Annotated in this window: 51 protein-coding genes and 4 pseudogenes; 29 read left to right on the top strand and 26 right to left on the bottom strand. The window is 56.7% G+C overall.

Going from position 1 to position 54,068, the window contains the following annotated elements; translation table 11 throughout:
- The 5 genes from DS906_RS18510 to DS906_RS18490 all read right to left on the bottom strand — a co-directional run.
- Positions 1-1,610: phosphoenolpyruvate carboxylase (locus DS906_RS18510; RefSeq protein WP_233494840.1), on the bottom strand; the 1,610-nt coding region annotated here is incomplete at its 3' end.
- Between the two features lie 191 nt (positions 1,611-1,801).
- Positions 1,802-2,773: a D-glycerate dehydrogenase gene (locus DS906_RS18505; RefSeq protein WP_113791558.1), complete on the bottom strand. Its 972-nt coding sequence runs from the start codon at positions 2,771-2,773 to the stop codon at positions 1,802-1,804.
- Positions 2,773-3,663 (bottom strand): succinate--CoA ligase subunit alpha, encoded by an 891-nt coding sequence (gene sucD / locus DS906_RS18500; protein ID WP_113791557.1) that lies wholly within the window; start codon positions 3,661-3,663, stop codon positions 2,773-2,775. Before sucD ends, DS906_RS18505 begins: the two co-directional genes overlap by 1 nt.
- Positions 3,663-4,859: a malate--CoA ligase subunit beta gene (locus DS906_RS18495; protein WP_058273745.1), complete on the bottom strand. Its 1,197-nt coding sequence runs from the start codon at positions 4,857-4,859 to the stop codon at positions 3,663-3,665. The genes sucD and DS906_RS18495 overlap by 1 nt, the downstream gene beginning before the upstream one ends.
- A gap of 31 nt (positions 4,860-4,890) precedes the next feature.
- Complete coding sequence (locus DS906_RS18490; RefSeq protein WP_113791556.1) at positions 4,891-6,132, bottom strand: aminotransferase class V-fold PLP-dependent enzyme; 1,242 nt, start codon at positions 6,130-6,132, stop codon at positions 4,891-4,893.
- A 253-nt stretch (positions 6,133-6,385) separates the two neighbouring features.
- Here DS906_RS18490 and DS906_RS18485 point away from each other — a divergent pair, with 253 nt between their 5' ends.
- The 3 genes and pseudogenes from DS906_RS18485 to DS906_RS22240 form a co-directional block, all read left to right on the top strand.
- Positions 6,386-6,982 carry a response regulator transcription factor gene (locus tag DS906_RS18485; protein WP_113791561.1) on the top strand — a complete coding sequence of 199 codons (597 nt, stop codon included), beginning with the start codon at positions 6,386-6,388 and terminating at the stop codon, positions 6,980-6,982.
- Between the two features lie 119 nt (positions 6,983-7,101).
- Positions 7,102-7,195: pseudogene (locus DS906_RS22745) on the top strand (IS5/IS1182 family transposase); the annotation flags it as partial.
- Positions 7,178-7,276: pseudogene (locus tag DS906_RS22240) on the top strand (IS5/IS1182 family transposase); the annotation flags it as partial. The pseudogenes DS906_RS22745 and DS906_RS22240, both read left to right, overlap by 18 nt.
- Positions 7,277-7,424: 148 nt before the next feature.
- On the opposite strand, the pseudogene DS906_RS18475 reads toward DS906_RS22240, so the two are convergent.
- The 3 genes and pseudogenes from DS906_RS18475 to DS906_RS18465 all read right to left on the bottom strand — a co-directional run bounded on the left by DS906_RS18475 (position 7,425) and on the right by DS906_RS18465 (position 9,994).
- A pseudogene (locus tag DS906_RS18475) lies at positions 7,425-8,804 on the bottom strand (MATE family efflux transporter).
- A 12-nt stretch (positions 8,805-8,816) separates the two neighbouring features.
- Positions 8,817-9,404 carry a helix-turn-helix transcriptional regulator gene (locus tag DS906_RS18470; protein ID WP_113791555.1) on the bottom strand — a complete coding sequence of 196 codons (588 nt, stop codon included), beginning with the start codon at positions 9,402-9,404 and terminating at the stop codon, positions 8,817-8,819.
- A gap of 11 nt (positions 9,405-9,415) precedes the next feature.
- Entirely contained in the window at positions 9,416-9,994 is a 579-nt protein-coding gene (locus tag DS906_RS18465; RefSeq protein WP_113791554.1) for a carboxymuconolactone decarboxylase family protein, read from the bottom strand.
- Between the two features lie 308 nt (positions 9,995-10,302).
- Here DS906_RS18465 and DS906_RS18460 point away from each other — a divergent pair, with 308 nt between their 5' ends.
- The 5 genes from DS906_RS18460 to DS906_RS18440 are packed head-to-tail and all read left to right on the top strand — an operon-like array spanning position 10,303 to position 14,323.
- Entirely contained in the window at positions 10,303-11,049 is a 747-nt protein-coding gene (locus DS906_RS18460) for an amino acid ABC transporter ATP-binding protein (RefSeq protein ID WP_282121048.1), read from the top strand.
- Between the two features lies 1 nt (position 11,050).
- Positions 11,051-11,893, top strand: coding sequence for an amino acid ABC transporter permease (locus tag DS906_RS18455; protein ID WP_113791553.1), 843 nt, complete (start codon positions 11,051-11,053; stop codon positions 11,891-11,893).
- Positions 11,894-11,928: 35 nt separating this feature from the next.
- On the top strand, positions 11,929-12,762 hold the full coding sequence (locus DS906_RS18450) for a transporter substrate-binding domain-containing protein (RefSeq protein WP_113791552.1): 834 nt from the start codon (positions 11,929-11,931) through the stop codon (positions 12,760-12,762).
- Positions 12,763-12,819: 57 nt separating this feature from the next.
- Entirely contained in the window at positions 12,820-13,701 is an 882-nt protein-coding gene (locus tag DS906_RS18445; protein ID WP_113791551.1) for an amino acid ABC transporter permease, read from the top strand.
- A gap of 13 nt (positions 13,702-13,714) precedes the next feature.
- Positions 13,715-14,323, top strand: a complete 609-nt coding sequence (locus DS906_RS18440) for a glutathione S-transferase family protein (protein ID WP_113791550.1) — start codon at positions 13,715-13,717, stop codon at positions 14,321-14,323.
- Between the two features lie 12 nt (positions 14,324-14,335).
- Here the strand turns inward: DS906_RS18440 and DS906_RS18435 are convergent, their stop codons facing one another.
- The 3 genes from DS906_RS18435 to DS906_RS18425 all read right to left on the bottom strand — a co-directional run bounded on the left by DS906_RS18435 (position 14,336) and on the right by DS906_RS18425 (position 16,836).
- Complete coding sequence (locus DS906_RS18435) at positions 14,336-14,653, bottom strand: non-heme iron oxygenase ferredoxin subunit (RefSeq protein WP_113791549.1); 318 nt, start codon at positions 14,651-14,653, stop codon at positions 14,336-14,338.
- 3 nt (positions 14,654-14,656) lie between these two features.
- A complete protein-coding gene (locus tag DS906_RS18430; RefSeq protein ID WP_113791548.1) occupies positions 14,657-15,598 on the bottom strand; it encodes a fatty acid desaturase family protein in 942 nt (313 codons plus the stop codon).
- Between the two features lie 152 nt (positions 15,599-15,750).
- Entirely contained in the window at positions 15,751-16,836 is a 1,086-nt protein-coding gene (locus tag DS906_RS18425; RefSeq protein ID WP_113791547.1) for a hypothetical protein, read from the bottom strand.
- A 96-nt stretch (positions 16,837-16,932) separates the two neighbouring features.
- Between DS906_RS18425 and DS906_RS18420 the strand changes: the two genes are divergently transcribed.
- On the top strand, positions 16,933-17,862 hold the full coding sequence (locus DS906_RS18420) for a LysR substrate-binding domain-containing protein (protein ID WP_113791546.1): 930 nt from the start codon (positions 16,933-16,935) through the stop codon (positions 17,860-17,862).
- Positions 17,863-17,958: 96 nt separating this feature from the next.
- Complete coding sequence (locus tag DS906_RS18415; RefSeq protein ID WP_113791545.1) at positions 17,959-19,005, top strand: aromatic ring-hydroxylating dioxygenase subunit alpha; 1,047 nt, start codon at positions 17,959-17,961, stop codon at positions 19,003-19,005.
- 109 nt (positions 19,006-19,114) lie between these two features.
- Here the strand turns inward: DS906_RS18415 and DS906_RS18410 are convergent, their stop codons facing one another.
- Positions 19,115-19,903, bottom strand: a complete 789-nt coding sequence (locus tag DS906_RS18410; RefSeq protein WP_113791544.1) for a phytanoyl-CoA dioxygenase family protein — start codon at positions 19,901-19,903, stop codon at positions 19,115-19,117.
- A 308-nt stretch (positions 19,904-20,211) separates the two neighbouring features.
- On the opposite strand from DS906_RS18410, the gene DS906_RS18405 reads away from it, so the two are divergent.
- The 6 genes from DS906_RS18405 to DS906_RS18380 all read left to right on the top strand — a co-directional run bounded on the left by DS906_RS18405 (position 20,212) and on the right by DS906_RS18380 (position 26,541).
- Entirely contained in the window at positions 20,212-21,462 is a 1,251-nt protein-coding gene (locus tag DS906_RS18405; RefSeq protein WP_113791543.1) for an FAD-dependent oxidoreductase, read from the top strand.
- A gap of 14 nt (positions 21,463-21,476) precedes the next feature.
- Positions 21,477-21,734 carry a sarcosine oxidase subunit delta gene (locus DS906_RS18400; protein WP_113791542.1) on the top strand — a complete coding sequence of 86 codons (258 nt, stop codon included), beginning with the start codon at positions 21,477-21,479 and terminating at the stop codon, positions 21,732-21,734.
- Positions 21,721-24,591, top strand: a complete 2,871-nt coding sequence (locus DS906_RS18395) for a 2Fe-2S iron-sulfur cluster-binding protein (RefSeq protein ID WP_113791541.1) — start codon at positions 21,721-21,723, stop codon at positions 24,589-24,591. The genes DS906_RS18400 and DS906_RS18395 overlap by 14 nt, the downstream gene beginning before the upstream one ends.
- A 1-nt stretch (position 24,592) precedes the next feature.
- Entirely contained in the window at positions 24,593-25,090 is a 498-nt protein-coding gene (locus tag DS906_RS18390) for a sarcosine oxidase subunit gamma family protein (protein ID WP_113791540.1), read from the top strand.
- A 13-nt stretch (positions 25,091-25,103) separates the two neighbouring features.
- Positions 25,104-25,517, top strand: coding sequence for a RidA family protein (locus tag DS906_RS18385; protein ID WP_113791539.1), 414 nt, complete (start codon positions 25,104-25,106; stop codon positions 25,515-25,517).
- A 91-nt stretch (positions 25,518-25,608) separates the two neighbouring features.
- Complete coding sequence (locus tag DS906_RS18380; protein WP_113791538.1) at positions 25,609-26,541, top strand: AEC family transporter; 933 nt, start codon at positions 25,609-25,611, stop codon at positions 26,539-26,541.
- 4 nt (positions 26,542-26,545) lie between these two features.
- Here the strand turns inward: DS906_RS18380 and DS906_RS18375 are convergent, their stop codons facing one another.
- From DS906_RS18375 to DS906_RS18345, 7 genes are read right to left on the bottom strand one after another with little or no spacing between them, the layout of a single operon-like run.
- Entirely contained in the window at positions 26,546-27,829 is a 1,284-nt protein-coding gene (locus tag DS906_RS18375; RefSeq protein ID WP_113791537.1) for an amidase, read from the bottom strand.
- A complete protein-coding gene (locus DS906_RS18370) occupies positions 27,826-29,016 on the bottom strand; it encodes a DUF1116 domain-containing protein (RefSeq protein ID WP_113791536.1) in 1,191 nt (396 codons plus the stop codon). The genes DS906_RS18375 and DS906_RS18370 overlap by 4 nt, the downstream gene beginning before the upstream one ends.
- Positions 29,016-29,642 (bottom strand): hypothetical protein, encoded by a 627-nt coding sequence (locus DS906_RS18365; protein WP_113791535.1) that lies wholly within the window; start codon positions 29,640-29,642, stop codon positions 29,016-29,018. Before DS906_RS18365 ends, DS906_RS18370 begins: the two co-directional genes overlap by 1 nt.
- On the bottom strand, positions 29,642-30,274 hold the full coding sequence (locus DS906_RS18360) for a hypothetical protein (protein ID WP_113791534.1): 633 nt from the start codon (positions 30,272-30,274) through the stop codon (positions 29,642-29,644). Before DS906_RS18360 ends, DS906_RS18365 begins: the two co-directional genes overlap by 1 nt.
- Positions 30,271-31,641 carry a Rieske 2Fe-2S domain-containing protein gene (locus DS906_RS18355; protein WP_113791533.1) on the bottom strand — a complete coding sequence of 457 codons (1,371 nt, stop codon included), beginning with the start codon at positions 31,639-31,641 and terminating at the stop codon, positions 30,271-30,273. The genes DS906_RS18360 and DS906_RS18355 overlap by 4 nt, the downstream gene beginning before the upstream one ends.
- Before the next feature lie 24 nt (positions 31,642-31,665).
- Entirely contained in the window at positions 31,666-33,126 is a 1,461-nt protein-coding gene (locus DS906_RS18350) for an aldehyde dehydrogenase (protein WP_113791532.1), read from the bottom strand.
- Complete coding sequence (locus DS906_RS18345) at positions 33,127-34,149, bottom strand: succinylglutamate desuccinylase/aspartoacylase family protein (RefSeq protein ID WP_113791531.1); 1,023 nt, start codon at positions 34,147-34,149, stop codon at positions 33,127-33,129. It lies immediately after the preceding gene.
- Between the two features lie 130 nt (positions 34,150-34,279).
- On the opposite strand from DS906_RS18345, the gene DS906_RS18340 reads away from it, so the two are divergent.
- The 3 genes from DS906_RS18340 to DS906_RS18330 are packed head-to-tail and all read left to right on the top strand — an operon-like array spanning position 34,280 to position 36,491.
- Positions 34,280-35,374 (top strand): histidinol-phosphate transaminase, encoded by a 1,095-nt coding sequence (locus DS906_RS18340; RefSeq protein ID WP_113791530.1) that lies wholly within the window; start codon positions 34,280-34,282, stop codon positions 35,372-35,374.
- On the top strand, positions 35,374-35,922 hold the full coding sequence (locus DS906_RS18335; protein WP_113791529.1) for a decarboxylase: 549 nt from the start codon (positions 35,374-35,376) through the stop codon (positions 35,920-35,922). The genes DS906_RS18340 and DS906_RS18335 overlap by 1 nt, the downstream gene beginning before the upstream one ends.
- The gene (locus DS906_RS18330) at positions 35,919-36,491 is read left to right on the top strand and encodes a thiamine pyrophosphate-dependent enzyme (protein WP_113791528.1); all 573 of its coding nucleotides are present in this window, start codon (positions 35,919-35,921) and stop codon (positions 36,489-36,491) included. The genes DS906_RS18335 and DS906_RS18330 overlap by 4 nt, the downstream gene beginning before the upstream one ends.
- Here DS906_RS18330 and DS906_RS18325 read toward each other — a convergent pair.
- Complete coding sequence (locus tag DS906_RS18325) at positions 36,478-37,368, bottom strand: LysR substrate-binding domain-containing protein (RefSeq protein WP_113791527.1); 891 nt, start codon at positions 37,366-37,368, stop codon at positions 36,478-36,480. The genes DS906_RS18330 and DS906_RS18325 overlap by 14 nt on opposite strands.
- Before the next feature lie 118 nt (positions 37,369-37,486).
- Positions 37,487-38,065 (bottom strand): helix-turn-helix transcriptional regulator, encoded by a 579-nt coding sequence (locus tag DS906_RS18320; protein WP_113791526.1) that lies wholly within the window; start codon positions 38,063-38,065, stop codon positions 37,487-37,489.
- Between the two features lie 215 nt (positions 38,066-38,280).
- Between DS906_RS18320 and DS906_RS18315 the strand changes: the two genes are divergently transcribed.
- Entirely contained in the window at positions 38,281-38,727 is a 447-nt protein-coding gene (locus DS906_RS18315) for a DUF4915 domain-containing protein (RefSeq protein WP_113791525.1), read from the top strand.
- A 183-nt stretch (positions 38,728-38,910) separates the two neighbouring features.
- Here DS906_RS18315 and DS906_RS18310 read toward each other — a convergent pair whose 3' ends face one another.
- From DS906_RS18310 to DS906_RS18300, 3 genes are all read right to left on the bottom strand, one after another.
- Complete coding sequence (locus tag DS906_RS18310) at positions 38,911-39,693, bottom strand: ATP-binding cassette domain-containing protein (protein ID WP_113791524.1); 783 nt, start codon at positions 39,691-39,693, stop codon at positions 38,911-38,913.
- Entirely contained in the window at positions 39,693-40,763 is a 1,071-nt protein-coding gene (locus tag DS906_RS18305) for an ABC transporter permease (protein WP_113791523.1), read from the bottom strand. The genes DS906_RS18310 and DS906_RS18305 overlap by 1 nt, the downstream gene beginning before the upstream one ends.
- 117 nt (positions 40,764-40,880) lie before the next feature.
- Positions 40,881-41,900 (bottom strand): sugar ABC transporter substrate-binding protein, encoded by a 1,020-nt coding sequence (locus DS906_RS18300; protein ID WP_113791522.1) that lies wholly within the window; start codon positions 41,898-41,900, stop codon positions 40,881-40,883.
- A gap of 186 nt (positions 41,901-42,086) precedes the next feature.
- Here DS906_RS18300 and DS906_RS18295 point away from each other — a divergent pair, with 186 nt between their 5' ends.
- The gene (locus DS906_RS18295; RefSeq protein WP_113791521.1) at positions 42,087-43,286 is read left to right on the top strand and encodes an ROK family transcriptional regulator; all 1,200 of its coding nucleotides are present in this window, start codon (positions 42,087-42,089) and stop codon (positions 43,284-43,286) included.
- A 101-nt stretch (positions 43,287-43,387) separates the two neighbouring features.
- Here the strand turns inward: DS906_RS18295 and DS906_RS18290 are convergent, their stop codons facing one another.
- Complete coding sequence (locus DS906_RS18290; protein WP_158541343.1) at positions 43,388-44,194, bottom strand: hypothetical protein; 807 nt, start codon at positions 44,192-44,194, stop codon at positions 43,388-43,390.
- A 501-nt stretch (positions 44,195-44,695) separates the two neighbouring features.
- Here DS906_RS18290 and DS906_RS18285 point away from each other — a divergent pair.
- The 8 genes from DS906_RS18285 (at position 44,696) to DS906_RS18250 (ending at position 53,192) form a co-directional block, all read left to right on the top strand.
- Complete coding sequence (locus DS906_RS18285; RefSeq protein ID WP_233494839.1) at positions 44,696-45,409, top strand: DUF4129 domain-containing protein; 714 nt, start codon at positions 44,696-44,698, stop codon at positions 45,407-45,409.
- Positions 45,406-46,722, top strand: coding sequence for a hypothetical protein (locus DS906_RS18280; protein ID WP_113791518.1), 1,317 nt, complete (start codon positions 45,406-45,408; stop codon positions 46,720-46,722). The genes DS906_RS18285 and DS906_RS18280 overlap by 4 nt, the downstream gene beginning before the upstream one ends.
- Complete coding sequence (locus tag DS906_RS18275; protein WP_113791517.1) at positions 46,712-47,668, top strand: MoxR family ATPase; 957 nt, start codon at positions 46,712-46,714, stop codon at positions 47,666-47,668. Before DS906_RS18280 ends, DS906_RS18275 begins: the two co-directional genes overlap by 11 nt.
- A 44-nt stretch (positions 47,669-47,712) precedes the next feature.
- Entirely contained in the window at positions 47,713-48,963 is a 1,251-nt protein-coding gene (locus DS906_RS18270) for a DUF58 domain-containing protein (protein ID WP_113791516.1), read from the top strand.
- Positions 48,963-49,961 (top strand): stage II sporulation protein M, encoded by a 999-nt coding sequence (locus DS906_RS18265; protein WP_113791515.1) that lies wholly within the window; start codon positions 48,963-48,965, stop codon positions 49,959-49,961. Before DS906_RS18270 ends, DS906_RS18265 begins: the two co-directional genes overlap by 1 nt.
- Positions 49,958-50,878, top strand: coding sequence for an RDD family protein (locus DS906_RS18260; protein WP_113791514.1), 921 nt, complete (start codon positions 49,958-49,960; stop codon positions 50,876-50,878). Before DS906_RS18265 ends, DS906_RS18260 begins: the two co-directional genes overlap by 4 nt.
- 151 nt (positions 50,879-51,029) lie before the next feature.
- On the top strand, positions 51,030-51,803 hold the full coding sequence (locus DS906_RS18255) for a hypothetical protein (RefSeq protein ID WP_113791513.1): 774 nt from the start codon (positions 51,030-51,032) through the stop codon (positions 51,801-51,803).
- 357 nt (positions 51,804-52,160) lie between these two features.
- A complete protein-coding gene (locus DS906_RS18250) occupies positions 52,161-53,192 on the top strand; it encodes an NADP-dependent oxidoreductase (RefSeq protein WP_113791512.1) in 1,032 nt (343 codons plus the stop codon).
- 711 nt (positions 53,193-53,903) lie between these two features.
- Here DS906_RS18250 and DS906_RS18245 read toward each other — a convergent pair.
- Positions 53,904-54,068, bottom strand: a pseudogene (locus DS906_RS18245) (IS3 family transposase); the annotation flags it as partial.

The following is a 54,068-nucleotide window of genomic DNA, read 5'->3' as shown; positions in this document are numbered from 1 at the left end:
CGCCCGGCAATTGTGCCGCGTGGTTGTGCGGCTATGGCCCGGCCTGTGGGGGCACCACCCCGGCTGACAGAACCGCCACGTCCGTGAAAAAACGCGGCCCTAAATCCCTGCGACGCAAGTGCTGTAACGATCCGGCGCTGCGCGCGGTCCAGTTCCCAGGTCGAACAGAAATATCCGCCATCTTTGCCACTATCGGAATATCCCAACATCACCTCGATCACATTGCCACCTGACTTAAGGCTGCGGCGGGCAAGCGGAACATCCAGAACATCCAGCAGAATGGCTGAGGCGTTGCGCAGATCACCGATCGTCTCGAACAGCGGCACCACAGAAATATCCAGTGTCTCTGATCCGAACCCGGCATAGCGGGCGAGAAGATAGACACCCAGGATGTCGTCTGCCGAGCGCGTCATCGACAATATGAATGGTCCCACAGCTTTGGGATCCGGCCCTGTTCGAACAGCGTGCACAAGAGCCAGCAAGGCCAGCAATTCCTGCGCCTGATCACTCAACCCGTCCCGCTGAGGGTACTGCAGGTTTTGGTCTGCCAACTCGGTGCGCAGACGGGTCGACCATTCGGGTGTTCCGTATTCGGGCGCAGGTTCGAATGCAGACCAGATTTCTGCCAGAACGCTAGTCGTGACAGTCGAATTCTGCCGTATGTCCAAGGTTGTGGTACGCAGACCGAATACGGTTGCCGCCCGGCGAAGAGGTCGGATATGCCGTCTTGTCAGAATATCGGCGTTTACTGCGCAAAGCGCGTCATCAAGCGCGTCGAGATCGCACTCGAACTGCGAGATATGCTGATAGCCGGCATTTGTCAGTCTTTGGCGGATGGCATTCAGGACCTGCCGAAACGGTTCGTTCGGGTTGCGGTCATTCTTGGGTGCGCGGTTGATGATTGCCTGCAACCGTTCACCGTGAGGTTCGGGCAGCGGTAGGATCAGGGCGCTAATGCTCAGTTTTTGCGCGGCTTTATCAAGAGCCTGACAGTAGAGATCAATCGCTGTCTCGCGCCCACGTTGCAGAGCCAGTTTGGTCATCTCAGAGGTTACATTCGGGTTACCGTCCCGGTCACCACCAATCCAGCTATGAAATCGGATATTGGGCGTCTCATTCAAAGTCTGACCCAGAACCTGCAAACAGGCGTGATCGAACCGGTCGATGACCTGTGGCACAGCATTGAAGATTGCGTCGCGGAAAAACTGCAAACCCCATTCGATCTCGTCACGTAAGCTGGGGCGGGACAAGCGTAATTCTCCGGTCATCCATAGTAGGTCGATCTCGCCTTCCAGATCATTCAGCAATGTTGAACGTTCAATTGGCGTCCAGCGCTGAGCTTCGAGGCTGACCAGGATACGATAAATTCGGCGGTGAATTTCAAGAACGGTGACGCGTTTGGCTTCGGTCGGATGCGCCGTTAGCGTGGGGCCGGTCATTAAACTACCTGCCAACTTATCGGTTTCCCCAACACTCAGATTAAGGTCCGACAACACTTCGGCAAATCCACCTTCAACCGCTTGGGCACCTTTTTGGGTTTCGATTTGTCGACGGTTACGCACTTCTGCGTTTTCGTCGATGATGCGCAAAAGCTGAAACCAGATCGACATGGCCTGCAAATACGGGATTGCGGCCTGGCCAGTTGGTATTGAAGGCAGCGGCTTGGCTTCGACCCAAGAAGCGACATGTGGCGCTCTTTTCAAAAGGATGTTTCGCCATAGCGTTCGCAATTCGGTCCGAAGACCCTCCGCATAGGCGGACGGTGGACGGGACGGCTGGGTATCCTGAGCCAACGCTTGCATCAGATCACTTTGTCTCTTGGATTTTTGCCATTGAAGAAATCATTGAGGTTTTCAATGACGCGGAACCCCATAGCTTCGCGTGCTTCTTTAGTCGCGCTTCCGAGATGTGGCAGCATGACAAGGTTGTCACATTGCAGAAGGTCAGAGCTAATGCGGGGTTCGCCGTCTAACACATCCAGCGCCGCGCCGCCGATGGTGTCGAACATCAGGGCCTGGATCAGGGCGTGTTCGTCGATGACCTCGCCGCGCGCGGTGTTGATCAGGAAGGCGCCGGGTTTCATCAAGTCGAGTCTTCGACCGTTGATCAGGTGCCGGTTTGCGACCCCACCGGGGCAGTGCAGCGAGACGAAGTCGCATAGCGGCAACAACTCATCGACAGTATCCACCTGAGTTGCATTACACTTAGCCAGAACGTCGGGCGCCACTTGGCTGCGATTGTAAACAACGACGTCCATACCAAAGCCATGATGGGCGCGGCGGGCCATTTCCTGCCCGATGCGGCCATAGCCGATGATGCCCAGTGTCTTACCGCTGACCTTGGTGCCGACCAGATGCGTGGGCCGCCAACCGGTCCAGTTTCCGGCGCGCAACTCGCGTTCGCCTTCGCCGGCCCGGCGCGCCACCATTAGCAGCAATGTCATCGCAATATCGGCGGTGCATTCGGATAGAACGTCGGGCGTGTTTGTCACGGTCATGCCAAGTTCGCGGGCTGAGGGTTCGCAAATGTGGCTGTACCCGACCCCGTAATTGGCCAGAATTTTGGTCTGTGCTGCGGGGACGTCCAGCGCCTCTGCGCTGAGCGTATCGGTAACAGTGGGCAGCACCGCATCATAGTGTTTCAGGGCGTCGCGGATTTCAGCCGGGGACATCGGAGTATCCCCGGTATTGAGTACAGCGTCGTAGTCTTCGGCCAGTCGCGCCTCGACGGCGGCGGGCCAGCGACGGGTGACAAGGACTGAAGGTTTGGTCATCACGCAGCCTTTCCGATGACGCGGGCAATGGTTTTACCAATCACCGCCGGGTTTTCAGCAACGGTCACTCCCGCCGCCGACAAGATCTCAACCTTTTCTGAGGCACTTTCGCCAAAGGCCGAGATGATCGCACCAGCATGACCCATAGTCCGACCTTTGGGCGCGGTCAGACCTGCAACATAGGCGACGACGGGCTTGGTTATGTTGTCGCGGATGTATTCTGCGGCCTCGGCTTCCTGCGGGCCGCCGATCTCGCCGATCATGGCAATGACTTCGGTGTCCTTGTCCTGTTCGAACCGCTCTAGGATATCTCTGAACGAAGACCCGTTGATCGGGTCGCCACCGATCCCGACGCTGGTTGAGACGCCGATGCCGTGTTCTTTCAGCTGGGCTGCGGCCTCATAGCCAAGCGTGCCGGATCGACCGATGATACCGACATTGCCGGGCAGGTAGATATGGCCTGGCATGATCCCCAGCAGAGCCTTGCCGGGGCTGATGGTGCCCGCGCAGTTGGGTCCGGTCAGCACCATGCGCTTGTCTTTGGGATAGCGGTACATGTAGCGCTTGACCCGGATCATGTCCTGCGCCGGGATACCGTCGGTGATACAGACGCAATAGCGGATACCCGCATCTGCCGCCTCCATGATGGAATCGGCGGCAAATGGTGGCGGCACGAAAACAAGGCTGGCATCGGCACCGGTGGCCTCGACGGCCTGTTTGACAGTGTCAAAGACCGGCACGCCCTCGACGGTCTCGCCACCCTTGCCGGGGACAACGCCGCCGACGACATTAGTGCCGTAGTCTAGCATGTCCTTGGTATGGAACCGTGCCATCCGTCCGGTAATGCCCTGAACGATAACACGGCTGTCGCGGTCCAGAAGAATGCTCATTAGACAGCCCTCATCTTGGTGTTTTGGGTCAGATCGTTTTGCCACGCACCAACAGCGCGTTCGGCGGCTTCCATCAGGGTGGTGGCGCGGATGATCGGCAGGCCGGACTTGGCCAGGATTTTCTGACCTTCCGCGACATTGGTGCCGGCAAGCCGCACGATGACAGGGATTTCGAGCTCAAGTTCGCGTAGCGCCTGAACGACGCCCTCGGCCACCCAGTCACAGCGATTGATCCCGGCGAATATGTTGACCAGCACCGCCTGCACGTTTTTGTCTGACAGGACCAGACGGAAGGCTTTGGCCACACGTTCGGGCGAGGCTCCACCGCCAATGTCCAGAAAGTTAGCAGGCTCCCCCCCCGCCAGCTTGATCGTATCCATCGTGGCCATTGCCAGCCCGGCGCCGTTCACGATACAGCCGATATTGCCGTCAAGACCGACATAAGACAGGCCACGATCCGCCGCGCGGCTTTCGCGCGGGTCTTCCTGGCTTTTGTCGCGTAACTCTGAGATCTGCGGATGCCGGAACAAGGCGTTGTCGTCAAAGCTCATCTTGGCATCCAGCGCCAGAACCCGATCGTCACCGGTGATGACCAACGGGTTGATCTCGACCATGGTAGCGTCCAGATTGCTGAAGGCGGCGTAACAGCCCTGTAGCGTGCGCACCATTTGCTGCACCAATTTCGCCTCAAAACCCAGTTGAAATGCGATTTCGCGCGCCTGGAATTCCTGCAGACCCACGGCCGGTTCCACGATCGATCGCACGATGCTGTCAGGGCGTTCAGCCGAGATATCTTCGATCTCCATGCCGCCTTCCGACGAGGCCACGATCATCACCCGCTGGCTGGAGCGATCCAGCACGAAGCCCAGATAAATCTCGCGATCAATCGGCACGGCGGATTCCACGTAGACACGGTAGATGCCCTTGCCTTCGGGACCGGTTTGATGCGTAACCAACCTGCGTCCGAACATCTCGTCACAGGCTTCATGGATTTCGTTCTCGGTGTTGCACAGTTTGACACCACCGGCTTTTCCACGGCCTCCGGCATGGACTTGAGCCTTCACGATCCAACGATCGCCCCCCAGCTCGCGCGCCCGATATGCCGCTTGTTCGGGACTGTAGGCCAGCGCACCCGAAGGCACGGCGACACCAAAATTCGAAAGAACCTCTTTCGCCTGATATTCGTGAATATCCATCTGCAATCTTCCTCCCGTTCATGCAGTGCGGTCAGGCCGCGATCGACGTGCCGTAGCGGCTTTCCAGCAACGCTTCGATGGCTTCAAAATCCACTGTGCCGCCCAGTTCACGGATCGCCTCGCCAAACAGTTTTACGATGCGGCTGATCGACTGGTGGTTCAGTTGGTTCAGGATGCCGATGCGCACCTGTACTGGGGCGCTGAGTGTCGGCCAGATACCAAAGCCACGCGCGCGGCAGTTCTGTACCAATTCCATCTCGCGGCCAGCCAGTTCTGCAGGTAGATTCAGCACTACGAGGCTGGGCATGTCCGAAGTGACATCGCAGCCCATCGCGGTGACGGCGTCACGCAGGACGGCCTCATGCGTTTTGTAGGAATGCGCGCGTTTGGCCAGTCCTTCCTGCAATGTAAGACGCAGCGATTCATGGAAGGCGGCGACGGCATAGCCCGAATGGGTCCGGTGATAGGTGCCTTTCTCAACATCCTGACCGTCAACAATGCCCCAATGGCGGGCCTCGAAAATCGGGTTGTGGACGTAAGAGTAAGCACCGGTTGTCTTCAGCGCCTCGATAAAGGCGTCAGTGAAGCTGACCGGCGCATAGGTCAGGGGCAGGCAGCACAAGCCTTTTTGCGGGCACGAAGCCCAGCCTGCGATGCCGGGGAAGTCGTCGATGCGAAAGTCAGCAACACCTAGCGAAGACACGGCATCTATCAAACCCATGGCGCCGTGATGTTCACACGCATCCGAGAATCCCTGTACATCGTTGACACGGCCGGAACCGGTTTCCCAATGCGCCATGAAAGCCCATTTCGGCTTGTGTTCTGCCAATGCGACCTCGACCACCTCACCGGTCACGGGCTGGCCATGCGGAATTTCGATCACGGTGACGCTGGCCGCATTGGGATCAAGTGGATTGTCGGCATGTTCTTCGGGCGTGGCTGCCTTGATCCGAAGGGTCAGCGCGTCAATGCCGGAAAAGGTGCCATTGGTGAACGCAACCACCTTGTCGCCAGGCATAACGGCCGAGAACATAGTGTCTAGTGCGCTCCAGCCGGTGCCGGCAACCGCGAAGGTATAGGTATTGTCGGTGCCCCAGATTTTGCGCAGCATGTGCTTGCATTCGATCATGCCGCGCAGGACGTCACCCTGCATGTGATCCGCAACACCCGCATTTGCGAAGGCATGCAGAACGCGGGCATCGGTATTGCCTGGTCCGGGTCCCGCAGCCAGTGTTTCCGGAATTTCGAGCGTCGGGTAGATTTGAAACGTCATTGGCGATCCTCCTCGGCGACGGGGTCTGTAATGCGCCCCGTCTGTCGCGTTACTGAAAAGAAAAGCCGATCCTTGCGTCAGGGCGCAACGTAACTTACTACTGCTTTAGGGTAGCTATTTGGGTGGGGAAAAACCTACCCATTCTGGCAAATATACCGATGTATACCGGAAACTTACCTACCCAACATGGTAGTTCTTGGGTAAATTAGGTGGAAAATCAATGCTCGACACAACGCCCCCTCCAATCGACATCATGCTCGCCAACAACAATTCTCTCGTCCTCTCGGCAATGTCCGAAATCTTCGAGAGAGACAAACGATTCTCGTTGGTGGCGACATCTGCAACTGCCGAAGGTTTTCTTGGGGCAGTCATGCGTGTGCCGGTAAAGGTCTGCGTGGTGTCCTGGGAGCTGCCAGCTTTGGGTGCAGCTAAACTGATTGAAGTGCTGCGCGAACAGGAAAACGCACCGCGTTTTGTGGTCTATGGTGATGAGGCAGGTGATGTCCCACGGCTGGCAATGCAAGCAGGCGCCGCAGGGTTTGCACCTCGTTCCGGTGAGGTTGAAGGCCTGCTGGAGACTTGCGTTGATGTTGCCAAAGGTAAGATGGTTTTCCCATTCATCGATGTACGCACGGTGCAACATAGTCCTCTTCAGACCCTGTCGCGCAAAGAGCGGGCTATCCTTGAGGCGCTGTCGAAGGGAATGTCCAACCGGGAACTGTCAAAAGAGTTACAGATTTCCACCAATACCGTGAAATTCCACCTCTCGAATATCTACGAAAAGCTGTCAGTTAGAAACCGGGCGCAAGCCATCGCTTATTACTATTCAGCCAAATCTGCTTCAGATTAGGCTCGTAGGTGTTGTGTCGAAACAAAATAAGAAAACCAGAGTCAGCGTCATACTAGGGTCAGGATGCATTGAATTTCGCTGCGCCGCGTGATTCACGGCTCAAATAACGGAACGGTGACTTGAGCGACCTTTGTTGGTTGACCGACGAACAGATGGCCAGGCTCACCCCTTTTTCCGAAGTCCCACGGCAAACCTCGGGTCGAAGAATGGCGGCGCGTGGCGACCCGATATGATCGCCGTCCCAAGGTTTTCCTATCAGCCGTCGCACGCGCGGCAACTGCCAACTACTGGTCATGCCTCCTGACCTTAGAGAGCTGTGCGCCTTTGAAAGAAGCCATGAGCAGGTTTTCGACTTATTATCTCTGGTAGGCATTCACTCGCCACCGTCAAAAGCGTAAGCTGGCGAAAGTTTGCAACAGACCCATGCGGATGTGCAGTTTTTTCACCCCGTGGCGTGCACCCACAAACCGCCAATCTCTGTCTTCGCAATGCGTATGGTCAACGCCATAGCGACGACCCAGCCGGTCACTACGGCCGTTGCTGTTCCGAACCACACTCCGGTTTCGTTGAATCCCAATATGCCAATAAACACCCAAACAAAGAACGCGACCCCAAAAGCCTGGCGATATAGGCTGATCCAAACGGTCCAAATAGGTTTTTTGAAGGCCTGCAAGAGTGAGTTGATCGAAAACAGCATCATGTAGAAAGGCAAGATCAGACTGTCGACTCGTAGATATCCCACACCAACGCGAACAACCTCGGGGTCCGCTGTAAAAAGGCGCATCACTAAGGGACCACCGAGCCAGAGGATCGGGATCGCAATCAGTGACATGTAAAACCCGACGCGCCAGCAATAGAACAACGCGGCGCGCACCCGCTAGCTGTCCCGAGCACCGAAATTCTGTGAGGCGATTGGCAGTAGGGCACCCGTGACGCCCAGAATGGGCAGCAACAAAACCTGTTCAAGCCGTATAGCGATTGCATAGCCGGCAATGGCATGTTCGCCAAAAAGCTTTAGCGCAAATTGCAGGACAAAGGCCGACAACAACATGATCGTGAACGAAAAGGCAGTGGGCAGAACCTGCAGCGAAATTTCTGCAAACCGTTTCAGGCGTGGTCTGAAATAGGCCGCGCGCATACGTTTCATTCGCCTTCGCCGAAGAACCTGCTGGATCAAAAAGATCATCACGCCTGTCTGGCTGATCACCGTAGATAAAGCCAAACCGTTGAAGCCGATGCCCGGGATCACGCCCGGAACTCCGTAGATCAGGAGGGGATTCAGAACAATATTTGCCAGAAACGCGACAATAAGTGCCCGTTGCATAGACACCGCGTCGCCATGGGCCTGCAGGATGCCATTACATCCATGGGCCAGAAGGAACCCGGGCATTGCCAACAGCAGCCAATAGAAATAGCGAAGCCCGGCTTCACGATAAACGCCTGGTTCCGAGACAAGCTTGATTAACAATGGGCCGAACCAAAGCCCTGCCAGGGCAAGCAGGCAAGACGCAACAATTCCGTAAGTTATCCCTTGGGCCGCTAGGCGTCGTGCCGCTCGGTTGTCGCCTGAACCCAGAGCGTTTCCAACCAGTGCACTCATAGCTGCACCCAGCCCGACGCCCACAGAAATAGAGATGAAGAAAGCTTGAAAACCAAGGGCCAGCCCGGCTTGGGCGCTTGTCGACAACAGTCCGGCAAAGAAGATGTCGACGATGTTATACAGTGTACTAAAAAGCATTCCGACAGCGCCGGGTATCGCCAATGTTCGGAAATGGCCTGCAATGGACCCTTTGGTCAGATTAAGGTCGATTGCCTGAGCCATGTTAACTGGGTGTCATGGGCGCTCGGCCTGAACTGTTAGAAAGACAAACTCAGGGGTCAGAACATCTTCGAACCCGTGGTTGAGTTCAGCGTCCACACTGATCGTGTCGCCAGCTGACAGCGTAAAGCGGGCCTCGCCATATCGGTAAACGGCTTGGCCTTCGAGTGCTTGTACAAACACTACGCCGTGGCCGACATAAGAGGGCGGCGGCCCGCCTTCGCGCAATAAAGTCACGCGACGCGCCTGAAATCGCAGGTCTTTACGAGAATGCAGTGAAAGATTGACATACTCGTGGCTGTGCCCCGCCGAGATACGGTTGGATTTCAGTCCCTCACCATGGCGCACAAGAGTGTAGTCAGTGTGATCTGTACGCGCTTCGCGGAACAAAGAAACAATCGGAACTTCGAGCGCTTCGGCCAGTGCCGCCAGAGTGTCGATTGAGGGAGAAACCAACCCATTTTCGATCCGGCTGATCATGGCGGCTGAGATACCGGACTGTTCTGCCAAGCTACGAGCGGATTGCTTCCGACTTTGGCGCAATTCCTTCAGCGAGGCGCCGATGGCACGGTCGATCTGTCTGCCTGGAGTGTCTCCTTGCATGATCCGTCCTTTCACTCGCTGCTATAATACCCCACCACATCGCCATCGGTGGTGACACCAAGGCCATTCAGCAACCGGTTGGCGTAGTTGAAGTATCCTACGATCTGGTTGATTTCGAGAATCTCGCCATCCTCCCAACCGGTGTCTTTCAGGGCTGCCACATCAGAATCGACCATCGTACCCGGCGAAAGTGTAAGCTTTTCAGCATAGGTCAGTGCAGCCAAATGTGCGCCGTCGAACGCATCCTGCGGGCGATGTGCCTCGAGTGCGGCTTCGATCTTGTCGGCGCGTGCGGCGTCGTCGATCAGGTGCCGGGCGTTAGACCAGTGGTTAGCATAGGAATAGGGGCAGGTGTTGAGAGTGGATACGTAGGAACTGATCACTTCCTGAAACCACATGGGAACTTTGTTCGCCTCATCGTGCAGACAGGCTCGATACAGAATCACATGCCCCTTCATGGTGTTAGGCCGCAGGGAATGCACCCGCATGACATTGTCGACAGTGCCGTGCGGTGTACGCGCCAAATCCAGAGTGGCCTTCAGATGCGAGTCAGCATCTTCGTCAGATATCATGCTGATCCAGGCAGACATTTGCGGTTCCTCCCTTGGTCGTCAGTATTATCTGAGGGCAGATCAAAAATTGTCCTCTGAGTTTTTTATTGACGAGTATTGCATATTAAGCAACCATATTAATTAGTGTGCAACGTATTTGAGGAGGCTCAGGCCTTGCCCGACTGCCCCAAACAATCGCAGCGCCAGCCCGGCCTCGGCTGTTTTGTCAGGCCCGGCACCACGACATGCCGGCCTGCCTTTGCAGGAACGGTGGAGGAAACTCCTTTGCGCGTCCGGTCCATCAAAAGACAAATTCGCATGGTATCCCGAACCCAAGCAGGTACGACATGAACCAAGCCACTCCGATGATTGAAGTGACCAATCTGGATAAATACTATGGCGCGTTTCACGCGTTAAAAAACATCGATCTGACGGTCCATCAGGGTGAAAAAGTCGTGATCTGCGGGCCCTCGGGATCGGGAAAATCGACGCTGATCCGGTGCTTTAACGGGCTAGAGTGGCACAATTCCGGCCGCCTCGTGATCGATGGGATCGAGGTTTATGACGGAGCCAAAGAAATTCGCGAGCTGCGGCAGGAAGTCGGTATGGTTTTCCAGCAGTTCAACCTGTTCCCACACCTGACAGTGCTAGAGAATCTGACGATCGGTCCGATGAAAGTGCGCGGGATATCCAAGGCGCAGGCCGAAGAAACCGCACGCAACTATCTTGAACGTGTTCACATCCCGGAACAGGCCGACAAGTACCCGGCGCAGCTGTCGGGCGGGCAACAGCAGCGCGTAGCGATTGCACGGTCTCTATGCATGGAAACTCGGATCATGCTGTTTGACGAACCGACATCCGCGCTGGACCCCGAGATGATCAATGAGGTGTTGGATGTGATGGTCGAGCTGGCCGATACCGGCATGACCATGGTTGTCGTCACTCACGAGATGGGCTTTGCCCGTAAGGTCGCTGATACGATGGTCTTTATGGAGGCGGGCCAGATCGTCGAGGTTTCGCCACCCGAACAGTTTTTCACCAACCCCTCGAGCGAACGCTGCCGTTTGTTCCTAGATCAGATCTTGGCGCATTGACATGAGCGATCTGGGCATTTCCCGGCCAAAAGGCCAGCCGCTGCCTAAGCCGCCTTTTTTTAAGCGGTTTTTTGACTCGACCCTGATTTCGGTCGGGATCTATGCCGTTATCGTCGGGCTGATCGCCTATGTTGCATATACAGGCGCGCAGGGCATGGGGTATAACTGGCAATGGTACCGGGTGCCGCAGTTTCTGTATCGCAATACCGAGGTCGGGTTTGAATGGGGTGAAATTCCCATCGGGCTGGTCGCGACAATCAAATTGTCGGTCACGGCTTTCATTCTGGCTATGGTTATAGGCCTGCTTGTGGCGTTGCTGCGCCTGTCGGATCTGGTCATCGGGTCCGCAGTTGCGGTTGGATTTCTGGAGCTGATCCGAAATATCCCGCTGCTGGTTCTGCTCTACCTCTTTTATTATGTTCTGGGGCCGATCTTTGGATTTGACCGATACACGGCCAGTATCCTTACCTTGGCCGTGTTCCATTCTGCCTTGATTTCTGAAATCTTCCGGGCCGGGATCAACGCCGTCCCCACTGGCCAGTGGGAGGCCGCTAAATCCATCGGGATGAGCCCTTCCCAGACTTATCGCTATATCATCCTGCCACAATCCGTCCGCTTCATGCTGCCGCCGATGACCGGCGAGGTCGTTCACCTCATCAAATCTTCGGCCATTGTCAGCGTGATTGCAGTGGCCGAGCTGACGACCTTCGGACGCAACATCATTTCAGACACATACATGAGTTTCGAAATCTGGTTCACCATCGCACTGGTTTATCTGGTGGTGACCCTGATCCTGTCGATTGGCGTAAGTCATCTGGAGAAGAAATATGCCGTCGACCAATAACCCAGAAAATATGTCGGACAACAAGGAGAACCAAGATGAAGCTTTCTCGCAGAATGCTCGGGGCTGCCCTCGGCGCGGTCGTGGCTACCGGTGTGGCGACCTCAGGCTGGGCGCAGAGCGCTACGCAGGAACTATCCAGCGAAAGTGTGATTGAAACTATCAAACAGGATGGTGTGATCCGGATCGGTCTGTCGCTGTTCGTGCCATGGTCGATGCGCGACAAAAATGGTGATCTGATCGGCTATGAACTGGATGTTGGCCGCAAACTGGCTGAAGATATGGGCGTTGAGGTTGAATTCGTGCCGACTGCTTGGGATGGTATTATTCCAGCATTGGTAGCGGGCAATTTTGATGTGATTATTTCCGGTATGTCCATGACTGCACAGCGGAACCTGACAATCAACTTCACTGATCCGTATGCTTATTCAGGTTTGGCAATCCTGGCCAACAAAGAGTTGACTGCTGGGATGACGCTTGAAGATTACAACAACCCCGAGGTCACATTTGTTGCGCGTCGCGGTGCGACACCAGCCGTGGTAATAGCCGCCAATTTCCCCGACGCAACGCTGCTGTTGTTTGACGAAGACGGAGCGTCGACTCAGGAAGTATTGAACGGTAATGCCCACGCGTCGATGGCGGCTCAGCCGACACCTAACCGCGATGCTGCTAAATATCCGGACACATTAGTCGTTCCGTTTGAGAGTCTCTATGACCAGCGTGGAGAAGCCTTTGGGTTGCGTAAAGGCGATCCGGACGCACTGAACTTCTTCAATAACTGGATTGCGCAGAACTGGCGATCCGGTTGGCTGAAAGAACGCCATGACTATTGGTTCGCAGGCAACGAGTGGGCCGATCAGGTCGCGCAGTAACCAAACTGACGGGGGCGGACGTAGTACCGCCCTCGAAACCAACGCGGAGCGTGCCCGGTGCAAAACTTCCTGAATAAACTGAGATGGCCCGACTACCTGATCGTCGGTGTTCTGGTCGTGTTTTTTGGGTATATCTGGCTGTCGATTGAAGGCACGCTGAACTACAAATGGCGATGGGAGCAGATCCCCGGTTACATCGTCGGCTGGCATTCCAGTCGCGAGGAGTACTTTGCCAATCTGCTGCTGCAGGGTTTGGCGGCGACGATCCGCATCAGTATTTATTCCGGCATTCTGGCTTTGATACTGGGCACCGTTCTGGGTGTTGCGCGATGTTCAGCCAATTTGACCATCCGCATGCTGGCGCGCACCTATCTTGAATTCCTGCGCAATGTGCCGCCGGTTGTTGTCGTTTTCATCTTCTTCTTCTTCCTGTCTCAACAGCTGATCGATGCGTTGAATCTGGAACGTTGGGCGCGCGGTATCGCGCGGCAGGAAAACAATCAGGTCTGGGAGTTCTTCTTCGGTGAAATGCGCCGCTTCCCATCGCTTGTTTCGGGCGTCATTGTACTGGCCCTTTTTGAGAGCGCATTCGTTGGTGAAATTGTGCGTGCCGGTATCCAGTCGATCCCAAAAGGTCAGCGGGAAGCCGCGCGCTCTATCGGTATGAGCCGCCTTCAGGAGCTGCGTTATGTGGTACTGCCGCAGGCGATGAAGAAAGTGGTGCCACCGCTCGCCAATCAATTCATATCGCTGATCAAGGACAGCTCAATCCTGTCGCTGATTTCTGTGCAGGAGCTGACTTATAAAACGGTTGAGCTTGTGGCCTCATCCCGCATGATCTTTGAGGCGTGGATCACCACGGCCGCTTTCTACTTTGTGGTTTGCTTCGGCCTTAGCCGATTGTTTGCGCGGCTTGAAAAACGGTCAGACAAGCGCTGACATATAGGCCAGTATGATACGCCTCTATGATTTCCGGCTTTCGGGCAGTTGTCACAAAGTACGTCTGCTGCTGTCCATGCTGCAGCGGGATCATCAAATCGTCGACGTAGACCTGCTGAACGGTGACCAAAACCAGAGCGCGTTTTTGCAGGTCAATCCGCTGAACAAGGTGCCGGTACTGGACGATGATGGGTTCGTCCTGCGCGACAGCACTGCCATCATGGTCTATCTGGCGCAGAAGTACGGCGCAGCCGAATGGGCCCCTACCACACCGAAAGAACACGGCAACATACAGCAATGGCTGTCGTTTTCTGTGAATGAAATCTTCCACGGCGTTGCAATGGCCCGGGCGATTGTTCTGTTTGAACGCGATATCGACCTGGCTGAGCCGCAGGCGCTTGGGCAGAACTCCCTGAAGATCATGGAGCAACATTTGTCAGACCATCGCTGGCTGGCCTGCGACCGTCCCACCCTCGCAGATTTGGCTTGCTATCCCTACATAGCTCTGGCGTATCAGGGTGGAATATCGATGTCTCCGTACCCGGCGGTACGCGCATGGATCGCGCGTGTTGAGGCTTTGCCGGGATATGTCCCGATGCCGGGGTTGCCGGCACCGGGTTAAGGGCAATCGGGGCTATGCTCTGATCTGAACCATGCCGTTTTCGACCCGGGATTCAAACACTTTCATTGGCCGCGTCGCAGGCGCTGAAACCGGGCGCCCGTCTCGCACATCAAACGCGCCCTGATGCAGGGGGCACTCGATGACATAGCCATCGTAATACCCGTCACACAGATCCGCGCCGCCATGATTGCACAGCGCTAGTGAGGCATAGATACCACCGGGCGTGTCGTAGATTGCGATGATACGTGAGCCGAGTTCGACCCGAGTGACCCAATTTTTTTCCAACCGAGCAGCCTCGATCACGTCTTTCCACGGTTTTACATCTGTCATGGATCACGCCTCCTCCTTGTGCCAGATCTGACGCAGGATTTCGCGGTGGGCAGCCAGATAACCGCCGGGCTCGACATGGATGTGGTCTTTCAGCTTCTCATGCAGGCGCGGCAGCGCGTGAAACGGGACCGAAGCGACATAGTGATGTTCCGCGTGGTAATTCATGTTCCAGCACAGAAAAGACCACGGTGCCGAAACCAGATTGGTGCGCGTATTTTCCGACATCTGCGCGACGGTCGGGCGTCCGACATGTTCGGTCATCCGGATGAAGCGCATCACCGGCTCGCCCAGAAATAGGGGGATGAACCAATACCAGATCAGCCCCCACCAGCCCGTGATGGCCATGGCCAGAAAGATCGCCGCATAGATAGCCAGCATTCTACGGGCATCGCGATATGCGGCCTGATGTTCGACTTTCGGAATGAACCGCAGCTCGGTCTCACTGAGATTGCCGCTGGCGTGGCGAAACAGTTCCGTGAATTTGCCGCGCCAATAGGGCAGGGCGGACAGATAAAGCAGATATTCTCCCATTGTTTCGGGCAAAGGGATCAATTCGGGGTCTTCCCCGGTCAGTTGCGTATAGGTATGATGATCGCAATGCTCGTAGCGAAAGAACCGATGTGGCAGAATGATGATCAGGCCGCAGATCTGACCTACCAAATCATTCAACCACCGGGTTCGGAACACCGTATAATGCACGCATTCATGCTGTAGTGAGAAATGGTGCACCAGAACGATGCCTTGCAGGAACATTGCGGGCCAGATTAGCCAGCTGTTCCAAGCTAGGGTGACAAGGGTAGTTGTGCCAGCCAGTACCAGTACCCAAAGCGTCAGATGCCGCAGGCCGGGGCCGTCGGACCGTTGCATGAATCCTTTCAGTTCTTCACGCGTGAGCTTGCCTTCGGCCAGTGCCTGAGACAGGGGCGTAACGATTGCTTGTGACATGTGAGTTCCACATTTTTGCCGGTGCGGGGGCCGTGCCCTCATCGCATGTACCGGCACCGGAGACGGGAGTGCTCCGCACCATAGGACCTTGTTAGGTAGCCCTATTGCAATCAGTTTAGCGCGATGGCACGCGTTCGATCAAGCGGGAAGGTTTAACCAGTGCGGCGTAGACCGATATCCAGATCGGGGTCCGCGAACAGGGCAGCTGCGCAGGGGTGCTTGTCCAGAATGGTGGCTCCGCCAGGCAGACGGTCGGCGTGGAAAGCCCCGTTTTCCCAGTAGGTCACACCGTCAATCACGATTGTCGGATCAAACACGTTCCAGCTGATTTCGCCTGGGGCATAAGCACCGCAGGTGTGGAAGTGCAGAATACGTGGATTGCCGAAAGCGGACCCGCCCCAACGCTCGAAATTCTCGCGCATGTCCCATGGGTAGCCGCAGCCCGGGTGGATGCCCGCATGCCAGGAATGCACGAAATTGCGGTCGATGCCGAACTTACCCGCGACCCGGTCATAATGAGCCTCGGCCCGCGCGGAGTCGGCAGGATCGCCGTCAAACCCTGTCAGGCGCCCGCTTTCCAACATCGCAAACACCGGTCCTTCGAACTCCACCGTATAATCATCATAGTATTTTGATCCGGTGCCCGTCAGAAACTTCAGTGCCACTCGGCCCGAAAAACTATGTGCTGGAACCGGCGTGAAGACCGACATGGGAAAGCGCAAGATCGACGTATCGCCCGTCGTATCCAGGTTCATCTCAGGCCGCCCCTGAAAGTCCGTACCCAGAGGGCAGGTGACCCGCACGTCGGTGGCCCTGTTCAGAACGCCGTTGATCCCTGCCTTGATGTCGAGGAAGGCATCGTGATGCCCGTTGGAAAATCCAGAGCCAAAAAGCTCGCGGCTCAGGGCAAAACTGACGATGATCTTCTTGCCCTGCGGCATTTCCGAGAACCGGAGCTGATCCCCGAGACGAGCCAGAAACAGGATGATATCGGCGGTTTCGAACCGCGCCAGGAGATCAGCGGACAGGTGTGGATTGTCCGGATTAAAACCTACGTTCACTGCATCAACCGACAACCCCATGGATCGCGCGGCATGCGTGACGATTTGAACACTATCCGCATCGAAATAGCCATGTTCGGGAGGTTCATAAGCGATCAACAACCGGTCGCCTGCCGTTGCGTGGGCACAGTTAGTCAATAGATTTCGCGCGCCGCGCTCGGGTGTGATGTCCGACATTCGCGTCTCCTACGGGTTCCGGTCAGTATAGATTAGGCTCGGGTTGCGCGCCTAATCTATTTGAAAGTGATTATGCCTGACATTAGGGTGACTAATATGATCGTAAACCTGCCCTATTCCGCCCTGCGCGCCTTCGAGGCAGTTGTCCGGCATTCCGGCTTTTCCCCTGCTGCAGCTGAGCTGGGCGTCAGCCAAAGCGCGGTCAGTCAGCATGTGCGGGCGCTTGAGGAATGGCTTGGTCGCGATCTGCTGGTACGTGGTGCACGGTCATCGCGCCCGACCCGCGAAGGAGAGCTGCTGGCGCTGGCCATTTCTGAAGGGTTGGGGCGTATTTCGGACGTTTGTACCCAGCTGAGGGACAAGACCCGCACCGACAGGACCATCGTGATTTCATGTCTGCCGGGCTTTGCGTTCAACTGGTTGTTTCCGCGCCTTTTAAACTTTGATCTTGCTCATCCGGACCTGTCGATTTCCATTGCCACGGATACCGGGCAATATCCGTTTTCAGGGGCGGATGCGGATATCGGCATCCGCTATGGTCTGGGTGATTATCCTGGCTATCAGGTCGATTTGCTGATGACCGAGCAGCTGTTTCCGGTCTGCGCCCCCTCTTTGATACCAATCTTGCGTGGCGTCGAAGATCTGGCGCAGCACACGATGCTGGTAGATGAGAACCTGCATCATGGGCCCGCAAGTCCAACGTGGGATTTCTGGGCGCGGCAATGCGGACTGACACTTCCGTGGCCCTTGCGAACACGGCGCTTTGGCCAATCCAATCTGGTCGTTCAGGCGGCCATCGAGGGGCTTGGCGTCGCTTTAGGACGGGAACCTCTGGTCATTGACACGTTGTGCGACGGACGTTTGGTGCGACCAATTCCGGAGCTAACGCAGTCTCCGCTGTCTTATTGGCTGGTTCGACCCCATGAAACTAAGGACAGCCCGAAAGTCGGTGAGTTTCTGAATTGGATCCGTGCCGAGGTTGAGGCGCAGCCGGACATTCCGCCATCTGCGGGCGCAGGGAATTAGCCTGACTTATATGAGTCATTACCATTCCAGCATGGCGCAAGATCGGCTTGCCGCCCATACTTGCACAAGCCATCTGACGATCTGGAGAGCATTTCAATGTATCTGAGAAACTGCTGGTATGTCGCCGCCTGGAGCAAAGATATCGGTCGCGAGCTGAAGGCCGAGACGTTTCTGGGCGAGAATATTGTGCTTTACCGGCAGGAGGATGGCAGGCCGGTCGCATTGGAGGATGCTTGCCCGCACCGCAAACTGCCTCTGTCCAAGGGCAACCTGATCGGGGATGTAGTGGAATGCGGCTATCACGGGCTTAAATTTGACTGCACGGGCAAGTGCACGGACAGCCCGACGCAGCGCGGCATGACCCCGCGGCGGGCGGTGGTGAGGTCATATCCGGTTGTGGATCGGTATCGATTCCTTTGGATATGGATGGGCGATCCGGAACTGGCGGATCCCGACAAGATTTTCCCGATCGATAATTTCGACGATGTCAGCTGGGGCAAGACCGACGGTGGGGTGATGGATATCGACTGCCATTACCTGTGGGTCTGCGATAACCTGCTTGATCCCAGCCATGTCGCCTGGGTGCATGTATCTTCTTTTGCGGGCGCCGGAACGGATGAAGAGCCGCTGAACGTCGAGCGGACCGACCGTGGCGTCGTCGTCTCGCGCTGGATCGCGAATAAGCCGCCATCGCCCTATTACGCTAAACTGGTGGCATTTGACGGCGATTGCGACCGGCTGCAGCATTATGAGATGTGCATGCCCGCGATCGGGCTGAACAAATCCATCTATACGCCGGTCGGGACCGGTGGGTATGACAAGCAACCCATTGCCGAAACGTTCATCAATATCTCCTATAATTTCATGACCCCAATCGATGAAGACCGCACCAGATACTTCTGGTTTCAGCACCGAAATTCCGACCCCGAAAATCCCGAAGTGTCCAAATTCATGAATGACGGCGCGCGCATGGCGTTTCTTGAGGACAAGGACGTTCTGGAAGAAGTCCACAAGGGTATGAAGTACGCAAAAACGCCCAATATCGATCTCGGGTTGGACGCGGGTGCCAAACTGTTCCGCAAAACGCTTGATCGAGCGATCGAAGCCGAAACCATCCCTGTGAGTACAACAGTTCAGGCTTGAGGCACCGTCTGCGAAGGTTACACACGTAGTTTCACTTGATCGGGTTATTTGAAGTTGACCCCGCCCTGCCGACCGAATTTTTGGCAAGAAGGGCGGAGTTTGCCACTTGTTATGACGCTCTGTAGATCACCGGAAACCGACCGCCGGCAAAGGGCGCACCGGGGCGTAAGCTGTTGTCGTGCAGCCATTCGGTGACAGTATCGCGGGGCTCATAGGTTGCGCCGTCCACAGCGAACCGGATCGCATAGCCGCGTCTGCGCCGGGTTGAGGTGCGGTTGCCCATCGCTGAATGTACAATCATACCGTCAAATGCCAGCGCATCACCGGGTTTCATCTTCGGGTAATGAAAGATGTCGTAGTCGGCGCGATTCATTTCGAAATCGGGCATGTCGATATAGTCTGGGTTGTCCACTTCCAGATAATGCAAAAAGCCCCCAAGCTGGTCCGTTTTGAAGGGCCGGTATTTGGCGCCCCAGGCATGTGAGCCCCTTACGAACTCCAACGCACCGTTGTCAGGGTCCACGGGGTCCAGCGCAATCCACATGGTCATGATCGGGCCTGATACCGGCCAATAGGGTTGATCCGTATGCCAGCCCGTTTGTGTCTTTGTTCCCGGTTCTTTGGCAAAAATCTGGTCGTAGATCAGCGAGGTCCAGGGGCTGTTTGCTACCTCTGCCACACGCTGCCCAATATCAGAGCTCAGGCAATAGTCTTGAAACACGCCGGGATTTTCACGCATGTTTTTGTAAGCAAAGTAACGGTCGCCTTTGGCAACTTCGTCATCGACGGCCTGGCGCAGCTTGATCAGCCAATCCTGCGACAGCACTTGTTTCAGCAGCACGACTCCGTCGCGCGCATAGGTATTCTGAACGGTTTTCAGGTCAGGTGTTTGTGTCATGTAACGTCCATTTCTGTCACCTCATTTACAGAGGCGGTTGCAGAGGGCAGGCGCGTTGCGCCCGGTTTTTCTGGCGTTACGAGGCGGGTGAACTGCGGCAGTTTATGATGAAGCAGGGCCAAAGCGACCGGGCCGACCATTTGCCGGCAAGACGTCGATGGAACTGTTCCACGCGAAAGCTCATTGCGTCACCTTTCTCCGTTATCTTAGCCGCAATTTCCGCATTGGAATAGAACCCATGTCGGGTTGTTTTGCATATCGATAAATTTATTGACTAAATGTGCATAGTGATAAATATTATTACCATCATGCAAAATTATTCTGTTTTCTCGCTCGCCCGTAATGCGCTAACCGGGCACCGAAACTGGCCGCAGGTCTGGCGCAGCCCACCGTTGAAAGATCGCTATGATGTCGTGGTGATCGGGGCAGGGGGTCACGGGCTGGCAACTGCCTATTATCTGGCCAAGGAATTTGGCATCACCAATGTCGCCGTGCTGGAACGCGGCTGGCTGGGCGGCGGGAACATCGCGCGAAATACGGTGACCATTCGGTCGAACTACATGAGGGATGAGTCGATCCCATTTTATGTCAAATCCGTCGCCATGTACGAAGGGCTCACGGACGAGTTGAATTTCAACATGATGCATTCCAAACGAACCATGGTGGATGTGGTTCAGACCTGGCCCAAGCTGCGCGAGCTGCGGCGGCGGCAGTTGGTGATGGACATCTACGGCTCGACCTACGAACAGATCACAACCGAGGAATTGCGCCGCCGCATTCCTGCGTTGACTGGCGGTGGCCCAGATGCACGGCTGCCTGTGATCTGCGGCATGGTGCATACAGATGCGGGTGTGAACCGGCATGATGCGGTGGCCTGGGGCTATGCCCGCGCGGCTGACGCGCGGGGGGTTGAGATTCATCAGCAAACAGCGGTGCAATCCTTGCTGCGCGGGGCGGATGGGTCCATCGAAGGGGTCGAAACCAACCGGGGCACCGTTCGGGCAAAGAAAGTGGTCGTAGCAGTCTCGGGGCATACAACGACGCTGACCGAAACTGCGGGCCTCAAACTGCCTCTGCGGACGATGAACCTAACGGCTTTTGTGTCTGAACCGGTCAAGCCTCTGGTCGATGTGATCGTGAACTGTCCGGACAGCGGGTTCTATTTCAGCCAGTCCGACAAAGGTGAGATGGTCATCGGCGGCGCGCCCGATATGGGTCAGAGCTTCCGTCGAGACATAAAGCAACATGTATTCGAGGATACCGTGACTGCCATGCTGTCGCTTTTCCCCAGTTTTAAGAAGCTCAAACTGATGCGGCAGTGGGGCGGGCATCTGGATATTGCCCATGATGCCTCACCCATCATGGATCAGACAGAGATGCCGGGCCTGTTTGTCACCGCCGGATGGTGGGGCGGGTATAAGGCTATCCCTGCGGGCGGGCTGACGCTGGCGCATCTGGTGGCCAAAGGTGAACCGCACCCGCTGATGGCACCCTTCACACTGGGCAGGTTCCGGCATCTGGACTTCGTAATGGAAGCCGGAACGACCACTGCGCGATAGGAAAGGACAGGAACATGATGAATATAACCTGCCCGTTCTGTGGCAAGCGCAATGAAAGCGAATTTATCCATGGTGGCCCGGTAGGGGCGGTCCGCCCCGATCCCAATGCCGTCAGCGATGAGGAATGGGTCGAGTATCTGACGGTGACGCCGAATCCATTGGGTCCGGTTCAGGAGAAATGGTGGCACGCAAGGGGATGCGGTGAATGGTTCTCGATCTGGCGTGATACACGGACCCATGACATTGTGGAGGCACCCGATGGTACAACGTAACCGCCGCGCCTCGGGCGGGCGCATCGACCGAAACCGCCCTTTGCATTTCACCTTCAATGGCAAGCTATATGAAGGGTTTGAGGGCGATACGTTGGCCTCGGCCCTGCTGGCCAACGGTATTCGTCTCACCGCCCGCAGTTTTAAGTATCACCGCCCGCGCAGTATTATGGGCCACGGGGTCGAAGAACCTGCGACGCTAGTGGAACTGGACGGCGAGGATGCCTCGGGCAACCGTCCCGCGACCACTGTACCGCTTCGGGACGGGCTCAGCGCACGCTCGGTCAATTGCTGGCCGTCGCCCGAGTTCGATCTGGGCGGGATCAATCAGTTACTCTCGCGGTTTATCCCCGCAGGGTTTTATTACAAGACGTTCAAATGGCCTAACTGGCATCTGTTCGAACCTTCGATCCGCCGGGCTGCAGGGTTGGCGGCAGCACCCGAAAGCCCCCCGGCTTCGGGCCATTTCGAGGCCCGAAACGCCCATGCCGATGTGCTGATCGCGGGGGCGGGCCCAGCCGGGCTGCAAGCGGCGCTTGAGGCTGGTCGCGCCGGAAAACGCGTGTTTCTGGCCGATGAGGGCGCCGAGGCGGGTGGTAGTTTGTTGAACCGCAACCTGTCTATCGGTGGACGTTCAGCCTTGGACTGGGTCGAGGATGCGGTGGCTGAGCTGCGTGGGATGGAGAATGTCACCCATCTGCAGAATGCAACCGTCTGGGCCTATCGCGAGCACAATCTGATGATCGTGAACGAACGCGAACCCGAACTGGACGGAGTTCTTGAACGCAGCTGGCGCGTACGGGTCGGGGAAGTTGTGATTGCAACCGGGGCCACCGAACGAGCCATGGTCTTTGGTGACAATGATCGACCCGGTGTCATGCTGGCCTCGTCGGTGCAGGCCTATGTCAACCGCTGGGGTGTTACGCCCGGGCAGCGTATGGTGCTGTTTACCAACAACAACAGTGTTTATGCCGTGGCGGCCGATCTGGCAGCAGCCGGTATGCAGGTTGAGGCCATCCTCGATTGTCGCAAAACCGTTCCGCCTGAAGCCGTGAAGCTGGTGCCGGATATTCCGGTTCACGCCGCAACCGTTGCTGGTGACGTACGCGGGCGCAAAGGCGTGCGCGCAGTCAAAGCCGTTCCCGTGACCGGAGGGGCGGGTCGCTGGATCGACTGTGATGTGCTGGGTTGTTCCGGCGGTTGGAACCCGACCGTTCATCTTTGGTCGCAATCCCGCAGCACGTTGCGATTTGATGAGGATCTGGCAGCCTTCGTTCCTGACGAGGCGGTTCAGAATTGTCGCGCTGTGGGCGCAGCGGCGGGTGATCTGACGCTGGATAGGATTGTTGGTGGCGGCGAAGACCTGGCGTACGCGATCGAACCTCTCTGGCGGGTCAACGTGCCGGGACAGCGCGGGAAGGCGTTTCTGGATGTGCAGAACGATGTCTCGGTCAGCGATGTGCATCTGGCCCTGCGCGAAGGCTATGACAATGTGGAACACGTCAAGCGCTACACGACCGGCGGCATGGGGATCGATCAGGGCAAGACCGGCAATATCAACATCATCGGCACTGTTGCGATGCAAAAGGGCGTGCCGCTGCAAGAGGTTGGAACAACCACTTTTAGATCCCCCTACACGCCTGTTTCGTTCGGTGCGATTGGCGGGTTACGGGAAGGCTGGCGGCTATTCCCCTATCGCCATACCCCTGTAACCCAATGGAATAAAGACCACGGCGCTGTGATGTATGAAGCCGGCGCGCGCTGGCGGCGTCCGGGCTATTTCCCAAAACCGGGTGAAGGCCTGCAAGAGGCGGTAAACCGCGAATGCCGCGCTGTCCGTGAAGGCGTCGGCGTCTATGACGGCTCACCTCTTGGCACGTTTGAACTGAAGGGAAGGGACGTTCCGAAATTCCTGGATTTCATCTACTCCAACATTATGTCCACGCTGAAACCGGGTGACGGGCGCTATGGGTTGATGTTGTCTGAAGATGGCTTGATCCTGGACGATGGCGTTGCCTTCCGACTGGATGAGCACCGCTGGATGATTTCAACCTCGACCGGTCACGCGGATGCGGTGAACCAGCATATGGAAAAGCTGCTGCAAACCGAATTCCCCGACTGGCAGGTGCTGATCACCACTGTCACCAGCCAGTGGAATAACGCCACTATCTGTGGTCCCAAGGCGCGTGAAGTTTTGCAGGCGGTAGACTCGGATATCGACCTCTCGCCCGAGGCGTTCCCTTTCATGTCCTTCCGCGAAGGGACCGTCGCTGGTTTCCCTGCGCGGGTGGTGCGGGTGAGTTTTACCGGTGAATTGTCCTATGAGGTCAACGTAGCCCCGCGCCACATGGCGGCCCTGTGGGACAAGGTGATGGAGGTTGGTGCGCCCTTTGGTATCCTGCCTGTGGGTTCGGAATCCAGCCATGTGCTGCGGGTCGAAAAAGGGTTCCTGTCGTTGGGGCATGAGGTCGACGGCACGGTGGATGCCTATGATCTGGGAATGGGATGGGTGATGTCGAAGAAGAAGCCTGACTATCTGGGCAAACGCTCAGTCCAGCTGCGCAGATCAGGCGGCGGTACGCGGCGCGAGCTGGTCGGAATTCTGGCGGATGATCCCAACCAGCAAATCCCCGAAGGTGCACCACTGACGCCCGGAGGTCGGAAAGAAGCCACCGACGGGTTGGTCACTGCCTGCGTATGGAGCGTTGTAAACAACCGTTGGGTTGGGCTGGCGTTGCTGGAAGATGGCCACGCGCGGCAGGGCGAAACCGCCCACGTCCGGCTGAAGGATGACGTGATCCCAGTCACGGTCACGAAACCGGTCTTTCACGACCCCGAAGGTAAATTGCTGAGGTCCTGAGATGAGCTATGACGTCACAATTGAACGGTGCGGCCAGAAGGCTCTGTTCGACCTCAAAGGCGCGCTTGACGCGGTATCGCAATGGGCCGGGGACGCTTTGCCGAGTTTGCCGATCCGCCCCAACAGCCGAACAGAAGAGGACGGCATCGAACTATTTCACATCGGTCGTGACCACTGGATCACCCGCGCCCCACTGGCACAGGAAGACGCGATTGAAGCCCGGCTGAAGCCCACGGACTGTCCGGCAGATATCAGTATTGTTCGGGTCTCGGACACGATGACCTTCTTTTGCATAGTCGGCCCAGATGCAGGTCAGGTGATGTCAATTGCTTGCCCGATGGACCTGCATGACAGCGTGTTCCGGACGGACGCGGTTTCCTATACCGAAGTATTTGGTCTCAAGGCTTTGGTGATGCGGTGTCAGGATGGTATTGAGTTCGCAGTCGAACAGAGTTTTGCGGATATGGTCGAAGACTATCTGATCCGCGCAACGGCTTGAGGGGAAGATCGGCATGGCTCGAACGCACATCCACAAGTACCAGACGCGCTATCATGCTAAGGCAACCTATTCCAAGGCGATCCGCGCCCGGGGTGACTTTGTTTTCATGCAGGGACAGGTCGGCACGCTGATGGATGGCACACTGGTTGGCGAAGGCGACCCGGGCGCGCAGGCAGATCAGGCCTGCCGCAATATCCAGCGCTGGATGGAAGAGGCCGGGGGAAGCTTGACCGATGTCTGCAAGTTGACAGTCTACGTCACCGATATTTTGTACCGTCCGGCCGTTTACGAGGCGATCAACCGCTGGTTCGAAGGTGTTCATCACTGTTCGACAGGTGTGGTTGTGCAGGGGCTGGCCGATCCGTCGCTTTTGGTCGAGATCGACGCGATGGCTGTCATCGACGATGATGCTGATACCCCGGGCTGAGGGTCTCGGGTCTATCCGACATCGCATTGCGTAGAAACGCTTGTCATGACAGTGTCCGGTCGAGCCGGTCCGGTTTAGTCTGCGAATTGTAATGCTTTCGACACTCACCTCGATATTGCCGATCTTTTTGATCATTGCGCTGGGTTTGGCCCTGCGCAAAGGCGGCATTCCCAGTACGGATTTCTGGAACCTGAATGACAAGCTTGTCTATTGGGTTCTGATGCCATGCCTTCTGTTCAGCAAAATTTCCCTGTCGCCATTGGACAAGTCGGCTCTGGGTCTTTACTCGGTTGCTATTCTGGGCGGGTTCGCTGTGGCGCTTCTGTTTGCGCTTCTTAGCGCCCGTTTGTTGGGTTTTGCACCGCCGCAGGCCACCTCGATCCTGCAAGGCAGCGCGCGACATAACTCATTCATCGGGCTTGCGTTGGCTGCCAACTTGTATGGGCCGGCGGGGCTGGATATTGCGATCCTCGCGACCGCAATTCTCGTGCCCACCACCAATATCGTCATGGTGGTTCTGATGGTTGGTGCGCTCAAAGGCGACCGGACCAACAGCCTGGCCGTTGCAATCCTGCGGGAACTCGCGCGCAATCCGTACGTGATTTCGATCTTTCTGGCGGTTTGTGCCAACCAGTTGATCGGTGACAGGATAGCGGTCGTGCATGATGTGACGGATGTACTGGGTGCAGGTGCATTGCCGATCACATTGCTGGCTGTCGGTGCCAATCTGAGAGTCCGGGCCATGGCCGCAAGTGCGCTGCCCTTAATTCTGGCCTTCACGGGCAAGATGATTGTCTTCCCTCTGGCAGTTCTGGTGATCGGACTGCTGGTGGGGTTGCCGCGGGAGGTTCTGCAGATCGCCGTCGTCTATTCGGTGGTGCCCACTGGTGCGTCTTCGTACACGCTGGCCAAGCACTTGGGTGGAGACGCGCCGCTGATGGCGGCCATTGTCACGTTGCAGACGTTGATAGCAGCCGTCAGCATTCCCGTATCACTTGCTTTGCTGCTGCCCCTAATTCCTTAAGCGGTCATTGCGACAAGTGTTCATGGGCCCAGACCGCGATGTCCAACAGGCGGGCGTCATCACCCTTTCGTCCGATCAATTGAATGCCAAGCGGCAGGCCATTCTGGTCGGTCCCGAATGGCAAAGCGACCGAAGGCACCTGCAACAGGTTCCACATCCGGGAAAAAAGCGGATCTCCGGTAGCGTCCAAACCGGCAGGGGCTGGTCCGGGGGCCGACGGGACCAACAGAGCGTCCACATCCCGGAACATCTGATCCAGCATCGCGCCCGCCCGGTCGCGTAGGTCCAGAGCAGCTTGGTATTCTGCGTCGGTGACGGCCAGCCCCGCTGTGACAAGGTCATGAAATTGCGGGCTGATGGCAGGCATGCCGACAGCGTATTCTGCAGCGCGCTGCCGCGCGACCTCATAGCCCATGACGGTGATCTGAGCCTGCGTGAGTTCGGCAAAAACGGGTGGAAAGGCAATTTCCCCGGTCTCTGCCCCCGTTGCGGCAAGGGCAGCCAACGCACGCGTACAGGTGTCCCGCATCTCGGCCGAACCGTTCCGCCAGTGCGGGCCGCGCATTAGGCTGATCCGAGGCAAAGCCTCGTCGAACTCAACTGGCGGTGCCGGGTCAGTTCGGCACATTACCGCACCGGTCAGCACAAAGTCGCGGGGATCACGAGCCAGAAGGCCGAGTGTATCCAGGCTTTGGGACAAGCCCATGACACCCGTCAGAACATACCGCCCGGTGGTTGGCTTGAATCCGCAGACCCCGCAATACGCTGCTGGTCGGATCAGCGAGGCTGCGGTTTGCGATCCAAATGCGAGCGGAGCCATGAAATCGGCCACTGCTGCGGCAGAGCCGGATGACGAGCCTCCCGGCGTATGCGCCGGGCTCGCCGGATTGGCGGTTTTACCGGGTTTGAAGTAGGCGAATTCGGTGGAGATGGTTTTACCGATCGGGATCGCGCCCGCGTCCAAAAAAGCCTGAACGCAAGCTGCATTGCGGTCGGGGCGGCGCCCGGCATACAGGTCGCTACCCCATCCTGTCGGCATGTCATCGGTGTCGATGATATCCTTGATCACAAACGGCACGCCATGGAGCGGCCCACCAACGGGGAGAGAATCGGCGGCCTTTGCACGCTCCATGGCGCGGTCCGCATCGAGGGTTTGAAAAGCCCCGATGACGGGTTCACGGTTCGTGATCCGGTCCAGATGGGCCGCCATCACCTCGGAAGGCTTCACCTCACCTGCCCGGATTAATGTGGCAAGTTCATGGGCAGAATGTCGGTTCAGCCCGGTCATGCCTCCTGCGCTTTCAACGCGTTGGCAAAGGGGGCGACTGGCATGTCGTAGATGCCACCGCCCAACCGGCCGGCCTCGCCCAATCGGTCAAGAATGCCTAACCCGATCACAGGCCCCGAACCCTGTTCCACGGCGCCCCGCGCCGTGCTGCCCAGCCGAACATCCAGGGCTCGGAAATACGGATGGGCCCCGACTGACAGACCAGACATACGCGCTTGAGCGTCGTCGGGCAGATAGGCACCCAGACCCTTCTTTTGTTGTGGGCTCAGGTCGATGGCCATTGCCCCCAGCCCGAACGCCTCGACCACGGCACTGTCTCCGATTGCGCCGAGGGCGCGGTCCTGCGGCAGATCCACGTCAAACGCTCCTTTGGGAGGGCTGGCCGGGATTGTGAACCAACGGCCCGGCAGACCCGAGATCTGGATGCCAACTTCGTGCCCATTGCCGCCTGCAGCGGTGACGAAGCTTGATCCTTCAATACCCTCCGCCAGTTTCATCATGCATTTGGTCGCCGCCATCCAGAGGTTGAGAAACAGTGAGGGTGAGCTGTCCATAAAGGCCAACACGTCGTCATCCGTGATCCCGCTGGTGGTGCGATCCTGGAGTTCAGCAGTCAACGCCTGTGCGGCCACAGGTGTGCGACCATGGCAATCATCCCCGCCCATCAGGCCGATTACGGCCAGCGGGACCAGTGCGATCCCTTCGGCAATCCCTTTCTCCAGAACATCAAGAAACCGGGTGTTGAGCCAGCGAATGTGGTTGAGCACCGCCTCGGACCGCAGTCCCAACCGCATAGCCGGACGGCTACCTGCATTGATCGGTGCGTAAACACGTTGTTGGCCACGCCACGCGTCATAGACTGTGTGCAGCGGCATGTCCGCCGAGACGACTGCGGCCAGAGGTGTCACGACATCATGGTCCTGCGCAGGTTTCAGGACGATCTCGCCTGCGTTGATCATCGCCTCGGCCTGATCGAAATTCTGCGCCAGCCCTTGCCAAACAGCAGCGACGCAAGCCGAGTTCAGGATCGGCGCGGTGATCTGATCCGGGCTGGCGAAGGCGGGACCGGCATGTAACAGGACGTTTTCGTCCAACTTCAGCGCCTCGGACGCAGTATTGAACCGGTTCCAGACCGGTTGTGTCACCATGGCCTTGTCGAATGCCAGCTGATCAGCTGGATGCAGCATCAAGTATCCTCCGGCGGGATGATCCAAGTTTCCGAGAAATAGAGGAAGGCAGTCGTCGTTTCATACCCAGCCTGCACCCGTGTGCCCAACTTGCCCGGCAATGCGTGACCATTAACGATGATCTGCGCCGAATGTGCGGGCACCAGTAGCGAGAACATGTTCTGCTCACCCGAAGCGACCTCATGCGGAGACAGCTCCAGCGCGCGGGGTGGCTCGAGCCCCTCCCAGACCAGTTCGACCGTCAGGTTTTCCCCGGCGATGGTTTCGGTATAGCGATGGCTCATCGGATCGCCCGAGGATCGGACGACCTGCGCGCCTATCTCAGGCAGGGAGGCAAAAGCGGGAGCATTTGCGAAAGCCGCCAGTTTGCTGATGAAATTGATCTTCAGAAAGGCGGTCAGATCGGGATTGTCGCTCAGGATCACGTTCGGTGCCTCGGGCGGTCCGTCCACTTGATCTGGTGTTCCGTACAGCAGCAGCACCTGACCCTGACCCACCGGAGACCATGCCACGCGAAAGAACAGCGCCATAGCGGAAAAATTGTTGTTGTCGTCTTTCAGCAGGATGCCGGGGTTCTCGCCAGTCCAATCCACGGTTCCGGGGGTGATCGGTTCGTTCAACGGCATCACAGATCCTCCTGCGGGGTCACCCAGGTTTCGGAAAAGGCCAGAAAGGCGGTCGACATGGTGCGGCCAAAAAACTGGCGGCTTGCGACCTGACCGGGGAGCGGGGTGCCGTTGATGACGACCTGCGCCGCCTTGGCCTCAAGGAACACTGAATACATCTCATGCTCTTTGGTTGCCGAGTTTTCCTTAGTGACCTCAACTGGCAAGGGTGGGCCCATTTCCTGCCAGATCATCTCGACCGTGACGCCCGAGCCGCGAAGGGTCTCGGAATAGCGCAATCTCAAATCACCGGGGCGTTTTTCGACGCTGTCACAGTCCAGCCAGGTCATCGCGCCGAGGCCTGCCTTTCCGATGAAGGTAGGCATTTTCGTGACCCAACCATCCACGATCCAGCGCATCATGCGTTGGTTGTCCGTCATGATCAGATTGGGTGCGTGCGGCCAACCCTGCGCTTGATCCGGTGCGCCCAGGATCAATGCGGCATGGCCCCGACCATAGGGCGACAAAACCACCCGGAAGAACAGCGCCAGCGTGTCGTAGTGGTCCTGCGTCGAGCTTTGTTTTAGATAAATGCCCGGGTTTTCGCCGGACCAGTCGACCCGGCCCGGATTATGAGGAACACGATTTGTCATGACCAGCTTGCCTCGTATTTTTTCAGCGCATCGACGATGAACGTCTTACGTGCCTTGCCCTGCAAATGGTCGCCAGATTTGTAGATCTCAGCCACCTGATGCGAGATTTCCTTGAGCACAGCACCATCGTCGCGGCCGTCCTGAAGCGGAATGCGCAGCATTGTGTCCCCGGCATAGGTCGGTATCACCTGACCGGCAAAGCCATCGGTCGGTTGCGGAGGGGACTGACCGTCTTTCAACGCGCGAATGGCGTTGCGCAGCAGGCGGCGTGCCTTGGCCACGCCCCGATCCGTAAAGCTGAGGTTTTCGCGGGCATGGACGTTCCGCGGCCCCTGACTGACCCAGGCGTCATAGTCGCCGGGGTCCCGCTGGCGCATCTCATAGGGTCGATCGGGATCCTGGCCATAGAAATCGGTCATGCCAAAGCCCACTTTACTTTTGTCGGTCAGGCCCTTTGGATCGTCATTCGCCGCCGCATCCCGGAAGTGGCGCCATGCGATGACCATCGTGTTGGTGTCGTCAATCGGGGTTATCCAACGCGACAGCCCGCAGCGCCCAAAATAGCGAGGCTCGTCTGGCACCGGGAAGTGGCCGCCGTTTTGCGTGAACGACGGCAGCATATGGTCATGTATGCGCACCCAGACGATATCTTCGACTCGTCGGACATTGGTGTAAAAATCGCCCGTTTGACTATCGTGAAACTCGATCATCGGCATTTCAGCAAAGGCGTCGATGAACTGGCTGCGTACCGCCAGAGTATGCAGATAGACAACATGGAACGGGTCCCATGCGTTTTCCATCACCTGAAGCCAGTTGCACGGGGATTTGATTAGGTAAGGCACCAACTCGTCGCCGTCTTCGTCAAATGTGTCCATCACTGGGAATGGGGGTTGCTCCTCGGGGGGACCCATAAATGCAAAGGCCAAACCCTTGTATTCGATCACCGGATAAGCCCCCAGACAGGCCTTTTTCTTGACCTGTGAGGCGGGCGGCTCACACGGGGTTTCCAGAATGGTGCCGTCCAAACCGTACTTCCAACCGTGGTATGAGCATCTAATTCCGCCTTCCTCAACGATGCCGAACTCCAGGCTCATGTTGCGGTGGCAGCAATGCAGATGGGTCAGGCCCAGCTTGCCCTCTTTCTTTTCGCGGAACAGAACCAGATCTTCGCCCAGAATGCGCAGGCGGTAGGGCAGGTCGCCAATCTGATCGGTCATTGCTACCGGCATCCAGAACCGGCGCAGGTATTCGCCGCACGGTGTGCCGGGGCCAACCTCGGTCAGTTCCGGGTCAGGCTGCTCTTGCCAGACTTTTTGTTGGTCGTGACCGCGGAAATTGCCCTTGGGGGCTGAGAAATGATCGTTCATGCCGTCCTCCGTGCGTATCGGTAGTCAGGGAAACGGATCGGGCACCGGCGTGGTGCCGGTCCAGATCGATTTGACCTGACAGAAATCCCTTATGGCGTCCGGGCCCAATTCACGCCCGTAGCCTGACAATTTGATCCCGCCAATGGGGCAGGCAGGGTCAACGCTGCGATAATGGTTGATGTAAACAGTGCCCGCCTCGATTGCCTCAGCTACCCGCGCGCCCTTGTCGGCATCGGTGGTCCAGACACCGGCAGCCAGCCCGTAGTCGCTGTCATTGGCCAGTGCGATGGCTTCGTCTTCGGTGGTGAAAGAGGTGACGGCCAAAACAGGGCCGAACACTTCTTCACGCCAGAGCTGCATGCCGGGGGTCACATCGTCGAATACCGTTGGTCCGATATAGAACCCATTTCGGCCTGCCGTTGTGGCGGTGCCGTCCAGTAAACAAACCGCACCGTCGGCTTTGGCGCGTTCGATCATTACCGTAACCTTTCGCAGATGCGGTTCATTGGCCAGCGGTGCGATCTGAGTATCCGGGTCCATCGGATCCCCCATCTGCAACGTGCGGGCACGGTCGATCAGGCGGGATAACAGCCTGTCCTTCAACCGGGCCTCAATGATCAGCCGCGATCCGGCGACGCAGGTCTGGCCATTTGACAGGAAGATGCCGGATAGAATTCCGTTGACCGCATTGTCTATGTCACAATCGGCAAACACCACCTGCGGAGATTTGCCGCCCAGTTCCAGCACCGCCGGGATTACGCCAGCCGAGGCAGCCTCGGCCACTTTTCGTCCGCCAAGGTCCGAACCGGTAAAGGTGACCTTGCGCGTTAGAGGATGGCGGACCAGTGCTTCGCCGACCTCATGACCCAGTCCGGTGACGACGTTCAGCACCCCGGGCGGTAATCCTGCCTCATGTACCAGCCGGGCGAATTCCAAGGTTGAGGCCGAAGCCATTTCCGATGGCTTCACTACAACCGTATTGCCAGCTGCCAGTGCCGGGGCCAGCTTCCATGCAAGGATCATCAACGGAGAATTCCAGGGCGTGATGGCGACCACGACGCCATAGGGCCTAAAGTGGCCCACGCTATGCACACCGGGGATGGAATTGGCCTGAGGTTCGGGCTGCAGCTTGCGTGCCTCTGTCGCAAAAAATCGAAACCAGCTGTGCAGCCCGGCAAACTGCCCGCGCACCTCGGTAATGCGTTTGCCGTTGTCGCGGATTTCGGGTGTGACGAGGTCTTCCCACCGGGTTTCCAGCATGTCAGCCAGTCGGTCAAGCATATCCGCCCGTTCTGCCGGCCCAGCTTTGGCCCATGGCCCGCCGCGGAAGGCCTGGTCGGCGTCCCGGATGGCTATGTCGGCGGTCTGAGTGTTGCCACGGGCGATCATGCTCCACACCTGACCGGTGGCAGGGTCGATACTGGGCAGGGTTTCACCATCCCAATCGACAAAGGCACCGGAAATGAACGGGGAATAGGTTTTCATTCAACGTTCCCCGGACAAAGGTTGAGCCACCAATGCCAACAGATCGCCACGGCGCACCATGCCACGATTGCCATGAGCCAGAACGTGCCCGGCTGTGGGAAAGGCAAGTTCGACGGCCGAGCGTTCCGGTTCGGTGGGGAAATGCAGCCTGCCTGCCAGATCGCCTCGTTTGACCTGTTGTCCTGCGGTGCAGCGTCGGTCGAACAGCCCATCTACGGGTGCATGGACCGAATGCAATGGATCGGCGATTTCGACACATTGCATCGGTACAGGGTCCGGAGCACCGCCGGGCAGGATACCTAAATGCTTCAGACAGCGTTTGAGCCCGGCTTCGGCAAGGTCCGCGGCATGCGGATCGACACCACCCCCGCCGCTGAGTTCAGCCGCGATCATCGGGACCCCAACCCGCGCGGCCGCGGCATTCACACTTCGGTTGTCGTTATGTGCGCCCAGCACCCAGATCAGAGGCAACCCGAAAGCGCGGGCCAGTTCCATGTTGGAAGCGGTCAGGTCCGCGTCATCCCCCCGCGCCGCCAAGGCGCAGGGCTCGAATACAGATGCCTTGCCACCCGAGTGCAGGTCAATGGCGGCATCTACGCGCGGCAGCAGTACAGTTTCAACAAAATGCGCCAGCATCGCTGTCGGGCCGCCATTCGCGGTGCCAGGAAAAGCCCGGTTCAGATTTTGCCCATCCAATGGCGAAACCCGCGATGAGGCCAGAAACGCGGGGGCGTTCAAGGCCGGGATCAGGATCACCTGTCCGGTCAGGTCAGATGGGTTCAGCTGTGCCGCAAGCCGCAGGATCGCGGCGGGTCCTTCGAACTCGTCTCCATGAGTGCCGCCCAAAATCAGAACAGAAGGTCCGGGTTTGCCATGTAAGCTGATGACCGGGATCGGGTGATATCCCAACGGTACAGCATTGTCGGACCATTTCAGCATCAGATCACCGGACTGCCGACCTGGCGCATCCAGGTCGATGGTCAGGTGAAGCCTGCTGGGTTGGGGCGAAAACGTATCGGTCATCCGGGTTCTTTTGCTGAGTCACAGCTTTCATAACATAATTTTTTTGAAAGTGAATTGCATAAAATGCGATGCTATGTGATATATGGTGAAAATTGCCATTGCCGCCATCTGGTGGTGCCGGAGGAATTGGATGGGCATTACCCTCGCAAAATCAGGAATAGGCAGGATCAAACCTCATATGGTTGGTGGAGCATCTGCTGACGTTCCACCACCTGCAATTCTTTTGAACTCGAATGAAAGCGTGTTTGGCCCCAGCCCATCTGCCCGCGCTGCCGCTTGTGCGGCAATCAGCAATGTCGAGCGCTATTTGGAAAACCCTGACGATATCCTGGCCCCGGCGATTGCCGCGCAGTACGGGTTGGATGCGGCACGGATCACCACAGGACAGGGATCGGACGATCTGCTGGCCCGTCTGGCCCGCGCCTACCTAGGGCAGGGTACCGAGCTGATCCGCAGCGCCAATGGCTATCTCAAGGTGCCCAACTATGCTTTTGCCAACGATGCCGAGGTGGTGTCGGTCGCGGATGACGCATTCAAACCTTCGGTCGACCGGATGATCGACGCTTTGAACGAACGAACCCGGATCGTCTACCTCGCCAACCCCGAGAACCCGGCGGGCACCTATCTGAACGGCTCAGAGTTGCGCCGCCTGCATGCCGCGTTGCCGGAAAACGTCCTGCTGATCATCGACGCTGCCTATGAGGAATATGTCGATGCGGCAGATTATGAATCCGCGCACAGGCTGGTAGAGGCTGCCAATAACGTGGTCATGTGCCGGACGTTTTCCAAGATATTCGGGCTGGCTGGGGCGCGTGTTGGCTGGATGTACGGGCCCAACGATGTGGTCGACAATGTACGCCGGATCGGCCTGACTTTCCCGGTGGCGTCTTCTTCGGTCGCAGCTGCTGTTGCGGCGCTGGAAGACACGGTACATACCCGTTTCGTGCGAGAGACCAATTTGAACAGCCGGGCCTGGCTTAGCGCCGCGCTAACGGAAATGGGTCTGCATGTTGTCCCAAGTCAGGCCAATTTCGTGCTGGTTCATTTTCCGGACCCCGGAAAATCTGCCGAAGCGGCCGATCTTTTCCTGCGCGGACAGGGGATTGCTGTACGCCGGTTCGCCTCACCCGCCTATCGTGACCATATTCGCATCACTATCGGTCACAGGCATGAACTGCAGGCGGCACGGGATGGGCTCGCCGCATTTCTGGACGGAGGTGCCTGATGGTTGCGTCCGCTCTACCGACCGAATGTACGCCGCAGGTCAAGCATCCGTCCGGTGCGGCTATCATCGCTGCTATCAAGGCGGCGGGCGTCGGCGAAATCGTGGCATTGCCAGATATCGTTACCAGTGACGGGCTGCTCTGGCCGATCTCGCGAGACCCCGAACTTCGCCTGACCCGGATCTGCAAGGAGGATGAAGGCGTCAGCATCTGCGGGGCGATGTCCTATAACAGCACGCGCGCAATCCTGATGATGCAGCAAACAGGGCTGATGGATTCATTGAATGCGATCCGGGCCATTGGCGTCGATTATGAACTGCCGGTCGTTATGATGGTTGGCCTGCAGGGTAAGGAGCCACATATTCACCCGGACCAATCTGCCTCTTACGGGGTGCGGATTATTCGGCCGGTGTTGGATGCGATGGAACTGTCACATTCCCTGATCGAATGGCCTGGGGATGAGGCGCATATCCCGCAGGCGATTGAAGCGGCTTATGCAACTTCGAGACCCCATATATTCTTGATCGGCCGAGCACCGGAGGCATCATGACCATGCACCGCGACGCAGCGCTTAAGGCCCTGATCCCTCATATCCGCGATGACGATATTGTTGTTGCTGTGTATCAGAGCTGTTTCGACTGGCTTGCCCTGAACCCGCGCGACCTGAATTATGTGGCCGTCGGGGCGATGGGGCAGGCGTCGTCCCATGGTCTGGGTCTGGCGCTGGCCAATCCTGACCGGCGGGTCATCGTTTTGGATGGCGACGGCAGCCTGCTGATGAATCTTGGGACATTGGTGACGATTGCCAATGCCGGAGTGACGAACCTCTATCATTTCCTGTCGGCAAACCGGGTCTATGAGGTGAACGGGTCGCATCCCTTGCCTGGCGCGGATAGGGTTGATTTTGCGGCCATGGCCTGGGCTGCCGGGTATGCCAGTGTGCAGCGCTGTACCGAGCTGGATCAGTTTATAGCTGCGGTGCCTCAGGTTCTGTCATCCACCGGCCCGCAATTCGTTGCGATGGAACTGACGGAAGGTGCCCCTTACCCTCGGGACTACGCCTATATCCACAGCGCGCAGGCGCGAGCCAGCTTTCGCGAGGCGCTTAATCGTCGCTGATCTGTGATTGCACGATCTTCAAAAAGGACTGTCCCACGGCAGACAGGGGCTTGTTCTTGGACCAGAACAGGACTGCTCGAAACGTCAGAGGTGCCGCAAAAGGCAGCGCGACACAATCGGGAATGGTTTTGAGATAATCCAGACTTGCTCCGACAACCGAAACTCCTAGACCGCGCGCGACCAGACGGCACACTGCGTCGGTGGTGCGGGTCTCATACTGCATCTGACGTGAGATGCCTTTGGCCTCAAAAAACTGGTCGATCTCAAACCGGAAGCGTGAGGACGGCATATATGAGATAAAATTCTTACCCGCCAGGTCCTGCGCCTGAACTATGATTTTCTCTGCCAGAGGATGGCCGGTTGGAACGACGCAACAGACGTCACTGTTTCGGATAACCAAACTGTCAAAGGACGGGTTGGCGGGTTGGGTTGTTGTGATCCCGAAATCGTAATTCTGCGAAACCATCCATTCGACGGCGTCATCGCTGGGCGCGATTTCCATTCGGGCCATGGCCTTTGGCCAAGTAGCAGAAAACTCTTGAAGCAGGTCCGGAGCTAGCTGAGAGGACACCCCCGGCGTGATCACTAGGTTAAGCCGCGCGTGACCGAACTTGCCAATGGCATTGGCGGATTCCTTTATGTGCTCCATGCCGCTGACGGCCTGACGAACCTCTTCCACCAGCAAGCGTGCCTCATCCGTGGGAACCAAAACCCGCCCCGAGCGCTGAAACAGCTGAAAACCGACTTCGGTCTCGAAATCCGAGAGCAGGCGGCTGACCGCGGGTTGTGAGATGCCCAACATCGCCGCCGCTTCGGTTACAGTTCCGGTGGAGACTACGGTTCGAAATGCATCAACCTGTTTGAAGGTAATTTTCATGGGGGCTCAGTGCCTGATTGGGATATGCGGTCGGATTATTCATAGTTTCACATAATACAAGAATATGAAACGGGTCCGATAGGTTATACGGTCTAGAGCGCCAAATCACGGTCTGAATTTACTGCGGGCGAGTTGATACAGTGATGAATTCGATCTCATCCGACACGATCTTGCAAAACCCGTGACGCAGCTTGGCATCGAAGCTTAGGGTATCGCCAGTTGCCATAACAAAATCCTCGGTACCACACCTGTATATTGCGTCGCCCTTTATCATATAAAGAAAAACACAGCCTTCGTGCTGGTACCTGGGCAATGTCCCAGATTGGTCCTTTGAAATGGTGATACGGGCAGACTGAAACAGACCTCCCGGCCTGCCATGTTTCCCAAGCAACAGGTAGTTATGCACGTGACCCTGCGTAATACGTCGGGACATGAGACCTTCGCCTGCCTTGACGTGATGTACGTCAGCCGAAACTTCGGTGTCGGCAAACAAGGCCATCAGAGGAACATCCATCGCGTCCGCCAAAGCCTGTAGCGTGCCAAGAGACGGAGAGACGCTACCGTTCTCAATACGGCTGATCATCGAGGTCGAGACCTGCGATGTTGTCGCCAGCTCAGAGAGGATCAGATTGCGTTCCTGCCGCAGCCTTTGCAAGGTTTGCCCGACGTCACGCTCGATATCTCTTTGTTTGATCACAGTTTTCAGTGCCGATACTGCTGTTGTTGCTTAGATGATTGATTGCTTTAGTTGTGTCAATTTTTAGCATTCAGTCAATTGGTCTTTGTCAGGTTATTGAAGGCCGCTCAGCAGGATAGCGATACACTATTCTGAAGTTACCCGACTTGTCCCGCAGAGTGTTAACATTGAGTGTCCCGTCACCGAAGACAATCGACCGGAAACAAGCTCAAGGTATGCAAGAGGAAGGGTATTGTCGCACTTTTCCGCGACTGTATCAGGGAAAACTGTGGGTTCTGAACTCGGGAACGGGAGAGCTGGGCTGGATTGACATGACCCAGCAGGACCCGCGCCAACGGTTTCAACCCTTGGCCTTCTGCCCGGGCTTTGTGCGTGGCCTGGCTTTTTATGAAAATTTCGCATTTGTGGGTCTGTCCAAGCCTCGGTACGAGCGGTTCGAAGGGCTTGCGCTGGACCAGAGGTTGGAGGACGCAGACAGCGCGCCTTGGTGCGGTGTGCAGGTGATTGATCTGAACACCGGAACCTGTGTGCAATGGTTTCGTATCGACAGTGATATCGCTGAACTCTATGACGTCGAAATCCTGCCCCAGACTTCTTGCCCCCGGTCCTATGGATTCCTTACGAACGATGTTTTTGAGATTATTACTGGGATGTCAGGTTAGCCATCCACAAGTCCTCGCGTAGCTAACGGAACCGCTGAGCTCTGTTGCGCGTTTAGCGATGGCACAGCGGCTTCTGACAGGGTCGACTGGCCGGGTGAGGGGCGGAGGTTGCGGCAATCGTCCAATCCCCAACCTGTTTCCGGGAGGGGATCAATTCGCAAACGCGCATTGTGTCCGGTTCGACTACGCGGCGTCCTCCGCTGGAGGCTCCTTGGCACCGGTCATGAAAGCCACGGCGTCGGACATGGTGTAGTCCTTGGGATCAATCGTGCAAAGCCTTTTGCCTAGTCGGTGCACATGGATGCGATCGGCGACTTCGAAGACATGCGGCATGTTGTGGCTGATTAGTATGATCGGAATGCCACGTGCCCGCACGTCCTGAATAAGTTCGAGAACTTTCCGGCTCTCTTTCACCCCCAACGCAGCCGTCGGTTCATCCATGATAATGAACTTGTTCGCAAAGGCTGCGGCGCGGGCGACGGCCACACCTTGGCGCTGTCCACCAGACAGAGTCTCGATCGTCTGATTGATGGATTGAACGGTCATCAGGCCAAGCTCGGTCAGTTTTTCACGGGCGAATTTCTCCATCGCGGGGCGGTCAAGCTGACGCAGATACTTGCCCATGAACCCCGATTTTCGGATCTCGCGCCCCATGAACATGTTGTCCGCAATCGACAGGGCAGGGGACATGGCAAGTTGCTGATAGACGATCTCGATCCCCATGTTTCGTGCGTCGATCGGAGAAGTGAAGTTCACCTTCTTCCCTTCGATCAGAATATCGCCCTCATCCGGGATCGTGGCGCCGCAGATTGCTTTGACGATGGATGATTTGCCTGCACCGTTGTCCCCGATGACCGCGAGGATTTCACCCTGACGCAGTTCAAAATCGGAATGGTCTATTGCGGTCACATGCCCATAGCGTTTGACGATCCCACGGCCCTGGACGACTGGCGTAGTGTCTGACATTAGCCCGATACCTTTCTGATCCACTGGTCGACCGCGACCGCTGCGATGATGAGAAGTCCGATAAGGAGGAAGGTCCACTGCGCATCCGCGCCCAACAGCCTCAGACCTAAGGTGAACACGCCAACGATCAGTGCGCCAAACAGCGACCCCAGAATGGACCCGCGCCCGCCGAAAAGCGAGATGCCGCCGATCACGACCGCTGTGATGCTTTCGATGTTGGCCAATTGGCCAGATGTTGGTGAGACTGACCCGATGCGGCCGATCAGAGCCCAGCCGGCAAAGGCACAGATCAGACCGGATAGCATGTATACGGACATGAGTGTTCTGTGGACGTTAACGCCGGATAGCTCGGCTGCTTCCGGATCGTCGCCCACGGCATAGACGTGTCGCCCCCAAGCTGTGTGTTTAAGCGCGTAGGCCAATACAAAGATCAGGACGAGCATGAATAGGACGCCAACAGTGAATGTTGCACCGCCGATGCTGAATTTGGTGCCGAAAAATTGCAGAAAGGGGGCGTTTGCCTCGATATCCTGGCTGCGTATCGTCTCGTTTGCGGAATACAGGAAATTTGTTGCGAGAATGATCTGCCACATTCCAAGCGTGACGATGAATGGAGGAAGTTTGACGCGGCTGACAAGCCAGCCGTTGAGAGCGCCGATCAGGGTTCCGACGGCAAGTCCGCACATGACTGCGATAGGCACCGGTATGCCGTATCGGAATGAGAATTGTCCCATGATAACGGAAGAAAAAACCATGATCGCGCCCACACTCAAATCAATGCCTGCGGTCAGAATGACAAGGCTCTGTGCGGCGGCCACGATACCGACGATCTGAACCTGTTGCAGGATCAGAGTCATTGCGAAGGGCGAGAAGAATTTTGAGCCCAAAAGCAGGCCAAAGATAAAAATCGCTCCGACCAGGACAATCAGAGGTACGAGGGACGGGTTGACGTGAAGCAGATGCTGAAGCTTGCCCAGCACACCACGCCGAGGATCGTCAAACTCGGCAACAGCGTCGGTTCGACTGGTTGCAGTTTCAAATTCTTGGACGCTTTGGTTCGCTTCGGACATATCTCCCCCTTTTCGTGGCTGGCTCCGTGACCACGAAATCAGCTTACAGGAAGTTTCAGTTTGCTGGTGAAAGGAATGGTAAGGCGCCTTTGCGCGCCTCACCTGATAGGTCTGCGTTTAACCCCAGCAGAGTTCCAAACCTTCTGCGACCGAAATTGACTCCACGCCGTCAACGGGTTGATCGGTGATAAGAGCAACACCGGTGTCGTAGAAGTCTTTTCCGGGTGTATTTTCCGGCTTCGTCCCTTCGTCGGCCCATTTTTTGACGGCCTCAACCCCCAATGACGCCATCAAAAGCGGGTATTGCTGGCTTGTGGCCCCGATGACTCCGGCCTGTACGTTCTGTACGCCGGGGCAGCCGCCGTCGACCGAAACGATCAGCACGTCATTTTCACGTCCGATGGATTTCAAAGCCTCATACGCGCCCGCCGCTGCGGGTTCATTGATCGTGTGAACTACGTTGATCGCCGAATCCTTGGCCAGAAGGTTCTCCATGGCACGGCGCCCACCTTCTTCGTTGCCGTCGGTCACGTCACTGCCGACCAGACGTGCATCCGTTTCGTCGCCAATAACATTGGGATCCGCCAGCTCAACGCCAAAGCCCTCAAGAAATCCTTGATTGCGCAGAACATCCACGGTTGGCTGGCTGACATTCAAGTCCAGCGTCGCGATTTTTGCTTCTGCCGCTGCATCGCCCATCTTGGCCTTTGCCCATTGTCCGATCAGCAAACCGGCCTTGTAGTTGTCCGTCGCAAATGTGGCGTCGGCTGAATCAATCGGGCTAAGCGGTGTGTCCAGCGCGATTACCAACACTCCGGCGTCTCGCGCTTGCTTAACGGCGGGTACGATTGAGCTTGTGTCGGATGCTGTAAGCAGAATTCCTTTTGCACCATCAAGGATGCAGGTTTCAATGGCCTGAACCTGAGTTTCGTGGTCACCATCAATTTTACCGGCAAAGGCTTTCAGCGTCATGCCAAGTTCTTCGGCCTTGGCTGTCGCACCTTCTTTCATTTTTACAAAGAAGGGGTTGGTGTCGGTCTTAGTGATCAGGCAGACGGTTTCCCCGGCAGCGTGAGCTGATGCAGCACCAAACGTGAGAACGGTCGCAGATGCGGCTAGCTTGAGTAGACTTCTCATATTCTCCTCCCAGAAAATTGTTGTGGCCCCGCACGGCGCACCGGCAAGACTCGCCTCCATCCCTTAATGAAGGTCCTGTTCAAGAAACTGTGATTCTGGCCCGCCTGTCAATAAATAAATAAAGTTTATTTATTAATTTACCTGAGCGCCTTTTCATAAGAAAACAAGGTGGTTATGTTCAGGGTTATGGAGAAAGAGGCGCTAAAAATACTGACCGGCGGGGTAAGCCAAAGCGGTGTTCGCGATCACAATGAACGTCTGATTTTGACGGTTTTACAACGACATGGACCGACAGCAGGCGCCGACGTCGCGCGGCTGACGGGCCTGTCCCCACAGACCGTATCAATCATTTTGCGCAAGCTCGAAAAGGATGAGATTCTCAAGCGTGGAACTCCTCTGCGTGGAAAGGTTGGTAAACCGTCGGTTCCCATGGAGCTGAACCCGGAAGGCATCCTGTCAGTCGGGATGAAGATCGGTCGGCGCAGCGCCGATCTGCTTTTGATCGACTTCACCGGCAAGCCCCGCCAACAGATTTCAACGACCTACGATTATCCGCTGCCTGAGGCCGTGTTCGGGTTTCTGGAAACAGGTTTGGAAACGCTTCTGGCCCATGAACCCCAAAAACTTCGCGATCGCGTGTGCGGGATTGGAATTGGAACTCCATTCGAGCTTTGGAAATGGCATGATTTGTCGGGGCTGGCAGCCAAGAAATTCAGCTCTTGGAAAAACGTGAACTTCTTCTCCGAGGTTGCCAAGTTCAGCGACCTACCGGTTTTTGTCGTCAATGATGCAACGGCCGCTTGCCACGCCGAGCACCTCTATGGCCGCGGGGCTGAATATCGCGATTATTTCTACTTCTTCATCGGTTCGATGATCGGCGGCGGGGTTGCATTGAACGGCACTGTGTTCGAAGGCAATCAGGGCAATGCTGGTGCGTTGGGCGCGATGCGCACCACAGGGCCATTGGGCGAAAGCCAGCAATTGATCGATAGCGCTTCGCTGTTTTTGCTTGAGGACAGGCTGATCGAAGCGGGTGTTGATCCGGGTATTCTTTGGAAATCGCCACAGGACTGGAGCAGCATTTCCAGGTATGTCGAACCATGGATTGGCACGACAGCACAGGAATTGGCCAAGGCTGCACTGTCAATTTGTGCTGTCATCGACTTTGAGGCCATTTTCATAGACGGCGCGTTTCCGACGAATGTGCGGGAAGAACTGGTCTCACGCGTGCGCCGCTATCTGGTTAACCAAGACAAGCGCGGATTGATCCCACCAGTTGTCGAAGCCGCTGCGGTTGGAAAAAACGCCCGTGGTATTGGGGCGGCCAGCAGCCCGATTTTCCGCCAGTTTTTATTGAACACGAATGCAGGGCTTTCAGGGATGTAGTCGAAGTTCACGTGCTTGTTTCGCGCACGGTCAAGGATTTGGGCGCCAAGTCTGGGATACAGTATTGGTCAGGAATCCCGGCCGCGAAACTGTACAAAAAACTAAGAGAAGACTTTGGCCACGTCATCGCCAGTTTCTTTTTGACGCACCAGCACGAGTGCGATGCTTGTCAGCCCGAAAACAATAAATGGCAGCATCAGCAGGTTTTCAAGCCTTGGATATACGGCGTCAATATCTGACAACCGTTCGAACAGATGTGTGTGAAAGACCAATGCCCGAGTGGTGAGGTTTATGATGAAGATCGCTGTTACAACGACAAAGAACTGCAGTGCAATTTTCCAAGTTCTGACGGGTTTTCCAAAATCTGCCACGCTAAGCCGCGATGAACCAAGTACAACTGCAAATAACCACATGACGATGGAACATTTTACCGTAATCGTCGTTGTCGGGCTATTCAGAACCAAGTTTGACCCCAAGATTATTCCACTGGTGGCGAATGCAAAAATAGCAGCGAGTGCGCGGGCAGAATAATGAGCTTGGCGCAGTGCGGTTATATCGTCGGATACAACCTCGCCAGGTATCGGCCAGAGCGCACGAAGGCAGCCCACAATGCCCAGACAAATGTACAAGGCTCCACATCCCAACGAGAGAAGCGGTGCGATGTTGGCTGGAGCCAGCCAAGCCACCAAGGGCGCGTCAAATGCTACCACCCCTGTCAAAGTGATCATGACACCGCCGAACAGGCATACTGCAACCTGAATTAAGATATGTAGTGCCTTATAGGGCGCGACGATCTTGTCGTTCAGTCCGGGTACGCTTAATAATGCGAGGATGGCGACAAGGCCGGCAACGGTGAAATATGGAATAATGCCCAGATCGGATCTGGTATTCCAATCAAGCTGTTGCACCAGATACGACACTGACAATGCGACTGTCAAAGTCGTGATCGCGATGACAATTCTCAGCAATAAACGATGAGCTATTAGTATAAACCAATTCATAGGTGGGGCTTATTCGGGAAACTTGGCTAAACTACGACGTGTTTGTTTCTCTGCGCTGCCACTTGAGTAACCAATCAGGTTCCTCAAGACCATTCCCAAAACCATGTTTGTTGAACGTTTCTTCCTAGGTTGGCATTGAGGCCTCTGTTGTAGACGGTACGCTGTGATCTTCGGTTTTCCCGGTTCCAGATTGGTGTGTAAGCGGTACTTAGTTTGATCCAGAAGGTCCTATAGGCAAAATACTGACCCATCTCGCAGATTTCGCTGGGTACTATTAAGGCATATGCCTAACCTAATAACTGCATTGAAACGCTACGCGCTGACACGGAGATCTTGTGCCAGAACCAGGCGAGATCAGTTAACAACTTAAGATTGCGTGCCGGCTGGCATTCTACTATCGGTATGCACATGAGCCGTTATTTGCGATTGATTTACTTAACCAGCATTTTCTTTATGCCGCATTTGACAGCTGCCCAAGAGGCTACCGAAAACCCCGTTGAGATCAGCGAAAGTGGCGAAGCCTATCTGAAGGCGATAAGATTAAGCCGTGTCGATGCAGATGTGGCCTACTTCGATCCGGCAAGCCCTCCGCCCTCGATGCAGACAACGCAGGAGCCGCGACCACCCTCTAGTTCAAACCAATGGTCGGTGCGCGGCGGTGTGAATTTCCCAACTCTGCTGATTTCCGCCGCGATCCTGATGATGATCGCTTTTGTTTTTGTTCGCTACGGCAGTGGCTTTGCCGTCACATTCGGGCGTGAGGGCGAGAATACGGAAAGCGGGCGTAACGGACAGACACCGCGTGCGGGGTTAGGAACGCCGCCCACTCCGGGCAGCTTGAATGCGATCCTGCGCATGGGCGACCGGCGCGAAGCTTTGATCCGGTTGGCGCAGGCCGCCCTGGGCGCGGCGATCAAGGTCAATGGGGTGCTGCTGCAGCGAAGCTGGACCGCCCGCGACGCGTTGCGCCACTTGCCAGAGGACCAACGTTGTCTTGGCGCACTGCGCAATTTGGTTTTGGCAAGCGAACGGGTACATTTTGGGGGACGGGACGTAAGCGAGGAAGACTTTCAGGCCCATGTAGCGGATATCCGCCCGCTGTTGACTGAGGCACCCGAATGAACCCCTCAGCCACCGAAGAAACAAGGCGCGGCCCCAGAAGTGAAACCCTGATTATTCTGGCTTTCGTCGCATTGCTGCTGTTCACGATCTTTTACGTTATATCTCAACGCCAGCAGGTGCTGAGAAGTTCTCCGTCGGGGTTTGACGGCCTGCGGATCTGGCTAAACACGAATGAGGTAAGTGCGCAGAGCTTTCTGGGGGGCTGGCAGGTCGATCAGGAAACCGTTGGCCTGTTGGTGCTGCCGCTATTTGACACTGTGCTGGATGAGGATCGGGTTCATCCGCGCACAAAAGAAGACCTGCTGTTACAGCAGGATGAATACGATCTGCGGCTTGATGCTGTGCTGGAAAAGGCCAGTTTGGTACAAACTCTGGTGATCCTGCCCAAATGGCGCAGCGGGATGCGGCTAACCGGTCGGGCGCATCCGGTCTTGCTAAGTAAGCAGCAACAGATCGAAACCCTGCTGCAACAGCTGACAGGTCAAAGGGGCGCTCGGATCGAATATGCGCGCTCGCCCTTTATGGATTTCGACTTTTTTGACGGCGCAGACGTCCGGCAATCGGCTCAGATCTATGCGGCACAACTGTTCACCGGCGCTGATTGTTCTCTGCTGATTGGAAACTCGGATGCGATGCTCCTGGCGGAATGCCCGTTGGCGGGTGGTGCGGCCGGCGCACGGGTGTTGGTCCTGTCGGACCCCGATTTGTTGAACAACCATGGGCTGCGCTTGGGCGATAATGCCACAATCGCCCGCAATCTTCTGAGCGCACTCGCCGACGAGCGCAACGTGATGATCGACTATAGCCGCGAGGTCTGGCTCTCGGACCCCGAAGAGAGTGTGCGCTATGAACGCAGCTGGGCGGATCTGAAGCGATTTTTTGGGCCGCCATTCCTGTCCCTCTGGCTGAGCGGGGTATTGGTGTTGGCTTTGTTTATCTGGCGCTCATGGCAGCGTTATGGCCCGGTGCAGGCTGAGGACTGTGTCGACACAAGCGCAAAATCGCTGGCGGTGCGAGCGCGGGCGCGTCTGATGCGGCTGTCGGATCAAGACGGGGCTCTGGCCGGTGAATACGCAAAGGCCCGGCTTGCGGCATCGGCGTCGGCTTTGTTTGGCCCGGCGCTTGCCCATCACTATGCCGAACCCAAGGTCTTTTTGGGCTATGTGGCGCGGCACAATCCGGATCTCTCTCGCGACCTGGAAACAGTGTTGAGGGATATCCGGAACCTTCCACATCGGATCCCACCGGCAGAGGCAATGCGTCATGTGGACGAACTTGAAGCGCTATTGGAGCAGATAACGAATGACACTTGAAACATTGCGCGCGCGCTCGGACGCGCTGCGTGCCGAAATCGGCAAAACGGTGCTGGGGCAGGAGGATGTGGTCGAGCTGCTTTTGGTCTCGCTTTTTGCGCGCGGCCATGTCTTGCTTGAGGGGCCGCCGGGCACCGCCAAGACCCTGTTGGCGCGCAGTTTTGCTGCCGCACTGGATCTGGAATTCGGGCGTATCCAGTTCACCCCCGATCTGATGCCAGGAGACGTACTGGGCTCCTCGATCTTCAATTTTCAGACCAATGATTTTGTCCTGACGCGCGGCCCGGTCTTTACCCAGGTGCTTCTGGCGGATGAGATTAACCGCGCGCCTCCCAAAACGCAGGCTGCGCTCTTGCAGGCGATGAACGAACGGATGGTCAGCATTGATGGCAATGATCACTCCCTGGGTCGTGAATTCATTGTAGTCGCCACCCAAAACCCGATCGAACAACAAGGTACGTACCCCTTACCAGAGGCGCAGTTGGACCGGTTTCTCTTTAAGCTTGAAATCGACTTCCCGCCTGAGGCAATCGAATTGGCGATCCTGCGCCAGCATGCCAAAGCCCCGATCGAAAGCGGTATGGAAACGGATGTACTGTCGAAGACCCTGGATGCGGCTGCCCTGGCGGAATGCCGGGCACTGATCGACGGGATTATCCTCGATGACGATATTCTTGCCTACATCCTGCGGCTGGTCCGGGCGACACGGGAAAGCGCCGAGATTGCTTTTGGCGCGTCTACCCGCGCGGCTGACGCACTGGCAGCGGCGACGCGGGCACAGGCAGGGTTAAACGGACGGGATTTTGCAATCCCGGACGACGTAAAACGGCTTTTCGTACCTGCGTTACGCCATCGAGTAGTTCTGGGTGCCTCGGCCGAGATTGAGGGCCGAAACTCTGCTATGGTTCTCGAAAACATCCTCAACCAGATCGAGGCTCCCCGCTGATACGTCCATCTACCAGATTTCTGAGCGCCGCCTGCGTCGCCCTTGTGTTGTCGATTCTGGGACTTGCATTTTTCGGCGGGTTGCGTGAATTGGCGCTGGTGCCGTGGGCCCTGTTGGCGCTTTTGTCAGCGGCGGACCTGCTGATGTCCTTCAGCCGTCGAAAGCAATTGGTTTTCGACATGCGGCCCGAGATTTTCGTGGGCGAAATGCAGGTGCTGAAATTGCAGGTTCCGGACGCTCCGAAAGACTTGCAGGCGCGGCTAGAATGGCCAAAAGGATTGAGCGGCGCGGCGGAGTTCGAGTTCAGTATTGGACCGGATGGGACCGGATCAGCCGAGATTGACTGTCGCGGTGTGCGGCGCGGTATCTGGGCATTCGAACATCTCTGGCTTCACTGGTCGTCACGCCTGAAGCTTTTTGATTTCGTGCCTCGATTGAACTTCGCGCTGGAGGTTCAGGTTGTGCCCAATATCCGGATGATTCAGTCGGGTGAGATTGCCACGACGGTGCAGTCCACACTTTATGGCGTGAAGGAAAACCGTGCCATCGGCGAAGGGTCCGAATTTCACCAGCTTCGTGATTTCGTACAGGGTATGGACGTTAAATCGATCGACTGGAAACGCTCGGCCAAACGGCGGGGGCTTGTAGCCAAAGAGTTAAGGTCCGAGCGCAATCACCACGTTATCGTAGCGCTGGATAACGGCTATCTGATGCGTGAAGAGATCGCCGGTTTGCCCAAGATTGACCATGCCGTTACTGCAGCGCTGGCCGTGGCCTGGGCGGCGGCAATTGGCGGTGATCTGGTGGGGTATTACGCCTATGACGTGCGTCCGCGATCTTTTGTGGCACCACGGGCGGGGCGACAGACCTTCGCGCGCCTGCGCACCTGGACCAGCGAGCTGGCCTATGTGGGCCACGAGACCAACCACACCCTGGCCCTGACTGAATTGAATGCCCGCACCCCAAAACGTAGTCTGATCATCATTTTCACGGATTTCATCGACACGACTTCGGCCGAGCTACTGATCGAGAACATCGCCATTCTGTCAAAGCGTCATCTGCTGATCTTCGTCACCATCCGCGACCCAGAGGTCGAGGCGCTGGTGGAATCCGCACCCAAGGATCTGGATGGGGTCGCCACGCTGGTGGCCGCGAACCAGACGATCAGCGAGCGTCGTCTGGTGCTGGAAAAGTTAGCGCGTTTGGGGGTCACGGTGCTGGATGCGCGTCCCGATACGGTGACTGCCAAGCTGATCTCGACCTATCTGGAAATCAAGGCGCGGGAGTTGATCTGATGGCAGAAAGCGACCTCATCCGCTCGGCCCGGTTCCGGAAAGAGCGCGAAGCCGACTGGCGTCGTCTGGAAACTTTGGTCACTCAGGCCGAGCGTGTCGGACTACAGCGAATGGATTTCGCGGCCGCTCGCGATCTGGCCGCGCTTTACCGAAATGCGACCACATCTCTGGCCATTGCCCGCGAAATTTCGTTGGACAAGGCGCTGCTGGACTATCTCGAAGCGCTGACCGCTCGCGCCTATCTGTCAGTCTATGCCCCTCAGGAGCGCCTGGGCGGGCTTGTGCGCAAGTTTTTTGTAAGCGGCGCGCCGATTGCGATACGTCGATCCTGGCTGTTTATCCTGATTGGTTTCCTGTGTATGGGGCTGGGGGTTTTGGCAGGATATCAGCTGTTTCTGGAAAACCCGGCCTGGTATCATGTATTTATGCCGCCGGAACTGTCCGGAGGGCGCGGGCCAACATCGACGACCGAAGAGCTGCGGCAAGTGATTTATGATCAGGATCCCAGCACCTCGGGACTTGGGGCCTTTGCCACATTCCTGTTCTCGCACAACACGCGGATTGCGATCTTTGTGTTTGGCCTTGGGGTATTCCTATGTGCGCCGGCGGTCTTGCTGACTTTCTACAATGGGCTGTCGCTGGGCGCATTTTATGCGCTGCACGTTGAACGCGGACTGGGCAGCGATCTTGGGGGCTGGTTGTCTATCCACGGGGTGACCGAGTTGTCGGCGATCTGCATTGCATGCGGCGGTGGGGTGCAACTGGGGGCAGCGATCCTGTTTCCGGGGAAACGAAGCCGCCGCGCTGCTTTACGCTACGCGGGCCGGGATGCGGTGAAGCTGGCGCTGGTGGCGGCCTTTATGCTGGTGGTCGCGGCCCTTGTGGAAGGGTTCGGGCGCCAGCTTATCCAGGACAAAGCTACAAGGTACGTGATTGGCTGGGGGCTAGGACTATGCTGGCTGGCCTGGTTTGCCTTGGGCGGAAGGGTGCGGCAATGAAGCTGTGGCGACGCACAGACAAGGCGGCAACCTCGTCGCCGAGTGAGTTGGTCCCACCAGAAGGCGTACCCATTTACCTTGAGGTGGCCGGGCTGGGGGTGCGGCTTGCCGCGCAAATCACGGATATTGGCATCACGCTGATCGCCGCCATCGCGGTGCTTGTGCTGATCTTATCCTTGGGGGTTGGCGATCCGAGTACGCTGCTCGCCATCGGCAGTCTGCTCTTCTTTGTGATCCGGGTGCCATATTACGTCATAGCCGAGTTGGCCTGGAATGGGCAGACTTTGGGCAAGCGACTGATGAAGATCAAGGTCGTCTCACATGACGGCCGATCGCTCAACACGCATGCGCTGGTGCTCAGGAACTTTATGAAAGAGGCTGAGATATTTCTGCCCGCAACCCTTCTGCTGACACTTGATGCCTCATCACCCGTGGCCTCGGGGGTGGCACTGGCTTGGATACTAGGGGGGCTGTTTGTGCCGCTGTTCAATCGTCACAGGCAAAGGCTGGGCGACATTATGGCGGGCACCCACGTTATCCACCTGCCGGTACCGGTGCTGTTGAAGGATCTGGCTCAGGTCCCGGTCAAAGCAGCGGCAGCAACCAAAAGCTATACCTTTCTAACCCATCAGCTTGATCACTACGGGGCGTTCGAGTTGCAGGCCTTGGAAAAGCTCTTGAGGTCGCAGGAGAAAGGCGGTGTGTTGGTTCGGTCAAAGAACAACCAGGCCACAATAGAAAGCGTTGTCGAAAAGATCCGCCAGAAGATCGGTTACGCGAACAAGGTGCCCGAGGCCGAGCGGCTGAAATTCCTCGGGGCGTTCTACAATGCGCAGCGTGAACATCTTGAAAAGCGCCAATTGTTCGGCGAGCGCCGCAAAGACAAACATTATGCCGCCGAAGATAGCCCCTCGTGATCAAAACCGATGGCTGCCCTTTTTCTGACCAAAAATCGACTTGCAGAGGCCGTTTTCAAGCTCAATTACAGGTGTCATAAGGATACTGCGAACAACCTTCGGGTGATTGTTGTGCAGCAGCAAAGACACAAAGGTATAGTGAGGTTAAACTATGGCCAGTACGACAGAATATAGTGACAGAGAGTCTCTTGGCGTCGGAAGTATCGTGGGTGAGAGTTTTTCGATCCTCTTCAAAAATTTTATTGCCGTCATCCTGCTGGCGCTCGCACCGATGTTGCTGAGTTCAATAATTGCAGGCGCGATGGTCGGAGCGGATGTTGCTTTGGGTGTAGCAGATCCAGATTTTAGTACGTCTACAAGCGTCACAACCTGGGTGCTGACGATCGTTCTGCAGATCGTGTTCTACGCCCTTACAACGGCCCTTCTGGTGCAACTGGCCTATGATTCCAAACTCGGACGCCCGCTGCAGTTGGGCCGTTACTTTTCGCCAGCTCTGCGAGCGGCCCTCCCGATCGCGATCCTGACGACGATCAGTAGTATTCTGGCCGGATTTGCATCACTTGCTTTGATTATTCCCGGTATTTGGGTTTACGCGGTTTTTTCGGTGGTGGCGCCCGCCGTAGTGATCGAGGGGGCCGGGTTTGGCGGGCTTGGACGCAGCGCGGCTCTGACCAAAGGATATCGCTGGCCGATCTTCGGCGCTTTGCTTCTGGTCGGGATCTGCGCCGGGATCGTCAATTTCCTCGCCGGTGTGTTTGCCGGTGTTCTGGCTGATGTTGGAAGCTGGGCAATGATTGTCGGGTTCTCGATTATTGCAGCACTTTCTGCGGGGTTGACCGGCATCTCGATCGCCCTGATTTACGCCCGTCTGCGCGAGATCAAGGAAGGCGTGACCGTCGATCAGATCGCATCCGTGTTTGATTGATCGCTTAAGGAACATATGATTCATCAAAGGGGGCGATCACCCCTTGATGACCGAAGGCGCAGGCTTGCGCCTTCGGTTATTCCCCCAAGAGAGATTTGACCAACTTGTCGGGATGTCGCGATTCTTTGTCCTTCCGATACGCTTGGCGGATCGGCACATTGGCGAAGATGATTGGCCGCTTTTTCCAAGGTTTACACAAGCGGCCGTTCGATTTGCTTTGGGAATTGGCTGCATTGAAGGGGTGGCGTGGAAACGCGCAATCTGTGCCTGCGTTACTGGTCGAGGTTTTTGGGCTGGACAGTTTTTGACAATCTTGTTTGGGTGCGCTGCGCCACACTCATTCGTCAGGAGATTTCAATGCCCCAAGCATCCGACACCAACCGTCGCATAGTTCTTGCAGAGCGCCCCACTGGTCACCCGGACAAAAACACGCTGCGGCTTGAAATCACGGACATTCCAACACCCGGTAACGGAGAGATGCTGGTGCGCACGGTGTACCTGTCTCTGGACCCTTATATGCGGGGTCGTATGAATGACGCGAAATCCTACGCTGAACCGGTTCCGATCGATGGCGTCATGACGGCACAGGTTGTGGGGCAGGTAGTGGAATCGAACCTCGAAGGGTACGAAGCCGGAGACTACGTTCTAAACACGAGTGGCTGGCAGGATTATGCGATCTCAACTGGTGAGCAGGTCGTCAATCTTGGCAAGACGCCGGACAATCCGTCCTGGGCGTTGGGTATCCTGGGAATGCCCGGCTACACGGCTTATGCGGGATTGTTGAAAATTGGGGAGCCAAAACCCGGTGAAACCGTTGTTGTGGCGGCTGCGGCTGGACCGGTAGGCGCAACCGTGGGTCAGATCGCAAAGCTAAAAGGGTGCCGCGTGGTGGGTATCGCGGGTGGCCCGGAAAAATGTGAACACGTGGTAAAGAACCTCGGGTTCGACGCATGTGTAGATCACCGCACGGCGGATCTGTCGGCGAAATTGCGCGACGCGTGCCCTGATGGCATTGATGTCTACTTCGAGAATGTCGGCGGCAAGGTGCTGTATGCGGTCTTACCGCTTTTGAATTCGTTTGCGCGTGTTCCGGTCTGTGGCGTCGTGGCCTGGTACAACTTGCCGGGTTTGCCGGACGGACCGGATATGGGCCCGGTGATCATGGGTACCTTGTTGCGGATGAAGGTCAAAATGCAGGGTTTCATAATTTTCGACAGTTTCGGCCCCGAGGTTTACGCCGAGTTCGTTCGGGACATGACAGGATGGCTGAAGGACGGTTCAATTACGTATAAAGAGCATGTGGTTGAAGGTCTTGAAAATGCTCCGGCAGCATTTAACCAACTGCTGGCCGGAGAAAACTTTGGGAAAATGGTTGTAAAGGTGGATTGAGCCAGGGCAGTGAAAGTTGTTCCTTCCAATCCAGGCCCCAATTCGTTCGCGAAACGCATGAGTGCTAAGTTTCACAACGTTTTAATGACCTGTCTCGGGACTCATTGTTTTTCGTTTGGTGCATGATTCATGATTGAATAAATCGAGCAGTGAACAAGCCTGACCTTTTTCGGCGGAGCGACAAGCGGATGGCTCCGTCTGGAACCTTTCTGTCTGTCCCAATTTCCATGGTAAAGCTCTCGCCGATGACTGCCGGGTCCTGAGCCCAGAGACCATCCACACTGGAACGCAAGATCATCGGCATCTCTGTTTCAGAAAGTTGGCGGCCACAAGGCCGTCTAGGCGCTCAGTGTTTGTGATTGGGCGTGGAAGTTACAATGTAGAAAGACCGCATGGCGCTAATCGGCGATAGCGCCTCACATAGCGCCCGGCGAGCCGATCCACAAATTCATCCGCGCTGAGCGCGGTCCGGTGATATGCTCAAAACGCGTATGGTGTGATTTCGCGAGGAAAACGGAAGCCTGTCGTGCATGGTATGGCCGCCAGCCTCGATATCCGCATCCGTTTACCCCGGCGATAACGGGGTGCAATTTTGCAATGCTAACTGGGGAAGTCGCCGTTGTTTGGAACATCAAACTGTCCGTCGGCAGAGTTTTTGGGTCCAAAGGTCGCCTGAACTAAGAGAGTGTCTGGCTCATCTGGTTGGGTTGATTATGCGGCGCGTTGGCTGTGATGCAAGCGGCGCGCTTCGAGCGTCTTTCGTTTGATCTTTTCTCGTTGTTGTAGAATGGCTTTGTCCCGTCCGAAGTAGACGTCGGCAGGTGTGACGTTGTTCAGGCTCTCGTGGTAGCGCTGGTGGTTGTAGTGGTCGACGAA

This window comes from Ruegeria sp. A3M17, assembly GCF_003318255.1.
Classification (GTDB): Bacteria; Pseudomonadota; Alphaproteobacteria; order Rhodobacterales; family Rhodobacteraceae; genus Ruegeria.
This window is presented reverse-complemented; position numbering and strand designations above follow the sequence as displayed.

Excerpts from the sequence above, each read along its gene's own strand:
- DS906_RS18255 (WP_113791513.1), top strand. The coding sequence starts at position 51,030 with ATGGCCAGTACGACAGAATATAGTGACAGAGAGTCTCTTGGCGTCGGA.
- DS906_RS18265 (WP_113791515.1), top strand. The coding sequence starts at position 48,963 with ATGGCAGAAAGCGACCTCATCCGCTCGGCCCGGTTCCGGAAAGAGCGC.
- DS906_RS18435 (WP_113791549.1), bottom strand. The coding sequence starts at position 14,653 with ATGACAGATGTAAAACCGTGGAAAGACGTGATCGAGGCTGCTCGGTTG.
- DS906_RS18360 (WP_113791534.1), bottom strand. The coding sequence starts at position 30,274 with ATGACAAATCGTGTTCCTCATAATCCGGGCCGGGTCGACTGGTCCGGC.
- DS906_RS18310 (WP_113791524.1), bottom strand. The coding sequence starts at position 39,693 with ATGTCAGACACTACGCCAGTCGTCCAGGGCCGTGGGATCGTCAAACGC.
- DS906_RS18365 (WP_113791535.1), bottom strand. The coding sequence starts at position 29,642 with ATGCCGTTGAACGAACCGATCACCCCCGGAACCGTGGATTGGACTGGC.
- DS906_RS18465 (WP_113791554.1), bottom strand. The coding sequence starts at position 9,994 with ATGTCTGCCTGGATCAGCATGATATCTGACGAAGATGCTGACTCGCAT.
- DS906_RS18370 (WP_113791536.1), bottom strand. The coding sequence starts at position 29,016 with ATGCTGCATCCAGCTGATCAGCTGGCATTCGACAAGGCCATGGTGACA.
- DS906_RS18280 (WP_113791518.1), top strand. The coding sequence starts at position 45,406 with ATGAACCCCTCAGCCACCGAAGAAACAAGGCGCGGCCCCAGAAGTGAA.
- DS906_RS18415 (WP_113791545.1), top strand. The coding sequence starts at position 17,959 with ATGTATCTGAGAAACTGCTGGTATGTCGCCGCCTGGAGCAAAGATATC.
- DS906_RS18450 (WP_113791552.1), top strand. The coding sequence starts at position 11,929 with ATGAAGCTTTCTCGCAGAATGCTCGGGGCTGCCCTCGGCGCGGTCGTG.
- DS906_RS18345 (WP_113791531.1), bottom strand. The coding sequence starts at position 34,149 with ATGACCGATACGTTTTCGCCCCAACCCAGCAGGCTTCACCTGACCATC.
- DS906_RS18485 (WP_113791561.1), top strand. The coding sequence starts at position 6,386 with ATGCTCGCCAACAACAATTCTCTCGTCCTCTCGGCAATGTCCGAAATC.
- DS906_RS18490 (WP_113791556.1), bottom strand. The coding sequence starts at position 6,132 with ATGACGTTTCAAATCTACCCGACGCTCGAAATTCCGGAAACACTGGCT.
- DS906_RS18430 (WP_113791548.1), bottom strand. The coding sequence starts at position 15,598 with ATGTCACAAGCAATCGTTACGCCCCTGTCTCAGGCACTGGCCGAAGGC.
- DS906_RS18275 (WP_113791517.1), top strand. The coding sequence starts at position 46,712 with ATGACACTTGAAACATTGCGCGCGCGCTCGGACGCGCTGCGTGCCGAA.
- DS906_RS18330 (WP_113791528.1), top strand. The coding sequence starts at position 35,919 with ATGACCATGCACCGCGACGCAGCGCTTAAGGCCCTGATCCCTCATATC.
- DS906_RS18460 (WP_282121048.1), top strand. The coding sequence starts at position 10,303 with ATGAACCAAGCCACTCCGATGATTGAAGTGACCAATCTGGATAAATAC.
- DS906_RS18405 (WP_113791543.1), top strand. The coding sequence starts at position 20,212 with ATGCAAAATTATTCTGTTTTCTCGCTCGCCCGTAATGCGCTAACCGGG.
- DS906_RS18305 (WP_113791523.1), bottom strand. The coding sequence starts at position 40,763 with ATGTCCGAAGCGAACCAAAGCGTCCAAGAATTTGAAACTGCAACCAGT.
- DS906_RS18300 (WP_113791522.1), bottom strand. The coding sequence starts at position 41,900 with ATGAGAAGTCTACTCAAGCTAGCCGCATCTGCGACCGTTCTCACGTTT.
- DS906_RS18420 (WP_113791546.1), top strand. The coding sequence starts at position 16,933 with ATGATCGTAAACCTGCCCTATTCCGCCCTGCGCGCCTTCGAGGCAGTT.
- DS906_RS18350 (WP_113791532.1), bottom strand. The coding sequence starts at position 33,126 with ATGAAAACCTATTCCCCGTTCATTTCCGGTGCCTTTGTCGATTGGGAT.
- DS906_RS18505 (WP_113791558.1), bottom strand. The coding sequence starts at position 2,773 with ATGACCAAACCTTCAGTCCTTGTCACCCGTCGCTGGCCCGCCGCCGTC.
- DS906_RS18395 (WP_113791541.1), top strand. The coding sequence starts at position 21,721 with ATGGTACAACGTAACCGCCGCGCCTCGGGCGGGCGCATCGACCGAAAC.
- DS906_RS18470 (WP_113791555.1), bottom strand. The coding sequence starts at position 9,404 with ATGCAAGGAGACACTCCAGGCAGACAGATCGACCGTGCCATCGGCGCC.
- DS906_RS18260 (WP_113791514.1), top strand. The coding sequence starts at position 49,958 with ATGAAGCTGTGGCGACGCACAGACAAGGCGGCAACCTCGTCGCCGAGT.
- DS906_RS18315 (WP_113791525.1), top strand. The coding sequence starts at position 38,281 with ATGCAAGAGGAAGGGTATTGTCGCACTTTTCCGCGACTGTATCAGGGA.
- DS906_RS18295 (WP_113791521.1), top strand. The coding sequence starts at position 42,087 with ATGGAGAAAGAGGCGCTAAAAATACTGACCGGCGGGGTAAGCCAAAGC.
- DS906_RS18375 (WP_113791537.1), bottom strand. The coding sequence starts at position 27,829 with ATGACCGGGCTGAACCGACATTCTGCCCATGAACTTGCCACATTAATC.
- DS906_RS18340 (WP_113791530.1), top strand. The coding sequence starts at position 34,280 with ATGGGCATTACCCTCGCAAAATCAGGAATAGGCAGGATCAAACCTCAT.
- DS906_RS18390 (WP_113791540.1), top strand. The coding sequence starts at position 24,593 with ATGAGCTATGACGTCACAATTGAACGGTGCGGCCAGAAGGCTCTGTTC.
- DS906_RS18385 (WP_113791539.1), top strand. The coding sequence starts at position 25,104 with ATGGCTCGAACGCACATCCACAAGTACCAGACGCGCTATCATGCTAAG.
- DS906_RS18425 (WP_113791547.1), bottom strand. The coding sequence starts at position 16,836 with ATGTCGGACATCACACCCGAGCGCGGCGCGCGAAATCTATTGACTAAC.
- DS906_RS18335 (WP_113791529.1), top strand. The coding sequence starts at position 35,374 with ATGGTTGCGTCCGCTCTACCGACCGAATGTACGCCGCAGGTCAAGCAT.
- DS906_RS18355 (WP_113791533.1), bottom strand. The coding sequence starts at position 31,641 with ATGAACGATCATTTCTCAGCCCCCAAGGGCAATTTCCGCGGTCACGAC.
- DS906_RS18440 (WP_113791550.1), top strand. The coding sequence starts at position 13,715 with ATGATACGCCTCTATGATTTCCGGCTTTCGGGCAGTTGTCACAAAGTA.
- DS906_RS18250 (WP_113791512.1), top strand. The coding sequence starts at position 52,161 with ATGCCCCAAGCATCCGACACCAACCGTCGCATAGTTCTTGCAGAGCGC.
- sucD (WP_113791557.1), bottom strand. The coding sequence starts at position 3,663 with ATGAGCATTCTTCTGGACCGCGACAGCCGTGTTATCGTTCAGGGCATT.
- DS906_RS18455 (WP_113791553.1), top strand. The coding sequence starts at position 11,051 with ATGAGCGATCTGGGCATTTCCCGGCCAAAAGGCCAGCCGCTGCCTAAG.
- DS906_RS18380 (WP_113791538.1), top strand. The coding sequence starts at position 25,609 with ATGCTTTCGACACTCACCTCGATATTGCCGATCTTTTTGATCATTGCG.
- DS906_RS18400 (WP_113791542.1), top strand. The coding sequence starts at position 21,477 with ATGATGAATATAACCTGCCCGTTCTGTGGCAAGCGCAATGAAAGCGAA.
- DS906_RS18495 (WP_058273745.1), bottom strand. The coding sequence starts at position 4,859 with ATGGATATTCACGAATATCAGGCGAAAGAGGTTCTTTCGAATTTTGGT.
- DS906_RS18410 (WP_113791544.1), bottom strand. The coding sequence starts at position 19,903 with ATGACACAAACACCTGACCTGAAAACCGTTCAGAATACCTATGCGCGC.
- DS906_RS18325 (WP_113791527.1), bottom strand. The coding sequence starts at position 37,368 with ATGAAAATTACCTTCAAACAGGTTGATGCATTTCGAACCGTAGTCTCC.
- DS906_RS18285 (WP_233494839.1), top strand. The coding sequence starts at position 44,696 with ATGAGCCGTTATTTGCGATTGATTTACTTAACCAGCATTTTCTTTATG.